At 70.5% G+C, this 56,801-nt stretch carries 51 protein-coding genes and 2 tRNA genes (1 of these 53 running past the window's edge); 37 read left to right on the forward strand and 16 right to left on the reverse strand.

Annotated elements, in window-relative coordinates; all coding sequences use genetic code 11:
• Positions 1-58 precede the first annotated feature (58 nt).
• Positions 59-574, reverse strand: coding sequence for a MarR family winged helix-turn-helix transcriptional regulator (locus ACIBEJ_RS30925; protein ID WP_397186388.1), 516 nt, complete (start codon positions 572-574; stop codon positions 59-61).
• Between the two features lie 55 nt (positions 575-629).
• On the opposite strand from ACIBEJ_RS30925, the gene ACIBEJ_RS30930 reads away from it, so the two are divergent.
• Genes ACIBEJ_RS30930 through ACIBEJ_RS30945 form a run of 4 tightly spaced genes read left to right on the forward strand, consistent with a single transcriptional unit; the run spans position 630 to position 4,429 of the window.
• Positions 630-1,403 carry a trans-aconitate 2-methyltransferase gene (locus ACIBEJ_RS30930; protein WP_397186389.1) on the forward strand — a complete coding sequence of 258 codons (774 nt, stop codon included), beginning with the start codon at positions 630-632 and terminating at the stop codon, positions 1,401-1,403.
• Positions 1,400-1,735: a glyoxalase gene (locus tag ACIBEJ_RS30935; RefSeq protein ID WP_397186390.1), complete on the forward strand. Its 336-nt coding sequence runs from the start codon at positions 1,400-1,402 to the stop codon at positions 1,733-1,735. Before ACIBEJ_RS30930 ends, ACIBEJ_RS30935 begins: the two co-directional genes overlap by 4 nt.
• A 46-nt stretch (positions 1,736-1,781) precedes the next feature.
• Positions 1,782-3,242, forward strand: coding sequence for a CHAD domain-containing protein (locus ACIBEJ_RS30940; protein ID WP_397186391.1), 1,461 nt, complete (start codon positions 1,782-1,784; stop codon positions 3,240-3,242).
• Positions 3,239-4,429: a cytochrome P450 gene (locus tag ACIBEJ_RS30945; protein WP_397186392.1), complete on the forward strand. Its 1,191-nt coding sequence runs from the start codon at positions 3,239-3,241 to the stop codon at positions 4,427-4,429. The genes ACIBEJ_RS30940 and ACIBEJ_RS30945 overlap by 4 nt, the downstream gene beginning before the upstream one ends.
• Here ACIBEJ_RS30945 and ACIBEJ_RS30950 read toward each other — a convergent pair.
• From ACIBEJ_RS30950 to ACIBEJ_RS30965, 4 genes are read right to left on the reverse strand one after another with little or no spacing between them, the layout of a single operon-like run.
• Positions 4,404-5,234, reverse strand: coding sequence for an NUDIX domain-containing protein (locus ACIBEJ_RS30950; RefSeq protein WP_397186393.1), 831 nt, complete (start codon positions 5,232-5,234; stop codon positions 4,404-4,406). The two genes, ACIBEJ_RS30945 and ACIBEJ_RS30950, sit on opposite strands and share 26 nt — an antisense overlap.
• Positions 5,227-7,287 (reverse strand): RNA degradosome polyphosphate kinase, encoded by a 2,061-nt coding sequence (locus ACIBEJ_RS30955; RefSeq protein WP_397186394.1) that lies wholly within the window; start codon positions 7,285-7,287, stop codon positions 5,227-5,229. The genes ACIBEJ_RS30950 and ACIBEJ_RS30955 overlap by 8 nt, the downstream gene beginning before the upstream one ends.
• Before the next feature lie 53 nt (positions 7,288-7,340).
• Positions 7,341-8,246 (reverse strand): TetR family transcriptional regulator, encoded by a 906-nt coding sequence (locus ACIBEJ_RS30960; protein ID WP_397186395.1) that lies wholly within the window; start codon positions 8,244-8,246, stop codon positions 7,341-7,343.
• Between the two features lie 40 nt (positions 8,247-8,286).
• Positions 8,287-9,225 carry an acyl-CoA desaturase gene (locus tag ACIBEJ_RS30965; RefSeq protein ID WP_397186396.1) on the reverse strand — a complete coding sequence of 313 codons (939 nt, stop codon included), beginning with the start codon at positions 9,223-9,225 and terminating at the stop codon, positions 8,287-8,289.
• Between the two features lie 317 nt (positions 9,226-9,542).
• Here ACIBEJ_RS30965 and ACIBEJ_RS30970 point away from each other — a divergent pair.
• The 3 genes from ACIBEJ_RS30970 to ACIBEJ_RS30980 all read left to right on the forward strand — a co-directional run bounded on the left by ACIBEJ_RS30970 (position 9,543) and on the right by ACIBEJ_RS30980 (position 12,166).
• A tRNA-Gln gene (locus ACIBEJ_RS30970) sits at positions 9,543-9,614 on the forward strand.
• A 126-nt stretch (positions 9,615-9,740) separates the two neighbouring features.
• Positions 9,741-11,192, forward strand: coding sequence for a bifunctional UDP-N-acetylglucosamine diphosphorylase/glucosamine-1-phosphate N-acetyltransferase GlmU (gene glmU / locus ACIBEJ_RS30975; RefSeq protein WP_397186397.1), 1,452 nt, complete (start codon positions 9,741-9,743; stop codon positions 11,190-11,192).
• Positions 11,189-12,166: a ribose-phosphate diphosphokinase gene (locus tag ACIBEJ_RS30980; RefSeq protein WP_397186398.1), complete on the forward strand. Its 978-nt coding sequence runs from the start codon at positions 11,189-11,191 to the stop codon at positions 12,164-12,166. Before glmU ends, ACIBEJ_RS30980 begins: the two co-directional genes overlap by 4 nt.
• Here the strand turns inward: ACIBEJ_RS30980 and ACIBEJ_RS30985 are convergent.
• The gene (locus ACIBEJ_RS30985) at positions 12,163-13,629 is read right to left on the reverse strand and encodes an alpha/beta hydrolase (protein ID WP_397186399.1); all 1,467 of its coding nucleotides are present in this window, start codon (positions 13,627-13,629) and stop codon (positions 12,163-12,165) included. The genes ACIBEJ_RS30980 and ACIBEJ_RS30985 overlap by 4 nt on opposite strands.
• Before the next feature lie 212 nt (positions 13,630-13,841).
• Between ACIBEJ_RS30985 and ACIBEJ_RS30990 the strand changes: the two genes are divergently transcribed.
• From ACIBEJ_RS30990 to cysN, 6 genes are all read left to right on the forward strand, one after another.
• The gene (locus tag ACIBEJ_RS30990; RefSeq protein WP_397186400.1) at positions 13,842-14,462 is read left to right on the forward strand and encodes a 50S ribosomal protein L25/general stress protein Ctc; all 621 of its coding nucleotides are present in this window, start codon (positions 13,842-13,844) and stop codon (positions 14,460-14,462) included.
• A gap of 100 nt (positions 14,463-14,562) precedes the next feature.
• Entirely contained in the window at positions 14,563-15,147 is a 585-nt protein-coding gene (gene pth, locus ACIBEJ_RS30995) for an aminoacyl-tRNA hydrolase (protein ID WP_397186401.1), read from the forward strand.
• Between the two features lie 114 nt (positions 15,148-15,261).
• On the forward strand, positions 15,262-16,701 hold the full coding sequence (locus ACIBEJ_RS31000) for a sugar transferase (protein ID WP_397186730.1): 1,440 nt from the start codon (positions 15,262-15,264) through the stop codon (positions 16,699-16,701).
• The gene (locus ACIBEJ_RS31005; protein WP_397186402.1) at positions 16,701-17,465 is read left to right on the forward strand and encodes a 3'(2'),5'-bisphosphate nucleotidase CysQ; all 765 of its coding nucleotides are present in this window, start codon (positions 16,701-16,703) and stop codon (positions 17,463-17,465) included. The genes ACIBEJ_RS31000 and ACIBEJ_RS31005 overlap by 1 nt, the downstream gene beginning before the upstream one ends.
• Before the next feature lie 18 nt (positions 17,466-17,483).
• Positions 17,484-18,398: a sulfate adenylyltransferase subunit CysD gene (gene cysD, locus ACIBEJ_RS31010; protein WP_397186403.1), complete on the forward strand. Its 915-nt coding sequence runs from the start codon at positions 17,484-17,486 to the stop codon at positions 18,396-18,398.
• 2 nt (positions 18,399-18,400) lie between these two features.
• Positions 18,401-19,654, forward strand: coding sequence for a sulfate adenylyltransferase subunit CysN (gene cysN / locus ACIBEJ_RS31015; RefSeq protein ID WP_397186404.1), 1,254 nt, complete (start codon positions 18,401-18,403; stop codon positions 19,652-19,654).
• A gap of 7 nt (positions 19,655-19,661) precedes the next feature.
• Here cysN and ACIBEJ_RS31020 read toward each other — a convergent pair whose 3' ends face one another.
• A complete protein-coding gene (locus tag ACIBEJ_RS31020) occupies positions 19,662-20,660 on the reverse strand; it encodes a YihY/virulence factor BrkB family protein (protein WP_397186405.1) in 999 nt (332 codons plus the stop codon).
• Between the two features lie 172 nt (positions 20,661-20,832).
• Between ACIBEJ_RS31020 and ACIBEJ_RS31025 the strand changes: the two genes are divergently transcribed.
• From ACIBEJ_RS31025 to ACIBEJ_RS31035, 3 genes are all read left to right on the forward strand, one after another.
• A complete protein-coding gene (locus tag ACIBEJ_RS31025; protein ID WP_397186406.1) occupies positions 20,833-22,257 on the forward strand; it encodes a hypothetical protein in 1,425 nt (474 codons plus the stop codon).
• Positions 22,254-23,174, forward strand: a complete 921-nt coding sequence (locus ACIBEJ_RS31030) for a glycosyltransferase family 2 protein (RefSeq protein ID WP_397186407.1) — start codon at positions 22,254-22,256, stop codon at positions 23,172-23,174. Before ACIBEJ_RS31025 ends, ACIBEJ_RS31030 begins: the two co-directional genes overlap by 4 nt.
• A gap of 1,106 nt (positions 23,175-24,280) precedes the next feature.
• On the forward strand, positions 24,281-24,994 hold the full coding sequence (locus ACIBEJ_RS31035; protein WP_397186408.1) for a WecB/TagA/CpsF family glycosyltransferase: 714 nt from the start codon (positions 24,281-24,283) through the stop codon (positions 24,992-24,994).
• Here ACIBEJ_RS31035 and ACIBEJ_RS31040 read toward each other — a convergent pair.
• From ACIBEJ_RS31040 to ACIBEJ_RS31065, 6 genes are all read right to left on the reverse strand, one after another.
• On the reverse strand, positions 24,975-25,871 hold the full coding sequence (locus tag ACIBEJ_RS31040) for a sulfotransferase (protein WP_397186409.1): 897 nt from the start codon (positions 25,869-25,871) through the stop codon (positions 24,975-24,977). The two genes, ACIBEJ_RS31035 and ACIBEJ_RS31040, sit on opposite strands and share 20 nt — an antisense overlap.
• Positions 25,872-25,962: 91 nt before the next feature.
• Positions 25,963-27,390: a lipopolysaccharide biosynthesis protein gene (locus ACIBEJ_RS31045; RefSeq protein WP_397186410.1), complete on the reverse strand. Its 1,428-nt coding sequence runs from the start codon at positions 27,388-27,390 to the stop codon at positions 25,963-25,965.
• On the reverse strand, positions 27,378-28,232 hold the full coding sequence (locus ACIBEJ_RS31050) for a sulfotransferase domain-containing protein (RefSeq protein WP_397186411.1): 855 nt from the start codon (positions 28,230-28,232) through the stop codon (positions 27,378-27,380). The genes ACIBEJ_RS31045 and ACIBEJ_RS31050 overlap by 13 nt, the downstream gene beginning before the upstream one ends.
• Positions 28,229-29,134 carry a hypothetical protein gene (locus ACIBEJ_RS31055; protein ID WP_397186412.1) on the reverse strand — a complete coding sequence of 302 codons (906 nt, stop codon included), beginning with the start codon at positions 29,132-29,134 and terminating at the stop codon, positions 28,229-28,231. The genes ACIBEJ_RS31050 and ACIBEJ_RS31055 overlap by 4 nt, the downstream gene beginning before the upstream one ends.
• A complete protein-coding gene (locus ACIBEJ_RS31060; RefSeq protein ID WP_397186413.1) occupies positions 29,131-30,399 on the reverse strand; it encodes a hypothetical protein in 1,269 nt (422 codons plus the stop codon). The genes ACIBEJ_RS31055 and ACIBEJ_RS31060 overlap by 4 nt, the downstream gene beginning before the upstream one ends.
• Entirely contained in the window at positions 30,396-31,787 is a 1,392-nt protein-coding gene (locus ACIBEJ_RS31065; protein ID WP_397186414.1) for a Wzz/FepE/Etk N-terminal domain-containing protein, read from the reverse strand. Before ACIBEJ_RS31065 ends, ACIBEJ_RS31060 begins: the two co-directional genes overlap by 4 nt.
• A 415-nt stretch (positions 31,788-32,202) precedes the next feature.
• Between ACIBEJ_RS31065 and ACIBEJ_RS31070 the strand changes: the two genes are divergently transcribed.
• Positions 32,203-33,255 (forward strand): glycoside hydrolase family 26 protein, encoded by a 1,053-nt coding sequence (locus ACIBEJ_RS31070; RefSeq protein WP_397186415.1) that lies wholly within the window; start codon positions 32,203-32,205, stop codon positions 33,253-33,255.
• A gap of 3 nt (positions 33,256-33,258) precedes the next feature.
• Here the strand turns inward: ACIBEJ_RS31070 and cysC are convergent, their stop codons facing one another.
• Positions 33,259-34,470: an adenylyl-sulfate kinase gene (gene cysC / locus ACIBEJ_RS31075; protein WP_397186416.1), complete on the reverse strand. Its 1,212-nt coding sequence runs from the start codon at positions 34,468-34,470 to the stop codon at positions 33,259-33,261.
• 93 nt (positions 34,471-34,563) lie between these two features.
• Here cysC and ACIBEJ_RS31080 point away from each other — a divergent pair, with 93 nt between their 5' ends.
• Both ACIBEJ_RS31080 and ACIBEJ_RS31085 read left to right on the forward strand, forming a co-directional pair.
• On the forward strand, positions 34,564-35,052 hold the full coding sequence (locus ACIBEJ_RS31080) for a SigE family RNA polymerase sigma factor (protein ID WP_397186417.1): 489 nt from the start codon (positions 34,564-34,566) through the stop codon (positions 35,050-35,052).
• The gene (locus tag ACIBEJ_RS31085) at positions 35,049-36,233 is read left to right on the forward strand and encodes a hypothetical protein (RefSeq protein ID WP_397186418.1); all 1,185 of its coding nucleotides are present in this window, start codon (positions 35,049-35,051) and stop codon (positions 36,231-36,233) included. The genes ACIBEJ_RS31080 and ACIBEJ_RS31085 overlap by 4 nt, the downstream gene beginning before the upstream one ends.
• Here the strand turns inward: ACIBEJ_RS31085 and ACIBEJ_RS31090 are convergent.
• On the reverse strand, positions 36,226-36,942 hold the full coding sequence (locus ACIBEJ_RS31090) for a class I SAM-dependent methyltransferase (protein WP_397186419.1): 717 nt from the start codon (positions 36,940-36,942) through the stop codon (positions 36,226-36,228). The genes ACIBEJ_RS31085 and ACIBEJ_RS31090 overlap by 8 nt on opposite strands.
• Before the next feature lie 469 nt (positions 36,943-37,411).
• Between ACIBEJ_RS31090 and ACIBEJ_RS31095 the strand changes: the two genes are divergently transcribed.
• The 17 genes from ACIBEJ_RS31095 to ACIBEJ_RS31175 all read left to right on the forward strand — a co-directional run bounded on the left by ACIBEJ_RS31095 (position 37,412) and on the right by ACIBEJ_RS31175 (position 55,174).
• Positions 37,412-38,038, forward strand: coding sequence for a GNAT family N-acetyltransferase (locus ACIBEJ_RS31095; RefSeq protein WP_397186420.1), 627 nt, complete (start codon positions 37,412-37,414; stop codon positions 38,036-38,038).
• A gap of 591 nt (positions 38,039-38,629) precedes the next feature.
• Positions 38,630-42,118, forward strand: a complete 3,489-nt coding sequence (gene mfd / locus ACIBEJ_RS31100; RefSeq protein WP_397186421.1) for a transcription-repair coupling factor — start codon at positions 38,630-38,632, stop codon at positions 42,116-42,118.
• Between the two features lie 27 nt (positions 42,119-42,145).
• Positions 42,146-42,766, forward strand: coding sequence for a SurA N-terminal domain-containing protein (locus tag ACIBEJ_RS31105; protein ID WP_397186422.1), 621 nt, complete (start codon positions 42,146-42,148; stop codon positions 42,764-42,766).
• Between the two features lie 2 nt (positions 42,767-42,768).
• On the forward strand, positions 42,769-43,701 hold the full coding sequence (locus ACIBEJ_RS31110; RefSeq protein ID WP_397186423.1) for a MazG family protein: 933 nt from the start codon (positions 42,769-42,771) through the stop codon (positions 43,699-43,701).
• Positions 43,702-43,786: 85 nt separating this feature from the next.
• Entirely contained in the window at positions 43,787-45,673 is a 1,887-nt protein-coding gene (locus tag ACIBEJ_RS31115; RefSeq protein ID WP_397186424.1) for a WD40 repeat domain-containing serine/threonine protein kinase, read from the forward strand.
• Positions 45,674-45,739: 66 nt separating this feature from the next.
• Positions 45,740-47,017, forward strand: coding sequence for a phosphopyruvate hydratase (eno, locus tag ACIBEJ_RS31120; RefSeq protein ID WP_397186425.1), 1,278 nt, complete (start codon positions 45,740-45,742; stop codon positions 47,015-47,017).
• A 72-nt stretch (positions 47,018-47,089) separates the two neighbouring features.
• Positions 47,090-47,503 carry a septum formation initiator family protein gene (locus ACIBEJ_RS31125; protein ID WP_397186426.1) on the forward strand — a complete coding sequence of 138 codons (414 nt, stop codon included), beginning with the start codon at positions 47,090-47,092 and terminating at the stop codon, positions 47,501-47,503.
• Entirely contained in the window at positions 47,493-47,981 is a 489-nt protein-coding gene (locus tag ACIBEJ_RS31130; RefSeq protein ID WP_397186427.1) for a DUF501 domain-containing protein, read from the forward strand. The genes ACIBEJ_RS31125 and ACIBEJ_RS31130 overlap by 11 nt, the downstream gene beginning before the upstream one ends.
• Positions 47,978-48,925, forward strand: a complete 948-nt coding sequence (locus ACIBEJ_RS31135; protein ID WP_397186428.1) for an exopolyphosphatase — start codon at positions 47,978-47,980, stop codon at positions 48,923-48,925. Before ACIBEJ_RS31130 ends, ACIBEJ_RS31135 begins: the two co-directional genes overlap by 4 nt.
• A 172-nt stretch (positions 48,926-49,097) precedes the next feature.
• Positions 49,098-50,249, forward strand: a complete 1,152-nt coding sequence (locus ACIBEJ_RS31140; protein ID WP_397186429.1) for a hypothetical protein — start codon at positions 49,098-49,100, stop codon at positions 50,247-50,249.
• Between the two features lie 95 nt (positions 50,250-50,344).
• Entirely contained in the window at positions 50,345-50,674 is a 330-nt protein-coding gene (locus ACIBEJ_RS31145; RefSeq protein ID WP_397186430.1) for a PadR family transcriptional regulator, read from the forward strand.
• Entirely contained in the window at positions 50,671-51,666 is a 996-nt protein-coding gene (locus tag ACIBEJ_RS31150; protein ID WP_397186431.1) for a hypothetical protein, read from the forward strand. The genes ACIBEJ_RS31145 and ACIBEJ_RS31150 overlap by 4 nt, the downstream gene beginning before the upstream one ends.
• 31 nt (positions 51,667-51,697) lie before the next feature.
• Entirely contained in the window at positions 51,698-52,492 is a 795-nt protein-coding gene (locus ACIBEJ_RS31155) for a uracil-DNA glycosylase (protein WP_397186432.1), read from the forward strand.
• A 94-nt stretch (positions 52,493-52,586) separates the two neighbouring features.
• Entirely contained in the window at positions 52,587-53,903 is a 1,317-nt protein-coding gene (locus ACIBEJ_RS31160; RefSeq protein WP_397186433.1) for an NAD(P)/FAD-dependent oxidoreductase, read from the forward strand.
• A gap of 26 nt (positions 53,904-53,929) precedes the next feature.
• A complete protein-coding gene (locus ACIBEJ_RS31165; protein WP_397186434.1) occupies positions 53,930-54,442 on the forward strand; it encodes a glycine cleavage system protein R in 513 nt (170 codons plus the stop codon).
• A gap of 85 nt (positions 54,443-54,527) precedes the next feature.
• A complete protein-coding gene (locus ACIBEJ_RS31170) occupies positions 54,528-55,052 on the forward strand; it encodes a peptide deformylase (protein ID WP_397186435.1) in 525 nt (174 codons plus the stop codon).
• Positions 55,053-55,101: 49 nt separating this feature from the next.
• Positions 55,102-55,174: transfer RNA gene (locus ACIBEJ_RS31175), tRNA-Leu, on the forward strand.
• Positions 55,175-55,230: 56 nt separating this feature from the next.
• On the opposite strand, the gene ACIBEJ_RS31180 is transcribed toward ACIBEJ_RS31175, so the two are convergent.
• A complete protein-coding gene (locus ACIBEJ_RS31180) occupies positions 55,231-55,884 on the reverse strand; it encodes a class I SAM-dependent methyltransferase (protein ID WP_397186436.1) in 654 nt (217 codons plus the stop codon).
• Positions 55,885-56,024: 140 nt separating this feature from the next.
• Here ACIBEJ_RS31180 and ACIBEJ_RS31185 point away from each other — a divergent pair, with 140 nt between their 5' ends.
• A protein-coding gene (locus tag ACIBEJ_RS31185; RefSeq protein ID WP_397186437.1) for a Bax inhibitor-1/YccA family protein crosses the window boundary here: on the forward strand, positions 56,025-56,801 show its 5' portion. Its footprint extends 6 nt past the window's final position; the window shows 777 of its 783 coding nt (coding positions 1-777); it begins with the start codon at positions 56,025-56,027; its stop codon lies off the right edge, out of view.

A 56,801-nucleotide genomic window follows, 5' to 3' on the forward strand; every position in this document is an offset into this window, starting at 1 on the left:
CAAGCGGCGGCAACCCTACAAGCGGCCGCAACCCCAAAGAACGGAAGACAGAAGACAGCTAAGTCGGGTCGGCGTCGAAGGGGGCGAGGAGGGTGCGGAGGAGGGAGGAGAGGGTGCGTTGGTTGGGCTCGTCGAGGCCGGCGAGGAGGTCGTGTTCGCGGCGCAGCAGGTCGGAGAACGCCGAGTCCACCCGCTGCAGCCCCGTGTCCGTCAGCGACACCAGCACCCCGCGCCGATCCTCGGGATCAGGCCGCCGCCGCACCAGGCCCGCCTGCGCAAGGCGGTCGATACGGTTGGTCATCGTGCCGGATGTCACCAAAGTTGCCCGCAACAGGGCGCCGGGGGACAGTTCATAGGGTTTGCCCGCCCGCCGCAACGCCGTCAGCACGTCGAACTCCCACGGTTCGAGGTCGTGCTCGGCAAAGGCGGCCCGGCGGGCCCGGTCGAGGTGCTTGGCTAGGCGGGAGACGCGCGAGAGCACCTGAAGGGGTTCGACGTCGAGGTCGGGCCGCTCGGTCCGCCAGGCGGCGACCAGCCGGTCCACCTCGTCAAGGGACTCGTGCGCATCCGTCATGGATGCAGTCTACTGTCTTGACATCGAGATACATGTCTCGATATCAAATATCTCTATGTCGAGAGATATCTGGGACCCGTCAACGTACGAACGCTACGCCGACGAGCGGTCGCGCCCGTTCTTCGAGTTGACCGCCAGAATCCAGGCCGACGCACCCCAGTATGTCGTGGATGCCGGGTGCGGTACCGGCGAGCTCACCATGTCGCTGTCCGAACGCTGGCCCGGCGCGACGGTCGAGGGGTTCGACTCCTCGCCCGCGATGGTCGCCAAGGCCCGCGAGACCGGCGGCAGGTTCACCGTGGCCGACGTCACCCTGTGGCGCCCCGACCGCCCGGTGGACGTCCTGGTCTCCAACGCCGTCCTGCAGTGGGTGCCCACCCACCGCGACCTGCTCGGACACTGGGTCGACGCGCTCGCCCAGGACGGCTGGCTGGCCTTCCAGGTGCCGGGCAACTTCGACGCGCCCAGCCACGTGCTGATCCGCGAGCTGTGCCGCAGCGACACCTGGCGCGACAAGCTCGGCGAGTTCGACCGCGGCTCGCCGGTGTCGACCCCGCTGGAGTACGCGGAACTGCTCAGCTCCATGGGCACCCGCGTCGACGCCTGGGAGACCACCTACGTCCAACTCCTCCAGGGCGAGGACGCCGTGCTCACCTGGGTCTCGGGCACCGCCCTGCGACCCGTGCTCGACCGCCTCAACCCCGGCGAGCAGACCGCCTTCAAACGCGACCTCAAGAAGCTCTTCGACACGGCATATCCCAGCAAGGAGTACGGCACCGCCTTCCCCTTCCGCCGCATCTTCGTGGTGGCCCACAAGGAGCGCACATGAGGCTCACCGGCATGCACCACGTCCAGCTCGCCGCGCCCGAGGGCAGCGAGCCGCGGCTCAGGGAGTTCTATGCCGGTTTCCTCGGCCTCACCGAGGTGCCGAAGCCGCCGGAACTGGCCAAACGCGGCGGCGCCTGGTTCCGCGGCGACGGCGTGGAGGTGCACCTCGGCATCGAGGAGGACTTCCGCCCGGCCAGGAAGGCCCATCCCGCGTTCCTGGTGGACGAACTGCCCGAGGGCGAGGCGGACCTGCTCTTTCCCGGATACCGCCGCGTCTACGTGACGGACCCCGTGGGGAACAGAATCGAGCTCCTGCAGGCCGTGTGCAGTTAACCTTGCGGTGGCATGATGTTCCGAAATCGGACACTTGCGAGGTGCTGTGGGCATCGAGATCGAAGACAAGTTCGACGTCGCCGACGACTACACCGTGCCGGATCTGAGCAAGATCGGTGACGTGGCCGGACCGAAGAGCCATCAGCTCGTGGCGCTCTACTACGACACGCCCGATCTGCGCCTGGCCGCTCGCGGGGTCACGTTGCGGCGCAGGCGAGGCGGCTCCGACCCCGGGTGGCACCTGAAACTCCCCAAGGCCAAGGGCGCGCGTCAGGAGATCACGCACCCGCTGACGCGCAGCACCAAGGTCGTGCCGGCGCCGCTGGAGAACCTGGTGCGGGCCTTCACCAGGGGCGCGGAGCTGGTGCCGGTCGCCGAGCTGGACACCCGCCGGAACGTCACCGTCATCTCCGGCGACGGCACCCCGCTGGTGGAGATCGCCGACGACCGGGTCAAGGGCACGGTCTTCGGCGCCGAGCAGCGGGTGGAGCGGTGGCGCGAGGTCGAGGCGGAACTGCTCGAAGGAGGCGACGAGGCCCTCCTCGCCAAGGTGGGCAAACGGCTCGTGAAGGCGGGCGCCACGCCGTCGGAGTCGTCCAGCAAGCTCGCCCGGCTGCTCGACCGTCCGCCCCGCCCGGCCGGGCCCGCCAAGGCGGGCACCGCGGGCGAGGTCGTCATGGACTACCTCGACAGCCAGGTCAGCGCGCTGCTGTCGCAGGATCCCAGGGTACGGCGGGCCGAGGAAGACGCCGTTCACCAGGCTCGCGTGGCCGCCAGGCGCATGCGCAGCGCGCTGAAGGCGTTCAAGAGCATCATCACCGGCACCGACCACGTCCAGGACGAGCTGCGCTGGCTGGGAACGGTCCTGGGCGAGGCCCGCGACCTTGAGGTGACCAGGGCCAGGTTCGCCCGCCACCTGGAGTCGCTGGCCCCCGGCCTGATCCACGGCCCCATCCAGGAGCGCCTGAGCGACGACCTGCACAAGCGCGAGCAGGACTCCTACAACCGGATCAGGGAGGCGCTGAGCAGCGACCGCTACTACACGCTGCTCGAAGACCTGGACCGGCTCCTGGCCGAGCCCGAACTGGCCAAGCCCGCGGGCAAACCGGCCGAGGCGACGCTCCAGGGCGTGGCGGCCAAGAACTGGAAGCGGGTCACCGACGCCTACGACGAGGCGCAGGCCATCGAGGACGAGGAACGCCGCGAGATCGCCATGCACGACGTGCGCAAGGCGGCCAAGCGCGCCCGCTACACGGCCGAGGCGCTCGGGATGAAGAAGCTGGCCAAGCACGCGGAAGCCGTACAGGAGGTGCTGGGGCAGTATCAGGACGGGGTGGTCGCGCAGGAGACGCTCGCCAAGGAGGCCGAGAGCGCGCGGCAGGCGGGCGAGGACACCTTCACCTACGGCCTGCTCATCGGCATCGAGAAGACCACGGCCGAGCGTGCGCACGCCGAGTTCCCGGCGGTCTGGGAGAAGACGGTGGAGGCTGTTAGAAAGATCCTATGAGTGAGCTCCCCGTCATCCCGTTCGAGCGCACCAATCCACTGGACGTCCCGGCCGCCTACCGCGAGCTGCGGCTGAAGCACGGCATAGCCAAGGTCAGAAGCCGGACCGGCGACGAGGTCTGGCTGGTCAGCGGCTACGAGGACGCCCGCAGACTGTTCGCCGAGCCGCGGCTCGGACGCTCGCACCCCGAGCCGGAGAAGGCGCCGCGCGTCTCCGGCTCGGCGCTGCTGGGCGGCCCGCAGGGCGAGTACGCGAGCGAGAAGGCCGACCACGAGCGGATGCGGCGACTGTTCCAGCCTTCGTTCTCCGCCCGCCGGATGAAGGCGCTGGCCGAGCACGTCGGAACACTGGTCGACGAGCGCCTGGACCATCTGGCCGGCCTGACCCCGCCCGTCGACCTGCACGCCGAGCTGTCCTTCCCGCTGCCGGTGCTGGTGATCTGCCAGTTGCTCGGCGTGCCGTTCGAGGACAGGGGCTACTTCGGCGAGGTCTCCGTCCGCATGGGCGACGTCGAGGACGTGGCCAGGGGCGAGGCGGCACGTGCCGAGATGGGCGCGTACATGGCCGGGCTGATCGACAGGAAGCGCCGCGAGCCGGGCGAGGACGTGCTGACCGACCTGGCCGGCGTCATCGACGACGACGGCACGATCGCCCGGCTGGCCGGCGGCCTGCTGTTCGCCGGCCACGAGACGACCGTCGGCCGCATCGACTACGGCGTGCTGCTCCTGCTGGAGCGTCCCGACCAGCTCGCCGAGCTGGAGGCCGACCCGTCGCTGGCGCCCGCCGCGGTCGAGGAGATCCTGCGCATGGCCGTGCCCAGCCTGCACGGCATCCCGCGCTACGCCCGCGAGGACATCGAGTACGGCGGGCTGACCATCCGCAAGGGTGAGGCGGTGCTGCTGTCCACCGACGCCGCCAACCGGGACGAACGGGTCTTCCCCGACCCCGACGTCTTCGACCTGCACCGCAGACCCGGCGACCCGCACCTCGGCTTCGGGTACGGCCCGAGGTTCTGCCTCGGCGCCACCCTGGCCAGGGTCGAGCTGGAGGCGGTCTTCAGCCGGCTCTTCCAGCGCTTCGCGGGCCTGCGCCTCGCCGTGCCGCTGCACGATCTCGAGGTGAACACCGGCCGGCTGACCCAGGGCTTCGCGAAGCTGCCCGTCACGTGGAATAGCGTTCGACGCTGACCGTCGTGGTGCCCACGCGGTGCAGGACGGCGAAGGCGCCCTTGCGCAGGTGGACGTCGACGCCGCTGAGCGACGAGATCAGGTGCGGCAGCACCTTCCCGTGGCTGCACACGGCGGCGGGCACGGTGATGCCGTTCACCAGCGCGGGCGTCTTGTCGGCGTCCTGCTGGCGCTCGCTGAGCAGCGGATCGGTGGTGATGTCGGTGGAGTACGCCTCCATCGTCTGCACGCAGCGCAGGCTCGGCGAGCTGAGCAGCGTCTCGGGGCGGTAGGCGGGCAGCACCTGGGCGATCGTGGCCGCCTGCACCCAGCCTTCCGCGTCCAGCGGGCGCAGGTCGTCGTCGCCCTTCCACCGCTGCCGGGATCCGGCGGCGCCGTGCCGTACCAGGATGAGGGGGACGGTGCGCAGGGGGACGGCGGTCAGCGCGTGCAGCAGGCCGCCGTCCCAGGAGTAAGTGAGCCGGGCGCGAGCTTCGGCGACCGGCACCCACTCCAGGGCGTCGACCTCGTCGTTCGGTACGAACGGCGCCTCGTCGGCCACCTGGGCGGCCCAGTAGTCGACCCGCTTGAGCCGGCCCTTGAACAGGTAGTGGATCGGCGGCAGGGCCCGGCCCAGGCGCGCGGTGATGCCGGTCTCCTCGCGCACCTCGCGCACCGCGGCGGCGATCATGTGCTCGCCGGTCTTCAGCTTGCCCTTGGGGAAGGTCCAGTCGTTGTAACGGTCTCGGTGGATCAGCGCCACCTCGGGGTCGTGGGGGTCGCCTCGCCAGACCACCGCTCCGGCGGCCCGGAAGATCTCAGTCATCAACGGTTCTCCAGCGGCGGGTGCCGATGAGGTGGGTCTGCAGGTCCTCGCCCTGGTGCCGCACCCAGGTGCCGTCGGACGTCAGCCACCAGGCGTTGGTGGTGTCGGCCATGGCCAGGTCCATCAGCTCGATGAGGTACGCCTTGTGCTGCTGGCCGGTCACCTTGACCAGGGCCTCGACCCTGCGGTCCAGGTTGCGGCGCATGAGGTCGGCGCTGCCCACCCACACCTCGGGGCGGCGGCCGAGCCCGAACTCGTAGACCCGTGAGTGCTCCAGGAAACGGCCGAGGATGGAGCGTACGCGGATGTTCTCCGACAGGTCGGGGATTCCCGGGCGAAGGATGCAGATGCCGCGTACCCAGAGGTCCACCGGCACGCCCGCGCGCGAGGCCCGGTACAGGGCGTCGATGAGGGGCTCGTCGACCAGCGAGTTCGTCTTGATCCGGATCCTGGCGGGGCGCCCGGCCTGCTGGTGGGCGATCTCCCGCTCGATCCTGGCCAGCAGGCCGCCGCGCAGCGAGTGCGGGGCGACCAGCAGGCGCCGGTAGGCGGAGTGGTTGGAGTAGCCGGTCAGGTGGATGAACAGGTCGGTGACGTCCTCGCCGACCAGCGGGTCGGAGGTCAGCAGGCCGAAGTCCTCGTACTGCCTGGCGGTCTTGGGGTTGTAGTTGCCGGTGCCGATGTGGCAGTAGCGGCGCAGCTCTCCGGACGGCTCCTGCCGTACGACGAGGGCGAGTTTGCAGTGGGTCTTCAGGCCCACGACGCCGTAGACGACGTGGCAGCCGGCGCGCTCCAGCTTGCGGGCCCAGGAGATGTTGGCGTGCTCGTCGAAGCGGGCCTTGATCTCCACGACCACGACGACCTGCTTGCCGGCTTCGGCCGCCTCGATGAGCGCGTCCACGATCGGGGAGTCGCCGCTGGTGCGGTAGAGGGTCTGCTTGATCGCCAGTACGCGCGGGTCGGTCGCCGCCTCCTCGATGAAGCGCTGCACGCTGGTGGCGAAGGAGTCGTAGGGGTGGTGCAGGAGCACGTCGCGCTCGCGCAGCACGGCGAAGACGTCGTCATCGGCGTGTACGGCTTCCGCCGGCACGAACGGCCGGTAGCTGAGCTCGCCCCGGTCCAGGTCGGCGATGGCGTGCAGACCGGTCAGGTCGAGCGGCCCGGCGACCCGGTAGATCTCGTGCGGCGCGACGCCCAGCTCCTCGACGAGCAGGTCGAGCACCTCGGCGGTGATCGTGTCCTCGACCTCCAGCCGGACCGGCGGGCCGAAGCGCCGCTTGAGCAGTTCCTTCTCCAGCGCCTTCATGAGGTTCTCGGTGACGTCCTCGTCCACGTCGAGATCCTCGTTGCGGGTGACGCGGAAGACGTGGTGCTGGACGATCTCCATGCCCTTGAACAACTGGCCGAGATGGGCCGCGATCACATCCTCAAGGGGGACGAACCGATCCTTCGAGGCGGTGACGAACCTCGGCAACTGCGACGGGACCTTCACCCGGGCGAAGACCGTGTGGCCGTTCGTCGGGTTGCGCACCACGACGGCGAGGTTGAGGCTCAGGCCGGAGATGTAGGGAAAAGGGTGGGCGGGGTCCACCGCCAGCGGCGTGAGCACCGGGCGGATGCGTTCCCTGAACAGCTTGCGCAGCTCGGTGCGCTCCTCGCGGCCGAGGTCGTCCCAGCGGACGATCTCGATGCCCTCGCCGGCGAGCTGCGGGCTGATCCGCTCGTGGAAGACCGCCGCGTGCCGCTTGGCCAGGTCGCCGGCGACGCTGGCGATCCTGGCGAGCTCCTCGCGGGGCTTCAGCCCGCTCTTGGTCCGCAGCAGCAGGCCGGTGGCCATGCGTCGTTTGAGACCCGCCACCCGCACCCGGAAGAACTCGTCCAGGTTGCTCGCGAAGATCGCGAGGAAGCGCACCCGCTCCAGAAGGGGGAGCGAGTCGTCTTCGGCCAGTTCCAGCACCCGTTGGTTGAACTGGAGCCAGCTCTCCTCACGGTTGAGGAACCGCTCCTGGGGGAGGGGCAGGTCGTTTCCAGGTTGCAGCAGTTCCGCGGACATATGAGAAATATGCCCCCTTTGATTGAACAGAACGTTAACGACGTCTCAACGGCTTACTCAGACTGGTCCGGATGGCCCAGTTTCGCGGCACGTTCGGCCAGCCGCGCCTCGCGCTGGCGCAGCTTGTCCTCCTTCTCCTGAGCCTTCTCCGCTTCCTTGAGGAGCCGTTCACGCTCCTTGAGCTCGCGCAGCCTGGCCTTCTCCGCCTCCTTCAGCTCGCGCTGGCGGATCTTCTCGGCCTCCTTGGCCTCGCGCTCGCGCAGCTTCTCCAGCTCCCGCAGCTCCTTCTCGCTGGGCCGCGGCGGCGCGTGGGCCGCCAGTTCGGCGCCCTCGCGGGTGGCGGCGGTGATGCGCGGCTGCGGGTTGAGGCCGGTCAGGCCGTTCCAGGCCAGGTTGACCAGGTGCGCGGCCACCTCCTCGCGCCCCGGCCTGCGCACGTCGAGCCACCACTGGCCGGTGAGCGCCACCATGCCGACCAGCATCTGGGCGTACATGGGGGCGAGCTTGGGGTCGTAGCCGCGACCGGCGAACTCGTCGGCGAGCACGTCCTCCACCTGGCTGGCGATCTCGCTGATCAGGCTGGCGAACGTGCCCGTGCCCGAGGCGGCGTGGGAGTCGCGCACCAGGATGCGGAACCCCTCGCTGCTCTCCTCGATGTACTGCAGCAGGGCCAGTGCCGCGCGCTCCAGCTTGATCAGCGAGTGGGACGCCGCCAGGGCAGAGGTGATCATGCCGAGCAGCTTCTGCATCTCGCGGTCGACGACGACGGCGTAGACGCCTTCCTTGCCCCCGAAGTGCTCGTACACGACCGGCTTGGAGACCTGGGCCGTGGCCGCGATCTCCTCGATGGAGGTCCCGTCGAAGCCCTTCTCGGCGAAGAGCGTGCGGCTGATGCGGATCAGCTGCTCTCGGCGTTCCCGGCCTGACATGCGTCTGCGAGATCGGGGTTCGGTGGTCACATTCTCCATAATTGCAGTGCCCACCGACACAGCGGTCGCCTCAGGCAATGCGCTTCGCCGCCAGGCGCTCGGGGGTGGGCCAGCGTACGTCGTAGACCCAGCCGAGCTTCTCGAAGATCCGGATCAGGCCGGCGCTGAGGTCGATCTGCCCCTTGAGGGCGCCGTGACGGGCGCAGGTCGGGTCCGAATGGTGCAGGTTGTGCCACGACTCGCCGAAGGACGGGATCGCTAGCCACCACACGTTGCGGGACTTGTCGCGTACCTGGAACTCCTCCTCGCCGAACACGTGGCAGATGGAGTTGATGGACCAGGTGACGTGGTGCAGCAGGCCGATGCGGACCAGCGAGCCCCAGAACAGCGCGGTCAGCGCGCCCTGCCAGGACCAGGTGAGCAGGCCGCCGAGGATGCCGGGCAGGAAGATCGAGGTGATGGCCAGCGCCCCGAACCACTTGTGCAGCTTGACGACGTCCTCGTCCTTGACGAGGTCGGGGGCGTACTTCTCCCGGTTGGTCCGCTCGGCGTCGAACATCCAGCCCATGTGGGCGTAGAGCAGGCCCTTGGTCAGGGACTTGAAGCCGGGGCCGAAGCGCCAGGGGGAGTGCGGGTCGCCCTCCTTGTCGGAGAACTTGTGGTGCTTGCGGTGGGTGGCGACCCAGTCGAGCACCGACATCTCCAGCGACAGGCTGCCCGCGATGCCGAGCGCGATCTTGAGGGGGCGCTTGGCCTTGAAGGAGCCGTGGGTGAAGTAGCGGTGCAGGCCGACGGTGACGCCCAGGCCGGAGACGATGTAGAAGACGAAGGCGATCGCGATGTCGGTCCAGCCCAGCCCCCATCCCCACGCGAACGGCACCGCGGCCGCGATGGCGACCAGCGGCAGGCCGACCACCAGGCCGAAGGTGACGAGCTCGGCCTTGGTCCTGGGCTCCGGATCGGCGTCCGGCTTGGGACCGGGGGCGGAACGCTCGGCAAGAACGGTCATGGGCTGCCTCTCACGACGTGTATGGGGAGAATGTCCTGGCTACGCAAACGTAACCTACGCTCTCGTAAGTAAGGAAGCCCTAAGCCCGTTGATTTGCCTCCGTCTTTGCTGTCTCCCTTTACGGCAAGCCTGGTCACCCCCACCCGCCGCCGCGGGTTTCCGCCGATCGCGGGAGTCGCTTCTCACGTCGGACGTGGTCCCCGCCGCAACGGCCCACCTTGGCCGGCTTCCCCTGCCCGGATATCCGGGCGCGTAGTCCTCCCAGGGCTCGGTATCGTTAGGTGTGGAGATCGGACTCCCCGTGGTGTCCGGTTCAGTCCCGGATCGTCTAATCGGCAGGACAAGTGGTTTTGGTCCACTTTGTAGGGGTTCGAGTCCTCTTCCGGGAGCCGTGAACGTCGTCCCCCTGGGGAGACAGCTGGGACCGGGCAGGTATCCTCAGCGTGTCGGGAGGGTAGCGGTGCGGTAGCCGTACCAACAGCCCTGATCCGTCCAGCCACAGGGAGCCTCAGTCCGTGAGTGTGCCGCGCCCGGCAGCCGTCATTGTCCTCGCCGCAGGCGAGGGCACCCGGATGAAGAGCCAGACCCCGAAAGTCCTCCATGAGGTGTGCGGCCGCGCGTTGGTCGACCACATGCTCGCCGCCGCCCGCGACCTGGAGCCGGAGCGGTTGATCGTCGTCATCGGCCACGCGCGCGAGCGGGTGGCCGCCCATCTCGCCGAGAGCAGCCCCGACGCCCGCGCCGTCGTGCAGCACGAGCAGCGCGGCACCGGCCACGCGGTCCGCACGGTGCTGGAGGAGACGGGCACGATCAACGGCACGGTGCTGGTCACCTACGGCGATGTGCCGCTGCTGCGCACCGAGACCCTCGCCGCCCTGCTCGCCCAGCACGCCGAGGACGGCAACGCCGTCACCGTGCTGACCGCGCGGGTGCCCGATCCGACCGGCTACGGGCGGATCGTGCGCGACGAGTCAGGCGCCGTGCTGCAGATCGTCGAGCACAAGGACGCCACCGAAGCCCAGCGCGCCATCGACGAGATGAACTCCGGCATCTACGCCTTCGACGGCCTCCTGCTGGCCGACGCGGTCAAGCGGGTGTCGACGGACAACGCGCAGGGCGAGGAGTACCTCACCGACGTGCTGTCGATCCTGCGCGAGGACGGCCACCGCGTCGGCGCGCACGTGGCCGGCGACCACGTCGAGGTCGAGGGCGTCAACGACCGCGTGCAACTGGCGTCCGCGCGCAAGGTGCTCAACCAGCGCGTGCTCGAAGCCCACATGCGCGCCGGCGTCACCGTCGTCGACCCCGCCTCCACCTGGATCGACGTCCAGGTACGGCTGGCGCCCGACGTCGTCGTCCACCCCGGCACCCAGCTCCACGGCACGACCGTCGTGGACGAGGCCGCCGAGATCGGCCCGGCCACCACGCTCACCGACACCACGGTCGGCGCCGGCGCCGTCGTGCGCAACGCGGTCTGCGACAGCGCCGAGATCGGCCCGGAGGCCAGCGTCGGCCCGTACGCCTACCTGCGCCCCGGCACCGTCCTCGGCCGCAAGTCCAAGGCCGGGACGTTCGTGGAGATGAAGAACACGCAGGTCGGCGAGCGTTCCAAGGTGCCACACCTGTCGTACGCGGGCGACGCGACGATCGGCGACGACGTCAACATCGGCGCCGCGGTGATCTTCGTCAACTACGACGGCGTGGACAAACATCGCACCACCGTGCGCGACGGCGCGTTCGTGGGGTGTGACAGCATGCTCGTCGCCCCGGTGACGGTCGGAGACGGCGCCTACACGGCCGCCGGATCGGTCATCGACGGCGACGTGCCGCCCGGAGCGATCGGGGTGGCGAGAGCGCGGCAGCGCAACATCGAGAAATGGGTCTTGCGCAGGCGCGCGGGCACGAAATCGGCCGCCGCCGCCGAAAGGGCGCTGGCCGAGCAAGAGCAGCAGGAGAGTGGCACGTGACCAGCATCAAGCAGCCGGGTGAGAAAGAGCTGATGCTCTTCTCCGGCCGGGCCCACCCCGAGCTGGCGGAGGAAGTGGCCAGGAACGTCGGCGTGTCCCTGACCCCGACCAAGCTCCACGACTTCGCCAACGGCGAGATCTACGCCCGTTACCTGGAGTCGGTACGCGGCTGCGACGCCTTCGTCATCCAGAGCCACACCGCCCCGATCAACAAGTGGATCATGGAACAGCTCATCATGGTCGACGCGCTGAAGCGGGCCTCCGCCAAGCGCATCACCGTGGTCATGCCGTTCTTCGGCTACGCCCGCCAGGACAAGAAGGGCCGCGGCCGCGAGCCGATCACCGCCCGCCTGATGGCCGACATGTTCAAGACCGCGGGCGCCGACCGGCTGATGTCGATCGACCTGCACACCTCGCAGATCCAGGGCTTCTTCGACGGCCCGGTGGATCACCTGTTCGCCATGCCGGTCCTGGAGCGCTACCTCAAGGACAAGCTCGACCTGGAGAACACCACGATCGTCTCGCCCGACACCGGCCGCGTGCGGCTGTCGGAGCGCTGGGCCGACACGCTCGGCACCCCGATGGCCTTCATCCACAAGCGCCGCGACCTCGACGTGGCCAACCAGGTGAAGGTCAACGAGGTGGTCGGCAAGGTGCGCGGCCGTACCTGTGTGCTGATCGACGACATGATCGACACGGCCGGCACCATCTGCAAGGCCGCCGACGCCCTCTACGAGCAGGGGGCCACCGACGTGATCGTGGCGGCCACCCACGCCGTCTTCTCCGACCCGGCCGTCGACCGGCTGAAGAACTCGCGCATCTCCGAGGTCATCGTGACCAACACGCTGCCCCTGCGCGAGGAGCAGCTCTTCGACAAGCTGACCGTGCTGTCCATCGCCCCGCTGATCGCGCGGGCGATCACCGAGGTGTTCAGCGACGGCAGCGTGACCAGCCTGTTCGAGGGCGACTCCTAGGCACGGCAGGTGAGGTCGGCTGCGGGCAGGACGCCGTCGCGGAAGTAGGCGTTGACCGCGTCCTCCACGCAGGCGTTCCGCAGCCGGCCCAGGATTCCGTGCATGCGCACGTCCTGGAGCGTGACCAGCCGCGAGCCCGTCATGGCCCGCCGCAGCGCCACCCCTTCCCGGTGGACGGTCCTGGTGTCCCGCGTGGCCTGCACGATCAGCGCGGCAACGTCGTTGCGCACCACGGTCGGCGGCTCCAGCGGCGCCGGCCAGAAGGCGCAGGCCGTGATGTTGTTCGCATAGGCCCCGAACACCGGCTGCGTGGCCCGGCTGCGCTGGACGTTGCGCCAGTACCAGTCCGGGTTCCTCGGCACGGCGGCGTCGCCGCAGATCACCGCCGCCTGGCCGGAGAGGTCGCTCGGCTCGCCGTACAGGTGGAGGCGCAGTTCCTGGTCGAGGTCTGGGCTCGGCTGGACGGGCCGGCCCTCGGCCGCGTCGGCGATCTGCCTGACCCGCGCGGCCAGGTGGGCGTCGTAGCGGGAGTCCGTCAGCAGCGTGAACAGCGTCATCGGCAGGAACCGCTCGTCCAGCAGGTGCGTCCCGATGCGAATGGGCGACTCGGCCGCCTGCCTGACCAGGCTCTCGACCCGGGCCCGCACCTGCGCGCCGGTGCTTCCGAGCCGGTACTCGTCGTCGCGGGCCGCCGTCCACGCGGCCCACTCGTCGAGCGCGGCCTCGTTGGCGGGACCCTGGTTCCTGATCGACGTGGCCATGTAGGCGGCCGGATCGATCGCGCTGTCCAGCACGAACCGGTCGGCCCGGCGCGGGAACATCTGCGCGTAGACCGCGCCGAGATAGGTGCCGTAGGAGAAGCCCAGGTAGGAGGTCTTGGCCTCGCCGAGCGCCGCGCGGACGACGTCCATGTCGCGCGCGGTGTTACGCGTGGTGATGTGGGCGATCCTGTCGCCTTCCTCCTGCTCGCAGCGCCGCGCCAGATCCCGCTGCGTGCGTACGGCGTCGCGGAAGTCCGCCTTGGTCAGCCCGGCCGACCAGAGCATGTGCCCGATCGGCCAGCCGCAGTCGATCGGCGCGCTGCGCCCGACGCCCCGAGGGTCCATGCCGATCAGGTCGTAGCGCGAGGCGACCTCGGGGGTCAGCCCGCCGCGCACGTACAGCATGAAGTGCAGCCCCGCGCCGCCCGGCCCGCCGGGGTTGGAGAGCATGATCCCGCGCCGCCGCGCGGTGTCGGTGGCCTTGAGCCGGGAGATCGCGATCTTGAGGGTACGGCCCCGCGGCGCGGAGTAGTCCAGGGGCACCTCGACCTGGGCGCACTGGGCGCCCGCCTGGTCCAGGGTGGCGTCGGCGCAGGCGGTCCACGTGACCTCCTGCCGGTGGAAGCGGTCCAGGGCGTCGTCGGCGTGGGAGACGCCGGTCAGCGCCCCGGCTCCCAGCACGAGCGCGGCAATCCATTTCATTCGGGGTCCTCAGATAGGTCGGAAACGTAAGCAACCGTAGTTGACTAATTTCGGCTTAGTCAACCTCGGTTGCTAGTGCCGTGCGCGATGCTGTCGGCGAGTGGCCGGGATGCCGGTAGGCTGTGAGGGTTGCGCGCTCGTAACGCCTCCCGCTAGGGCGGGTCAGGGGGAGCGCGGAGAACTCCGCCATCCATGCATCCCTAGGAGATGTCGTGTCTGAAGTACGTATCGCCGCTGAGGCTCGCACCGAGTTCGGCAAGGGCGCCGCCCGTAAGATCCGTCGCAACGACAAGGTGCCCGCCGTCCTCTACGGCCACGGCATCGACCCCAAGCACCTCACGCTGCCCGGCCACGAGGTCCTGCTCGCCCTGCGCACGCCCAACGTCCTGATCCACCTCAAGGGCGACGGCGTCGACGAGCTGGCCCTGCCCAAGGGCGTTCAGCGCGACCCGATCAAGGGCTTCGTCGAGCACGTCGACCTGCTCCTGGTCAAGCGCGGCGAGAAGGTCACCGTCGAGATCCCCGTCACCACCGTCGGCGACGTCGACTCCGACGGCATCCTCGACCAGCAGCTCATGAGCATCGGCGTCGAGGCCGAGGCCACCCACATCCCCACCGGCATCGAGGTCGACGTCGAGGGCTTCGCGGTCGGCCACGTGGTCACCGCCGCCGACCTGGCCGTCCCGCAGGGCTCCACGCTGGCCGCCGACCCGGAGACCGTCGTGCTCCAGGTCATCGCCAAGCCGACCGAGGCCCCCGAGGAGGAGGAAGCCGCCGAGGGCGAGACCGCCGAGGCCGCTCCCGAGGCCGCCGAGGGCGAGAGCACCGAGTAACACCCGCTTTCACCGCACGGGGCAGCCGGGAACGTCCGGCTGCCCCGTCGCCGTGTTCTCGTAGAGTTACGGCAGGCCGCCACGTGAGCAAGGAGTCGCATTGGACCGCTGGCTGATCGTCGGGCTGGGCAATCCCGGCGACGAATACGCGGGAAACCGGCACAACGCCGGCTTCATGGTGCTCGACGAGCTGGCTGCCCGCGCGGGCGGGAAGTTCAAGGCCCACAAGAGCCGCTCCGCCGTCCTGGAGACGCGGCCGGCGATCCTGGCCAAGCCCCTCACCTACATGAACCTCTCCGGCGGCCCCGCCAAACTGCTGGCCGACTTCTACAAGGTCGCCCCCGAGCGGATGATCGTCGTCCACGACGAGCTCGACGTCCCCTACGGCGCGCTGCGCGCCAAGCTGGGCGGCGGCGACAACGGCCACAACGGGCTCAAGTCGATCACCAAGGTCTTCGGCACCCGCGACTACCTGCGGGTCCGCTTCGGCATCGGCCGTCCGCCCGGCCGCATGGACCCGGCCGCGTACGTCCTCAAGGACTTCGCCACCGCCGAGCGCAAGGACCTCGCCTTCCTGGTCGACCGGGCCGCGGACGTGGTGGAGTCGCTCATGGAACGCGGCCTCGAAGTCACCCAGAACGAGTTCCACCGGGCAGACCTCAACATTTCCGGCCCTCCACGCTGATCACCACGTAAAGCCGTTCGCGACCCGGCTGTCGTTGCCCGCCGCTACTATCTGGTGACCATTCGTTGACGGTCGGTCACGGGGAGGCGCGGCGTGAGCAAGGGCGAGGTGCTGATGGCCGTCGTCCGTTCGCAACCTGACCTCGTCTGGCAGGCCGCGCCCGGGGTGCCCGGCTGGGTCCGCGCCTACCGGCTGCGGGCGCTGGTGGCCGACCTGGGCGGCGCAGGCGCGGGCGCGGCGCTGGCCTTCTTCGCCCGGTTCGGCGAGCTGACCCCCTACGCCGCGCCGTACCTGCTGCTGAGCGCCGCGCTCCCGCTGCTCTGGGTCTGCGCCAACGCGCTCAACCGCGCCTACGAGCCGCGCATGTTCGGGGTCGGCCCCGAGGAGTTCCAGCGTGTCGTGCGCTGCGGCCTCGCGCTGACCGCCGCCACCGCCATCGTCGCCTACCTCACCAAGACCGACGTCGCGCGCGGCTACGTCGTGCTCGCCCTGCCCCTCACCACCCTGCTCACCCTCGTCTTCCGGTACGGCCTGCGCCGCGCCCTGCACCGGCGCCGCTCCCGAGGCGAGTGCATGCGGCGCGTGGTCGCCGTCGGGCACCGCGCCTCGATCGCCGAGCTCGTCGAGCGCTTCCGCCGCGAGCGCTACCACGGCATGGAGGTGGTGGCCGCCTGCCTGCCCGAGGACGCGCCCGGCGACGACGTGGCCGGGGTGCCGGTCGCGGGCGGGTTCAGCGACGCGCCGCTGGTGGTGGAGCAGTCGGGGGCCGACTCGGTCGCCGTCCTGGCCTGCCCGGAGATGGACGGCCTGGCCCTGCGGCGGCTGGCCTGGCGGCTGGAGCGCACCCACACCGAGCTGGTCGTCGCGCCCGCGCTCATGGAGGTCGCCGGGCCGCGCACCAGCATCCGCCCGGCGGCCGGGCTGGCGCTGCTGCACGTGGAGCATCCCGAGCTGGCCGGGGCCAGGCAACTGGTGAAGAACGTCTTCGACCGGCTCGTGGCCGCCTCGCTGCTGGTGGCGCTCTCGCCGTTGCTGGTGGGGCTGGCGGTAGCCGTACGGGCGAGCAGTCCAGGACCCGCGCTGTTCCGGCAGACGCGGGTCGGCCGCGACGGCGCGCTGTTCACGATCGTGAAGTTCCGCACCATGCGCCAGGGCGCCGAGCACCAGAAGCTCACCCTCGTCAGCGACGCCGACGGCGTGCTGTTCAAGGTGCGCAACGACCCGCGCGTGACCTCGCTGGGCGCGCTGATGCGGCGGCACTCGCTCGACGAGCTGCCCCAGCTCATCAACGTGGTCCGCGGGCACATGTCGCTCGTCGGCCCGCGCCCGCCGCTGCCCGAGGAGGTCGAGCGCTACGGCGACGACGTCAGGCGGCGGCTGCTGGTTCGTCCGGGACTGACCGGGCTGTGGCAGGTGAGCGGCAGATCCGATCTGTCGTGGGAGGAATCCGTCCGCCTCGACCTGCGTTACGTTGAGAACTGGTCCCTCATGCTGGACCTCCAGATCCTGTGGAAGACTTGGTCGGCCGTCGCCCGCGGGCAAGGAGCTTATTGATGACGATTCGCGACGACCACGCCCTCGCCTCCGACCTTGCCGAAGAGGCGGGAAGGCGGCTGCTGGAGATCCGCGAGCGCGAAGGGTTCGGCGAGGCGCCGGCGCTGCGCAAAGCCGGTGACCGGGGCGCCCACCTCTACCTGATGGAGGCGCTGGCGCGGCTGCGGCCGAGCGACAGCGTGCTGTCGGAGGAGGCCACGCGCGAGGAGCGGGAGGATCCGCGCAGGCAGCGAGCCGAGCGCGTGTGGATCGTCGACCCGCTCGACGGCACCCGCGAGTTCGCCGAGGAGGGCAGGGCCGACTGGGCCGTGCACGTGGCGCTGTGGGAGCGCGGGGCGCTGACCGCGGGCGCGGTGGCGCTGCCCGCGCAAGGGCGCACGCTCACCACCGGCGAGCCGCCGAAGCTGCCCGCCTATGACAAGGGCAGGTTCAGGATCGCCGTGAGCCGCACCAGGCCGCCGGAGTTCGTGCAAAGACTTGCCTATCTCGTCGGGGCCGACCTCGTGCCCATCGGCTCGGCCGGGGCGAAGATCTCCGCGGTGCTGACCGGAGACGTCGAAGCCTACGTTCACGCAGGCGGACAGTACGAGTGGGACTCCGCCGCACCGGTCGCCGTCGCCCAGGCCGCGGGGGCCCACGCCAGCCGGATCGACGGCTCGGAGCTGACCTACAACCAGCTCGACCCCTCGCTACCGGATATCCTTGTTTCCCTACCGGAGCTGGCGCCAACGTTGCTCGCCGGAATTCGGGACCTGCACCGCTGACACGCCGGAGGAAGCCCCATGCTCCAGCGCGACTACACCACGTCGCAGCTAGACGTTCTCGAGGCCGAGGCCATCCACATCATGCGTGAGGTGGCCGCGGAGTTCGAGCGTCCCTGTCTGCTCTTCTCCGGCGGCAAAGACTCGATCGTCATGCTCCGCATCGCCGAGAAGGCCTTCTGGCCGGCGCCGCTGCCGTTCCCGCTGATGCACGTCGACACCGGGCACAACTTCGAGGAGGTGATCGAGTTCCGCGACCGCAGGGCCGCCGAGCTCGGCGCCCGCCTCGTGGTGGCCAGCGTGCAGGAGTCCATCGACGCCGGCCGGGTCACCGAGGAGACCGGACGGCGGGCCTCGCGCAACCGCCTGCAGACCACGACGCTGCTCGACGCGATCGAGGAGCACGAGTTCGACGCGGTCTTCGGCGGCGCCCGCCGCGACGAGGAGAAGGCCAGGGCCAAGGAGCGCGTCTTCTCCTTCCGCGACGACTTCGGCCAGTGGGACCCGAAGAACCAGCGCCCCGAGCTGTGGAACCTCTACAACTCCCGCATCCGCAAGGGCGAGCACATCCGGGTCTTCCCGCTGTCCAACTGGACCGAGCTCGACATCTGGGACTACATCCGCCGCGAGGGCATCGAGATCCCCTCGATCTACTACGCCCACACCCGCAAGGTGTTCGAGCGCGACGGCATGCTCCTGCCCGACGCGCCGGTCGTCCAGCGCGGCGACGACGAGCCGCTGTTCGAGGCCGTGGTGCGCTACCGCACCGTCGGCGACATGACCTGCACCGGCGCCGTCCAGTCGGCCGCCGCCACGGTCGAGGAGATCATCGAGGAGATCGCGGCCACCCGCATCACCGAGCGCGGCGCCACCAGGGCCGACGACCGCGCTTCAGAAGCCGCAATGGAAGACCGCAAGCGCGAGGGCTACTTCTAAAGATGGACATTCTTCGTTTCGCCACCGCCGGCTCCGTCGACGACGGAAAGTCCACCCTCATCGGGCGCCTGCTCTACGACTCCAAGGCGATCTTCGAGGACCAGTTGGAGGCGGTCGAGCGCACCTCGCGCGACCGCGGCACCGAGTACACCGACCTGTCGCTGCTCACCGACGGACTGCGGGCCGAGCGCGAGCAGGGCATCACGATCGACGTCGCCTACCGCTACTTCGCGACCCCGCGGCGCAAGTTCATCATCGCCGACACCCCCGGGCACATCCAGTACACGCGCAACATGGTCACCGGCGCCTCCACCGCCGACCTGGCCATCATCCTCATCGACGCCCGCAAGGGCGTGCTGGAGCAGTCGCGCCGCCACGCGTTCCTGACCACGCTGCTGCGGGTGCCGCACCTGGTGCTCGCGGTCAACAAGATGGACCTGGTCGACTACTCCGAGGAGCGCTTCGAGGAGATCCGCGAGGAGTTCACCTCCTTCGCCTCCAAGCTCAACGTGTCCGACCTGACCTTCATCCCGATCTCCGCCCTCCACGGCGACAACGTCGTGTCCCGCTCGGAGAGCACCCCCTGGTACCACGGCAGCTCGCTGCTCCACCACCTGGAGAACGTGCACATCGCCTCCGACAGAAACCTGGTCGACGTGCGCTTCCCGGTCCAGTACGTGATCCGGCCGCACAAGACCGAGTTCCACGACTACCGAGGCTACGCGGGCCAGGTGGCCGGCGGCGTGCTGAAGCCGGGCGACGAGGTGCTCCACCTGCCCTCCGGCCTGACCAGCAGGATCGCCTCCATCGACACCTTCGACGGGCCCGTCGAGGAGGCGTTCCCGCCCATGTCGGTGACGCTGCGCCTGGAGGACGAGATCGACATCTCGCGCGGCGACATGATCTGCCGGCCCAACAACCAGCCCAGCGCCGCGCAGGAGCTGGAGGCGATGGTCTGCTGGATGACCGACGCCACCAAGCTCGCGCCGCGTTCCAAGCTGGTCATCAAGCACACCACCCGCACCGCGCGGGCGATGGTGCGCGACCTGCACTACCGGCTCGACGTCAACACGCTCCACCGCGACGAGAGCGCCACCGGCCTCGGCCTGAACGAGATCGGGCGGGTCTCGCTGCGGGTGACGCAGCCGCTGTTCGTGGACGACTACGCGCGCAACCGTTCGACCGGCGGGTTCATCCTGGTCGACGAGTCCACCAACACCACGGTGGGCGCCGGCATGGTCATGGAGTCGCGCTGACCCGGGGTCATCGCCGGCGGCGCCTCCTGAGCAGGCGGTAGGCGGTGCGGAGGGCGGCGATGGCCGCCGTCCCCACCGCGCCGACCAGGGGCTCGCGTTCCTCCAGGGCGCTCGGCCCCACGTCCGGCAGCGCCGGGTCCGGCTCCCCGGCCCGCGCCGCCTCCAACTGCGCCGCGAACGCCAGCCCCAGGAACAGCGCGATCGAGCTCAGGAACGCCCACAGCAGCAGCGCCATCACCGTGGTCAGCGGGCCGTAGGTGCTGCCGAAGGTGCCGCTCTTGTCGGTGTAGAGGGCCAGGGCGAGGGTGAACGAGGTCCACAGCACCAGCGTCACCAGCGCCCCGAACGCCAGCCACGTGTGCCCGGGCTGCCGCCGCCTGGGCGAGGCCCGGAACAGCACGGAGGTCGACACCAGCGCCAGCAGGAACCCCACCGGCCATCGCAGCACGTCGAACGCCAGATGCTGCTCATCCGTCCATCCCCACACCTGGGCCAGCGCGCCGCCGATGGCCGCGCCGCCCACCATGGCCACGAAGCCGGTCACCATGAGGGCTCCGGCGGTCAGGGCCAGGATGACGGCTCTGCCGTACTTGCGATGGAAGGGTCGGTCGCGCTCCATGCCGTAGATGCGGTTGGCGCCCCGCTCGACCTGCGCCATCGTGGACGTCAGCGACACCACCGAGGTGACCAGGCCCAGCCACAGGGCCAGCGCGTCGCGGCGCGAGCCGCCGCCGAGCACGTCGATGACCGAGGCGCCGCCCTCGCCCGGCGCGAGGCGGCTGAGGGCGAGCTGGAGCACCTCGCCGAGTTGTTCCTGGTCGGTGACGGAGCTGAGGCCGACCAGGGCGATGGCGCCCGGGATGATCGACAGGCACATCTGGAACGCCAGGGCCCTGGAGTGGCTCATGCCGTCGCCGTACCGGAACCGGACGAACGAGTCATGAGCCAGGCGGCGCAGGCCGTAGGCGCGCAGGGTGGTCCACGCATGATCGGCGGAAAGCTCCATCGTGCGGGTTTGGGGTACTAATGTCGCGGATCCCACGCCGCACAGCTAACCACCACCGCGGACCCTGCGGCGACTTCGAACGCCAGGTAGATCATTTGCCCTTTCGGTGACTGCGCGATTACTCCGCGCTACTGTCTCCACGTTCCGTCATCACGAGGTTAGGTCCCTGTCCGTGTCTGACCGTTCGCCCGCCCCCCGGGTGATCTTCCTGGGTGGCCTTGGCCGCAGTGGCACCACGCTGCTGGAGCGGTTGCTCGGCGAGTCGCCGGGCGTGGCCGCGCTGGGCGAGGTGGTCCACCTGTGGGCCAGGGGAGTGCTGGCGGGCGAGCCGTGCGGCTGCGGCGAGGGGTTCGCGGCGTGCGCGTTCTGGCGGGCGGTGGGCGAGCGGGCGTTCGGCGGCTGGTCGCCCGCGCTGGCCGAGATGGTTCTGGGCCTGCGCGGACGCGTCGACCGGACCCGCCGCGTGCCCCGCATGGGCCATCGCGACCTCGACGCTTACGTGTCCGCCTACCGCCGTGTCTACCAGGCCGCCGCCGAGGTCGCCGGTGCCCGGCTGGTGATCGACTCCAGCAAGCACGCGTCGCTGGCCTGGTGCCTGGCCGTCGGTGGCATCGACGTGCACGTCGTGCACGTGGTTCGGGATCCGAGGGCGGTGGCGCACTCGTGGCGGCGCGGCGTCGAGCGGCCGGAGGACGGGCGGCCGATGACGCGCTGGGGCCCGGTCCGCACCTCGCTCCACTGGACCGCCCAGAACCTCGCCCTTGAGCTGCTCGCGCGGCGTGGGGTGCCGGTTACCCGGGTTCGCTACGAGGACCTGATGGGCGACCCGCGTGCCACCCTCGGTGGGCTGGCCGTACGCCTCGGGCTGGAGGCTGGCCTGCCGTACCTGGAGGGGTCGCTCGCTCGGCTGAGCCCGGCCCACACGGCTTCGGGCAACCCGATGCGCTTCACCGTCGGGCCGATCAGCCTGGCCCGCGACGACACCTGGCAGACCGGCCTGCCACCCCGCCACCGCCACCTGGTCACAGCCCTGACCGCCCCCCTCATGCACCGGTACGGCTACCGCCCACTCGTCCCGGAAACCTCCGATCATGCTCCGGCTCCAGCTCCGGCTCCGTCTTCGGCTCCCGTTCCGGCTCCGGCAGGAGGCGCCCGGGTTTCGGGCGGCACGATTCCGGATCGCGCGCTTTCGGGCGGCGCGACTTCGGATCGAGCGACTTCGGATCGCGCGGCCTCGGGTAGTGCGGCTGCGAGTGGTGCGGCCCCGGGTGGTGCGGCCTCGGGTGGCGCGCTTTTGTGGGGCGCGGTTACGGATCGCGGGGTCTCGGGTGGCGCGATCTCGGCCCACGCGATTTCGGCTGCCGGAGGCGCAGCGCCCGTTCTTGACGCGGTGCCGAGCTCTGGAGGCTCGGTGCCATGTGGTGCGGATCCCGGCGACGGAGGGTCGGCGCGGCCCGAGAGCCGTGACCCGGCGCCGTCCGAGCGTGGTGACCCGGTACGGCCCTCGAACGGTGGTGCGGCGTCGGCCGAGGGGGCCGGTGTGGTGAGTGATCCGAACGGCTGCGTCCCCACGCGGGGCGGGGAGGAGGCGGCGTGAGTGCGTCCATCGGTGTGGTGATCCCCACCCGGGGCAACCGGCCCGAGCAGTTGCGCGCGGCGACCAAGGCGGCGCTCGCGCAGGCGTACCCCGGGACCATCGACCTCGTCATCGTGGTCGACGGCGCGTCACCGGAGAAGGTTGCCGAGCAGGTGGCCGACGTGATCGCGCCCCACGACGCCACGGCCGGGCACCACCGGGTCCGCGTGCTGCCCAACCGCCTCAGCCCCGGCCTGCCCGGCGCCCGCAACACCGGCATCGCCGCCTGCGAAACCGACCTGATCGCCTTCTGCGACGACGACGACATGTGGCTGCCGGGCAAACTCGCCGCCCAGGTACGCCGGATGGAGCCGGGCACCGAGTTCGCCTCCTGCGCCATCGAGATCGCGTACGGCTCCCGCCGCGTACCCAGACTCGCCGGAACCGACCGTGTCACCAAGGCCGACCTGATCAGGTCGCGGATGGTGATGGTGCACAGCTCGACGTTCCTGTTCAGGCGTGGGGCGCTGTGGGTCGACGAGAGCGCGCCCGGCGGCCAGAACGAGGACTGGGACCTGGCCCTGCGCGCCGCCACGAGGCAGCCGATCGCCCACGTCGACCAGCCGCTCGTCCGGGTCGCCTGGGGCGCCTCCCACTACGTCGCCCGCTGGGCCGACCGCATCGCCGGGCTGGAGTGGATGCTCGCCCGGCACCCAGAACTGGCCGTGGATCCGCGCGGCGCGGCGCGGATCTACGGTCAGCTCGCCTTCCACAACGCCGCACTGGGACGGCGCAGGGAGGCGGGACGGTGGGCGCTGCGCACGTTCGCCGCCCGAATCGGCGAGCCCCGCGCACCGATCGCGCTCGCCGTGGCCGCCGGGCTGATCCCGGCCTCGGCGGTCCTGACCCTGCTGCACCACCGGGGGCACGGCATTTGACCACCCGAGACCTAACCCACGCCCCCACCCCAGACCAAACCCCCCCGGAGCCACCCCCAACCCCCGAACCCTCCGACCCCCGGCCCCCGGCTACCCCAACCGAGCCACCCACCGCGTCCTCGTCCCCTGGATGCTCGGACCTGTCCTTGGGCACCCCAGAAGATCCACTCACCGTGTCCGCGCCCCTCGGTCACCCGGGCCTGTCCTCCGTTGCCCCGACCGAACCACGCCTCGTCCTCCTGGGCTGCCCAGAGTCGTCCCCGGCCGCCCCGCCGGAGCCCCCTGCCGCACCCTCGCCTCTTGACCGCTCGAACCCGTCTTTGGCCACCCCAGTGGAGCCGCTCCCCGTGTCCTCGCTCTCTGGCTGCCCGGAGCTGCCCCTGGCCTCCACACACCATGGCCTCACGGACGCCGACCCCTCGGGGCCCGACCACTACCTGGTTCTTCCTCGTCAGCGCACCGAACCCCAACCACCCGCGCGTCCGGTTGCCCCGCAAGAGCGCGCGGCCGACCCAGCGGCCTGGCGTGACCCGACACCTGGGCACGACACAGCGCCTGCGCACGACGCAGCGTCTGGGCACGGCACAGCGTCTGGGCACGGCACAGCGTCTGGGCACGGCGCAGCGGGCGGTGACGAGACGTTGCCCGAGCGCGGTGAGGAGATGGTGACGGATCACGGGGGCGACGCGGCGCCTGCGGGTGGCGCGGCTCCTGAGGGAGACGCGGAGCCCAAGCGCGGTGGCGACGAGGCACCCGGGGGTGGCGCAGCCTGTGAGGAAGGCGCGACGCCAGAGCGTGGCGGCGGTGTGGTGCCGTCCGGTGGCCTAGTCCGTGAGGGGGATGCGGCGTCCGAGTCTGGGGGCACGTTCGGGCTGGGCGTAGCCTCCGCAGCCAGGCGCGGGGGAGGTCCGCATGAGGGGCCGCGGGTTGGGCTTCGGGGGGTGGAGGCGCCGGCTGGGGCGTTGGAGGTGCTGCGGAGGGCCAAGGGGGGTGACACCGCCCGGCCCTATGAGCGGGAACGGCATGTTTGCGCTCCCTCGACCGCCGAGCGCGCTGGGCGCGTGGTCGTGGGTGGGGTGGCGGTTGATCCGCTGACTGAGCGGCAAGTGGTTGAGCGGGTGGCGGCCGAGCTGGCGGCGGGCCGGGGTGGGCACATCATCACTCCGAATGTGGATATCTGCCGGACCGTTGCCAAGGACGAGGCGTTGCGCACGCTCGTGCGTGAGGCCGAGGTTGTCGTGGCCGATGGGATGCCGCTGGTGTGGGCCTCGCGGCTGACCGGTGAGGCGTTGCCGGAGCGGGTGACCGGGGCTGATCTGATCTGGTCGCTCAGCAAGATGGCGGCGCGGAAGGGGTTCTCGATCTACCTGTTGGGCGGGCCGCCGGGGGTGGCGCAACAGGCGGGGGCCGAGCTCAGCAGTTGCCATCCGCAACTGCACGTCTGCGGGTACGACGCGCCGCCGTTCGACTTCGACGTCACCGCCCAGGGCCGGGCCGGGGTACGCGCACGCGTGGTGGCCGCCGGGCCCAAGCTGGTGTTCGTGGGCCTGGGCTTCCCCAAGCAGGACCTGCTGATCGAAGAACTACGTCCGGAACTGCCGGGTGCCTGGTTCGTGGGCTGCGGGTCGGCGATCGCGTTCGCGGCGGGTACGGTCCACCGCGCCCCCGACTGGATGCAGAGCCTCGGCCTGGAATGGCTCTACCGGCTGACCAGCGAACCGGGTCGGCTGGCGAAGCGGTATCTGGTGGACGACCTGCCGTTCGCCGCCCGGCTGCTGTGCGGGTGCCTGATCCACTACCTCAGGCGTCGGATGCGGTGAGGTGGCGGATGCGGGTTACCTCGTCGGGGGTGAGGCCGCGGGTGGACTGCTGGAGGGCCTGGCGGGAGTTCATGGGGCGGTAGGCGGTTCTGGACAGGCCGGTCCAGGCGAAGCTTCGCTCCACGGAGGTGTCGGCCAGGCAGGCGCGGGCGATGCGCTGCTCGGCGGATGGGGTCCAGGTCAGGCCGGTGTAGGAGTACAGGGCGCGGAAGCCCTTCACTGGATCGGTGGCCAGGTCGTCGTAGGAGACCTGGAGGATGTCCGGGGTGCGGTTGAGGACGTTTCTGGTGAATCGCCACAGTGCGGCGGCCTTGGCGAGGCGGTCCTGGGAGCCGATCAGGGGGCGTAGTTCCTCCACCTGCGGGTGGTCGCGGGCCAGGAGGGGTTGTTCCAGCAACTCGTGGAAGTAGACGGTCCAGCCCAGTCGGTGCCAGCTTGCCGCGAACGCGACCGGGTCGCGGACGAGTGCGATGACCCGGCAGCCGAGTCTCCTGGCGAACCAGCCTGCCGACAGCACGGCGAACGGGTCATCGAGCAGTGCTCGCCTTCCGGTCAGGCGGCCGTGGGTGAAGGCGGTGCCGTAGCGGATCATTCTGGCGAGGTCGTACGGCGAGCGGTTCGCGCGCAGTTCGGCCAGGAAGCGGTAGCGCAGGCGGACGGTGTCGCGGAAGGCGGGTAGCCAGTCGGTGGCGTTGTCATCGCAGATGTACTGGAATCGGTGGGTCACCTGGGCGCGCAGCACGCCGGGGCAGCGGCCGGGCGGGTGTTGCGGGTTGAGCGGCTCGTTGACGTAGACGACCTCACCGCCGGCGGCGAGCATCTTGCCGACCCAGCTCGTGCCACTCCGGGGCAGTCCGGTGACGAGGATCGGGGTCATGCGCTGGTCCGGGCCAGGGCCATGCAGCGGCTTCGGTTCCGCAGTCATGCGGTGGTCCGGGCCAGGGCCATGCAGCGGCTTCGGTTTCGCGTCATGCGGTGGACCAGGTGTGGGGGCGTAGGGCGGTCAGGCTGTGGCGGCCGAAGGGGTGCAGGCCGTAGCGGCGGTGGAGTTGCCAGAGGGGCAGCAGGTTCTTGACGATCACGCCGCCGGACCAGCCGACTACCGCGCCCACCGCTCCGTGTGCCGGGATCAGGGCCAGGTCGAGGGCGATGGTGCAGGCTATGGCGGCGACGAGGTTCATGAGGCTTGAGGTGGTGTGTCCGGCGGCGGTCAGGACCACGTCGACCATGCCGCAGGCCGTGGCCAGCATCATCGTGGCCGACAAGATCAGGGCCACCGGTACGGCGGCGCCGTACTCCTGACCGAAGATGCGCAGCAGCCACGGCGCGATGGCCGCGTAGCCCAGCCAGACGGGCCAGGTCAGGAGCACCAGCCACATGGTCGTGGCCTGGTAGAGCTCGCGGGCCCGCACCAGGTCGCCGCGGGCGAGCGCCTGGATGAGCCGGGGCTGTGCGGCCTGGGCGAGGCCCTGGTTGGCGAGCTGGCCGATGACCTTGAACCGGGTGGCCGCGGTGTAGACGGCGGCGGGGGCAGGTCCGGCGAGCATGGCGACGATCACGATGTCGAGCCGCTGGAAGATCGCCTGGATGGCGCCGGCCGCCGAGCGGGGGGCGGTGTAGCGCCAGAGGTCGTGCCCGGTGCCGGGCAGGTACGGTGTGCGGGGAAGCCGCCCGCGCAGACTCAGGATCGCCAGCACCAGCACCACCGGGTACGGCACCGCCCAAACCGCCAGCAACCACCCCTCCGGCGACGCCATCCCCAAGCCCCCGGGTGACGCAACTGCCAGGCCCCCTGGCGACGCCGCCCCCAAGCCCTCTGTCGAGGCCATCCCCAAGCCTTCGGGTGACGCCATGCCCGCGCCCTCAGGGAAACCCGGTGGCAGCCAGCCGCGTGTCCACGCCAGACATACTCCCGCCACGAGCACAAGCTGCGCGACCGGCAGCACGATGCCGTCATAGACGACGGTCGGTCGCATCACGCCGAACCCGCGGGTCGCCGCCAACAGGATGTCCGCGGCCACCATGACCGGCAGCACCAGCGCGGCCATCCCCAGCTGTGGATAAAGGACCGCGCCCGCCACCGACGCCAGCACCACCCCCGGCACCAAAGCCGCCCTGACATATCCGGAAATACCGCGATACTCGAAGGTCTTCGCCCGCGCGATGAAGAAGATCAGCCCGTTGCCCGCGTCCAGCTTCGCCACCCCGGCCACCATCAGCGCCAGCGCCACCGCGGTGAAGAACGACCCGGCCACCGACACCTCGAAGGCCCTGGTCACCAGTACGACGAGGACGAACTGCGCCACCGCCCCCGCGGCCGCCCCGGTCAGCCCCGCCGCGCCGCCCCTGGCCACCCGGCGCAGCGACGCCCGCCGTACCCCGGTCACCGGCGCCATGACGGATCACCGCCCAGCCATCGCACGAGCTGCTGGTCATAGACCTCGAAGTGGTCGCGCAGGGTCTGCCGCAGCGACTCGGAGACCGGTTTGGGCAGCGGGCGGCCGTTGTGCCGCTCGAACACCGGGTCACCCAGTCGCGGGACGTCCAGGAACTGCAGCACCCGGGTGTAGACGCGCTCGGGCGTGCGGAAGAACTGGTGGCTGTCCAGCACCAGGATGCGCTCCTGCCCGAACAGCGGCTCCAGCCGGTCGAGCTGCTCGGCGTAGCGGCCCCGGGCCAGGTAGGCGTGGTGGCGGTGGGAGTGGTGGACGGTCTCCGGCCGGGTGCGCAGCAGTTCGTCGGCGCCGGCCAGGCGCTTGTCCTCCAGTTCGACCGCGTACTCGAAGTGCGACTCGGTCTCGAAGCCGCGGGCCAGCTCGTGCGCGTGGGCCGAGCAGGCCCGCTCCACGGGGTCGCGCACGAGCACGATCAGCTTCACCCCGGGCAGATCGCGGGCGATGCGCTCGCCGGCCAGCGGATGGAACAGGTAGTACGGCGACGACTCGAACGCCAGCGGCCGCCGCCCGTGCCTGCGCGCCAGCAGCGCCGCGCCCACCTTCAGCGGGAAGTGGGCCTGGTACCACGGCAGGCCGCGCGCGTACTCGACGTCGAAGTAGTGCACGCCCTTGTGCAGCACCGGCTTGAGCAGGAGCGGATGCTGGGCCAGCGCCCGGTAGAGCGAGGTGGTGCCGCAGCGCTGCGCGCCGGCGATCAGGAACGACGGCAGGATCCGCCCGGCCGAGGTGAACCTGCCCGTGGTCCGCGAGACGGCCAGCACCGATTGCTTCATCGCGTTCATGTGAGCAGCTCCTGGGAGTCGACGAGCGGGTTGAGCCAGGTGCTCGGCGGGCCGAGCGGCTCGTGGCCGTCGGCGGCGTGCCGGTCGGCCAGCGCGATCAGGTAGCGCAGCGCGGTCTGCCTGGCCACGGCGGCGCTCAGCCCCAGCGGCGCCAGCACGCCGACGGCCTGGGCCAGGCAGGCGCGGGCGGCGGTGGGCGCGTTCATCCTGCGCAGCGCGCGCTGGAAGAAGTGGTGCAGGGCGTCGAAGCCGTACGGCACGCCGACCGTGTACCGCTCCCAGTCCCAGACCAGTAGCCGCCCGTCGGCCGAGGGGCAGACGTTCCACGGCGCGAGGTCGCCGTGCCAGGCGTGCTCGGACCCGCCGGTGGCGGCGATCTCCTTGACGGCCCTGGTCAGCAGGTCCTCCCGCACCCGGCTCCGGCCGGTGACCGGCAGCGGCGACAGCGCCAGCACCGACAGGTCGCGCCAGCGGGCGTGGTGGAGCACGGTCGGGGGCACGACCGTCTTCAACGGCTGGTCGGCCAGCCGCTGGAGCACTCGAGCCTCATTGGCAATCAGTTTCTGGGCCCGCGGGGTGTCGCCGATCTTGACGAAGGCGATCAGCCCGGACTCGGTGTGCGCCTCCAGGATCGGCTTGCGGTTGGCGCGTCTGGCCGGCCGTACGTGCAGGACGGTCTCGACCTTGGCGCCGAAGACCTCGCCCAGGTACGCCGAGATCGACCCCTCGACCGCGACCATCACCCGGGACCCGAGCGCCGCGTGCCACCAGCGGCGCGGGGCCAGCCGGCGGGGCAGCAGCGCGTGCGGCAGCACACTGTACGGCCGGGCCGACCCGTGCCCGGGAAACAGCACCCTGACGGTCTGGCCCAGGTAACGCAGCCGGAGCTTCGCGTCGTTCATGTCGTGTTCCTCCACAGGAGGGCGAAGGAGATGAGATAGAGGCTGAGCGGTGTGACCAGGCCGTCGTAGACGAACATGTAGAACAGCACGAGCAGCATCACCAGCACGCCTGCCAGCCCGACGGGGCTGCGGTCGCGCCAGTGGCGGCGCACCGCGCCGGCGAAGAAGGCCACGTAGAGGACGGCGCCGGTAACGCCCTGGGTGATGAGCAGCAGCCAGAGCTGCCCGTCGCTGCCCAGCGGCGGATGGCCGCAGTCGGCGCACCAGTCGGTCTTGCCGGTGGTGATCGTGCGATGGTTGCCGGTGGCGTTGCGCGTGTTGCCGAAGCCGATCACGGGGGAGTGGGCGGCGGCCTCGATCGTGGCCGAGACGGTGAACGCCCTGATGTCGTTGGAGTGCGGGTTGTCCAGGCGCTGGACGACCAGCGCGGCCAGCGGGCTGAGCGCGAACACCAGCGCCGCCCCGGCCGCGATCGCGCAGACGGTGATCCGCGTCCGGCCGCCGACCCTGAACACGAGGTAGAGGGCGGCCAGGCCGAGGCCGATCCACAGGCCGCGGTTGAGCGAGTAGACGACGGGGACGGCGGCCAGCGCGATCAGCACCACGGCGGCGGCCTTGCGGTGGCGCCCGCCGTAGACCCACCAGCCCACCACGAACCAGACCAGCAGCACCGACAGGTTGCTGCCCCAGGCGTTGGCCCATTCGAAGGGAGCCTCGGGGCGGGGCAGGCCGTAGCCGAGGACCTTCTGCGTCTGGGCGGCGGTGGGGTGGATGAGGTTCTGGACGAAGGAGTTGTCGGCGATCCAGCCGGGCAGCACCAGCTCGACCGGCGAGGTGTAGGCGAACTTCGGGAACAGGACGCCGAGCAGCCCGCCGCCCACCGTCCAGACGAACAGCACGCCCAGCATCCGCACCAGCCGTAGCTGCGACAGCTCCTGTTTCGTGAGGTTGCCCAGGTAGAGGACGACCACGAACAGGGAGGCGTAGAGCGCGAAGCGCATGCCGTAGCCGATCAGCCGCCCGGGACCCAGGCCGCCGTAGGTGCCCGGCGGGGACTCGGCCAGCGCCAGCCCGCTGACCAGGTATCCGGCCAGCAGCAGCACCCAGAGCCCGGCGCCGCGCGGCAGCCTGATCGGCCGGCGCCGCCACAGGATGACGGCCATCGGCACCGCCATGACCACGACGGACAGCCCGCCGAAGCCCAGGGCCCACCACACCGGGTAGCCGACGAGAAGCGCGGCGATCGGCCACGCCGGATCCTTCACGACGTCTTGCCCGGTTTGTCGGTGACGGCGGGCATGGGGGTGGTCTCGGGCTCAAGCGGGGGGAAGGCCGCCTTCTCGGGCGCGGGAAAGGCCGGCCTCTCGGACGCAGGGAAGGCCGCCTTCTCGGGCTCCGGTGCGGGCACGACGAGCTTGTCGAGGGTCTGCGACAGCTTCGGCAGCGCCCTGGACTTCTCCGGGGGCTCCGGCAGGTCGCCCGTGCTGGTCACCGCGCCGATGATCGGCACGTTGTGCCTGCCCAGATGGCGTACGGCTGCCGCCACGTCCCCGGCCCGCGACCTGCGCAACGTGATCAGGAGCATCGCCGCGTCGGCCTTGGCCAGATCGCCCACGTCCGCGCCGTCGAGCACCGACAGCGGGGCGCGGGAGGCCAGCGGGGCGGCCAGCGCGTACGCGCCGGGCCCGGGCGGCACCACCCTGACCAGCAGCCGCTTGCCCGGACAGGCGGCCACCACCGAGGAGGCCAGGTCGTGGAGCGTGAGCCGGTCCAGGACCTTGCCCTGGTCGGACAGGTCGGCCAGGACCGCGACACCGGTCAGTCGTTCGACGTCGGCGGCGCGGCGCAGCCGGGTGTCGAGCCGGTCGCGGCCGTAGGCGGCGGCGGAACCGGCAAGCAGCCCGAGCATGAGCCCCGCGCCGAGATACAGCGGCAGGCTCGGGGCGCTCGGCGCGGCCGGCGTGGCCGCCTCGCTGATCACCGTGCCCGGCGTGAGCGCGACCGTCTTCAGCCCGTCGTACTTCATCGTCAGGCTGAGTGCCTGCCGGTTGAGCACGCTCTGCCGGTGGGTGGCGACGGCGTGGCTCGCGGTGCCCCTGCGCAGCTTGGTCACCTGCTCGGCGGTGTCGCCGAGGGCGGAGTTGACCTGCTTGAGCTTGCCCAGCAGCGCCTTCTGCTGGGCGGCGAGCGCGGTCTGCGCCGATTCCGTGCGATGACTCAGGTACGCCCGCGCGTACGCCCGCGACTGGGCCGCGGCCGTCTCCGGGTCGGCCGCGGTGACCGCGATGGCCAGCACGGAGGAGTTGGGCGGCACGCTCACCTCGGCGGGCTCCGCCGCCGGGATCTTGAGCGACTCCGCCGCCTCGGTCGCCACGACGGCGGACTGGGCTATCCGCGCCTCGGTGTCTAGGTTGAGCGCCTCGCGCTGGCGGCTGGTGACCTGGTTGTTCTGCTCCTGGACGCCGACCGGTGCGACCAGCACCTCGGTGGTCGCGGTGTAGGAGGGCGGGACGAGCCGCCAGAGGCCGAGCGCGGCGGCGACCGCGGCCAGCAGGCAGCAGAGGAAGAGCAGCTTGCGCCTGCGGAGCAGCGACAGGTGCTCCGCCAGGTCCGTGCCGGAGCTGCGGGCCTGGAGGGCGGGCGGCAGGCTCATGGAAGTGTTTACCCCGTGCTTCCGATCGGCGACTCTGCGTCACTATAGGGCGCGCGGATATTGCCCCGTTTGAATACGGAAGATTTTCTCCGGTACGGCTCCGCCGCCCGCCCGGAAATGTCCCACGATAATGGGGAAATGTCACTCAAAATCGGGCGAAAGGAATTGGCGGCGGAGGAATTCCGCGAGGACTGATCGGCGCTCTCGGCAAGCTCGGTAGCCCGAGTGTAGCGTCGTTTTCCCGCGTCCTGACCACGGCGAACCGGTGAACGAAGCGGCACTGGCTGAAAGTGTCGCCCAGTCGTGGCAAAGTTGCAACGTTGTTTTACCCCGGGGTGGGGGTCCCGGGAGGAAGGACAGGGGCGGCATGTTTCCACGGGGAATTCTGGCTAAATGCCGAAAAACAGGAATGAGGGTGCTGTTGGCAGGCGCCCTCCTGTCGATGGCGGCCTGCAGCGGCGCCGAGGGCGTACCCGATCCGGGCGCCGGCGACGCCGACCGGGTCAACGGCAGGCTGGGCATCGAACGCTCGCCGGCCTGCGCGGTCACGGCCAAGCTCATCCCGTCGTGCGGCGCGTGGTGGGGCATGGCGCCCGAGGTCTTCACCGGCCTGCCGGTCGGCCGTGCCGTACACAAGGCGGAGGGGCGGATGGGCGCGACCGCCGACATCGTGCACGTCTACCACCGGGGGACGGAGTTGTTCCCCACGGACAAGGAGATAGGGATCGCCCGCGATCCCCTCAAACCGCGAATGCTGCTCATCAACTGGAAGCCGTCGTTCGACCACACGTGGGCGGAGATCGCCGACGGCGCGCTCGACCGGCGCATCGACCGGCTCGCGGCCCACGTGCGCGACACGTTCCCAGAGCGCTTCTTCCTCACGATCCACCACGAACCGGAGAACGACGTCGTGCCCTCGACCGGCTCCGGCATGCAGGCCGCCGACTACGCGGCGATGTTCCGCCACGTGGTGCTCCGGCTGCGGGAGAAGGGCGTGAAGAACGCCGTCACCGTCATGACCTACATGGGCGCGCCCAACTGGGCGGCCAAGCCGTGGTTCCAGCACCTGTACCCGGGTGACGACGTCGTCGACTGGGTCGCCATGGACCCCTACGCCGACGACAGGGTCCGCGACCTCGCCGGACTGGTCAACAAGACCCGCAAGGACTATCCCAACTGGCCGGGTTTCTACCGGTGGATGCAGTGGCGCTTCCCCGGCAAGCCCATCATGGTCGCCGAGTGGGGCGTCTTCGAGCGGTGGAACGACCGCGCGTTCAAACGTGCCTTCTACGCGTCGGTCCAGGCCCAGATCAAGCACTATCCGCAGATCAGGGCCCTGGTCTACTTCGACTCACCCAAGGCCCCGCGCGGCGACACCCGCTTCGACACCACCGCCGAGGGCCGCCGCGCCTTCACCGAACTGGCCCGCGACCCCTACTTCCGCGCCACCCGCGTCCCCAGGCCGTGAACGTCAGCGGATCCAGCGCCCGGCGCGCAGCGTGTCCAGCACCCGCGACACCGCCGCCTCGATCGACAGGTGCGTGGTGTCGATGGTGAGGTCGGCGTCCTCGGGCTCCTCGTAGGGATCGGAGACGCCGGTGAACGAAGGGATGGCGCCCGCACGGGCCTTGGCGTACAGGCCCTTGCGGTCGCGCCGTTCGCACTCCTCCAGCGGCGTGGCCACGTGGACCAGCAGGAAGTCGGCGCCGACGCCCTCCACCATGGCCCGCACCTCATCCCGGGTCCGTGCGTACGGGGCGATCGGGGCGCAGATGGCCAGACCGCCGTGGCGGGCCGTCTCCGCGGCGACGAAGCCGATGCGCCGGATGTTGAGGTCGCGGTCCTCCTTGGAGAACGTCAGCCCCTTCGACAGCAGGTGCCGCACGACGTCGCCGTCGAGGTAGGTGATCGTCCTGCCGCCCTCTTCGAGCAGCGCGTCACGCAGGCCGCGGGCGATCGTGGACTTGCCCGAACCGGACAGACCGGTGAAGAACACCACCAGCCCGCGCCGGTGCGGCGGCCCGGGGATCTTCACCGGCTCCGGGCCGGCCAGGTGCTCGGTGGCGCCGTAGGCGGTGGCGACGTGCTCGCGCAGTTCGAGGTCGAGCTCGGGCTCCTCGCGCGGCGCGAGCGGCACCGGGACGACGAGGGTGTCCTCGGGGAGCTGGCCGGCGGCTCTGAGCGCGGCTCGCACGACGGCCGGGCCGGCCTCGCCGTACGCGAGAGGAAGGAGGAGGATGCGCGCGCGCAGCTCCTTGGCGGTGGCGACGACCTCGCCGAGGTCGTCGAGGGGGCCGCGCATCGTGACCGCCAGCGTCTCGCGCCCACCCAGCTCGGCGCGGACCTGCTCAGGGGTACGGCGCAGCCGCGCGAACGGACCGTGCTCCGGCGGGTTGAGGCTCCTGAGCGGCCCGGTGGCGCCCTGCTCGGTCACGGTGACCACGGCCAGCGGCAGACCCTCCGGATCGAGGAGGATGACCTCGTCGCCGGGCCCGGCCGCGTCGGGCAGGTGGAGCACCACCGGCGCGGGCCAGGGCGTGCCGTCGGCCAGGGTGCCACGCTCCTCGACGGAGTGCAGGTCGTCGTGCCCGAGGAAGCCCTTGAGCGGCTCGAACGCCCCCGACAGGAGAAGTTCGAGGTCGGCGAGTTCGCGCTCGTCCGGGGTGAACTCCACGTATTCCATCCCAAGTGAATCGGTAGGAAGGAACTCTAGCGTGCGGCAGGCATAGCGAGGCGGTGCATGCGGCGTCTTAGGGGTGACCCATTGGAGGTGAACGTGGACGAACCAGCCTTCCGCGAGTTCGTCGCGGCGCGGTCCCCCGCCCTGATGCGGCTGGCGTTCCTGCTGACCGGCGGCGACCAGCACGCGGCGGAGGACCTGCTGCAGATCGCGCTGGCGAAACTCGCGGGGAAATGGCGGCGGGTGATCAACCCCGAGGCCTATGTACGCCAGGTCATGTACCGCCAGCAGGTGAGCTGGTGGCGCGCGGCCGGCCGCCGCCCGGAGGTGGTGCGGCCCGCGGTGCCCGACCGTCCGGACGCGGACGCCACCCACCAGAGCGAACTGCGCATGGTGTTACGCGGCGCGCTGGCCAGGCTGACCCCGCGGCAGCGGACGGTCGTGGTCCTGCGCTACTTCGAGGACCTGCCCGACCACGAGGTGGCCAAGGTGCTGGGCTGCTCGGTCGGGACCGTGCGGAGCACCGCGCACCGATCGCTCGCCAAGTTGCGGGAGGTCTTCCCGGAATTGGAGGTAGTGGGATGACGAAGCAGTTGCGCGAGGCGATGCGGGAGTGGGCCGACGAAGCCCAGGTGCCCCACGACCTGGCCGACCGGGCACTACGGCGGCGTGCCCGGCGCCCCTGGGGTTACGGCACGCTGGCGGTGGGAGTGGCGGCGCTGATCGCGGTGGTGGCGGTCGTGGTGCCCCGGGTGCCCGAGGTGCCGGTACGGCCCGCGGTGGAGATCACCCTGCCGCCCCGGCCGGTCCCCGCGCCCACCGACGTCAGCGGCGACCTGGAGAAAGTGCCGCCCAAGAAGATGATCGCGGCGGGGAGATACGCGATCGGGGCCTACTGGACCGAGCGGACGGACAAGCTGGAAGGGCGGACGGAACGGCTGCGCCGTACGTGGTGGCTCCTCGACCCGGTGGCCAAGGCGTATGAGAAGACCGAGTACGCCTGGGTGGACGTGGCCCCCGGCCTCCAGGTGGCGGCGGTGCTGGAAGGCGAGGCGATGGGCCGGCGCGTCGGCGTGCTCGACCTGACCACGAAGCAATTCCTGGCCTGGTTCGACCTGGATCGCACGGTGACGTCGGTGCGCTGGTCGCCCGACGGGACCAAGCTCCTGGCCACCGCCTACACCGAGTACCCGGGCCTGAGCGAGCGGACGGGCAAGGACTCCTGGACGCTCCCGGACTCGACCCGCACCGGCTACTACGTCATCGACGTACCCGCGAACCGCACGGAGTTCCACCCGATGCCGCCCCTCGCGGACTCGGACAAGCTGGGCCCGCCCAATCCTTGGCAGGACCTCGAGTGGAGCCTGGACGGCAGCCTCATCTTCGAATGGATCAGCACCAGTCCCCACCGCCTCTACTACAGCCTGGACGGGCAGAAGCGCCCCGCGCCCGACGAGCAGTTCTCCGACGGGGGGGTCAACGCGCTCTCTCCCGACGGCAGGCTGCTTCTGGGCGACGCCGGACTGCCCACCAAGATCACGGAGAAGGCGACGGGCGCCGTGGTCGCCAGCCAGCAGGTGCTCCAACTCCACGCCTGGGCCGACAACGAACGTGTCATCGCGATGAAGTGCGCGCGCGACTGCGACAACGAGTTCGAGTCCGCGTTGGTGCTGACCAGCGTGGACGGCAAGACGGAGACCCCGCTGAGCGGCTACCAGGACACGCGCGAGGACGGAGTGTGGCGCTGGGTGCTGACGCCTAGATGAGCCGGGCGAAGTGGTTCTGGGGTTTGCGGATGACCATCATGACCTCGTCGTGAGCGGACGGGAGGCGGCCGCGCGAGAGCTTGTCCACGAGCGCGACGGCCGTGCTCCCGAACCGTCCCATGGCCGGGCCCGAGGTCGCCGTCTGGTCGTCGGTGATCATCAGGCCGCGGGTGAGGCAGAAGGCGTGCATGCCGTCGCGCGAGGTGACCGGCTCGTACACCGACGGCAGCGGCCCCGGCACGCCCTCCCCGACCATCCGCTTCCAGAGCGCCGACCGCAGCCACGACGGGACGACCCGATCGCACCACCCGTAGGCCGACCGCCGATCGCGCATCCTGAGCAGCACCAGCCCGCCGGGCCGCAGCGCCTGCAGCATCCGGTCGAGCACCAGCTCGGCATGGTGGATCCGCTCCAGCAGGAACGTGAGCTGGATCACATCGAACGACCGCGGCGGCAGGGGCACCGACCGCATGTCGCCCAGCGCCCAGGCGTCCAGATCGTCGCGCGCCTCGACGATGGCCCGCACGAGCGGCAGGTCCTCGTCGACGCCGGTGACCCTGGTCTCCATCCGCTCCAGGACCAGCGGCTCGTCACGCGCGCAACCGGCGATGAGGATGTCGAGCCGCCGCCCCAACTGCTCGGTCCATTGCTCGCGGATCCGCTGACCAAACAGGTCGCCCCGCAGAGCGACCGCACGCACCTCTGACATGTCACCAACAGTAATCACTCGCTCGCTCTTAGTTGCGCATTTCTCCTCCCCGCCCCGCCCCGATCTCCTCGCTGCCTCACCGACGCCTGCTCCCACCCCGACTCCCCGCCGCTCCGGTGTCGCTTCCCACCCCGACTCCCCGCCGCTCCGGTGTCGCTTCCCACCCAGCCGAAGGTGCGCCCCCCACCTCGCCCGTCCGTCGGGTGACGGTCCTGTGGGGGTGTGTTCTGCGCGCCTGTCCGTTGGGGTGACGGTCCTGTGGGGGTGTGCTCCTCACTTCGCACCCATCCGTTACGGCTCCGCCACCCCCACGCCCCCCGCCGACCTGGGCGCGCGTCCGTGCGAGGTCGCCCGGCAGTCGGACGAACGCGCCACCGTAACGGCGCCCGTTTCACCACCCGCGCCCAAATCATGAATCGGGATCGACTCGTAACGCGGCAAGCAGGGATATTTCTGGTGAAATGTCGGGGTGGAGACGCTGAAGGACGTCCTTGACGGCGTGGCGGCCGGACGACTGCCTGCTCCCGACGGGTCCGTGGAGATCCTTCCCCAACCCACCACCCGCGACCTGGGCGTCATCGCCTTCACCGCCCACACCGTGGTCTTCGCCGACCTCCACCCCATCTGGCTGCTCGCCCGCCTCCCCGAGGGCGATCTGTCCGCCCCGCTGAACCCGCCCTTCCTGCGTGCCCTGGAGCGCAAGACCGGCCGCCGCGTGGACGGCCTGGACATGCTCCTCCTCGCCCAGCCCCTCCCCGGCCCACCGTCGGCCGCCCTGACCGAGGTCACCGGCCGGGCCCACCCGAGGATCGCCCGCGCCCACCGGCACCGCGACGGCGTACGCGCGTGGGGTTGCGAAGGCGGCCTCCTGGTCCTGGGCAGGGGAGTGGCGGGCCGCTGGGAGGCCGCCGTGGAGATCGCCCCAGAACACCGGGGCAGGGGCCTGGGCCGCACCCTTGCCACCGCCGCCCGCCACCTGGCCCCCGAACCCGTCTGGGCCCAGGTGGCGCCGGGCAACGCCGCCAGCATCCGCGCCTTCCTCGCCGCCGGCTTCCTCCCCATGGGCTCAGAAGCCCTCCTCCCCCCACCCGACTAACCCATCCCAACCCCCAACCGCTCCCCCCGACCGGCCAACCCCCGACCAGCCGCCCGCTCGGCCAGCCGTCCCAGCCAACGCCCCGGGCGAGCCCAACCCTCCTGCCAATCCGTGGTTCTGGGCATCCGGGCGCCGACGCTTGTCTGGTCTGCGAGGGCCGCGCGGGTGGTGAAACGGGCGCCGTTACGGTGGCGCGTTTGTCCGACTGCTGGGCGACCTCGCACGGACGCGCGCCCAGGTCGGCGGGGGGCGTGGGGGCGGCGGAGCCGTAACGGATGGGCGGGGGAGCGGAGGTGCGGCGGGATGGCGGATGAGGAGCCCGCGCAAGGGCTGAGGGAGGAGGCGCGCGGCCGGGCCGGGAGCGCGCAAGGGCTGTGGAAAGGGGAGAAACGGCGTGAATGGGGGCGGAAGGGAGCGAGAAAGCGGGAAAAGGAGCGGCGGCGGAGAAAGCCAGCAGCGGAAAGGGAGAGGGGGAGGCGGAAATGGGGAGAGGGGGTGGACAGTAGGGTGGGGGTGACCCCCGCGACCGATGCAGGCCGGGGGTAGTCGTGTTGCCCCGGGCTGGGGCGATCATGTTGCGTGGGGCTGTGGATGAGTCTTTCCGGACTGCTTGACCTTGTTGCCGCCGATCCCAAGTTGACCGCCGCTCTGGAGGAGGGTGGCGATGTCGCGCTGGTCGCGCCCGCGGCCATGCGCCCCTTCGGCGTGGCCGCGCTGTCCGGCCACGATCGGCGCACCGTGCTGGCCGTCACCGCGACCGGCCGCGAGGCCGAGGATCTCGCGTCGGCGCTCACGAGCCTGATCGAGCCCAGCACCGTGGCCGTGTTCCCCGCCTGGGAGACCCTGCCCCACGAACGGCTCTCGCCGCGCAGCGACACCGTCGGCCAGCGGCTCGCGGTCCTGCGCAGGCTGGCGCACCCGGTCGGTGGCGACGCCTCGGCCGGGCCGCTGAGCGTGGTCGTGGCCCCGGTGCGCGCCCTGTTGCAGCCGATCGTCAAGGGGCTCGGCGACCTGGAGCCGATCCGGCTGCGAGCGGGGGACGACGCCGATCTCGACGACGTCGTCGACCGGCTGGTCACGAACGGCTACCACCGCGTCGACATGGTCGAGCGCCGTGGCGAGGTGGCGGTGCGGGGCGGGCTGCTGGACGTGTTCCCGCCGACGGAGGAGCACCCGCTGCGGCTGGAGTTCTGGGGCGACACGGTCGAGGAGATCCGCTGGTTCAAGGTGGCCGACCAGCGCTCGCTGGAGGCTGCCGAGGACGGGCTGTTCGCGCCGCCGTGCCGGGAGCTGCTGCTGACGCCGGAGGTGCGGGAGCGGGCCAGGGCGCTGGGGGAGGAGCATCCTTCGCTGGCCGAGGTGCTCGACCAGCTGGCGGAGGGTTCGCCGGTGGAGGGGATGGAGGCGTTCGCGCCGGTGCTGGCGGGGGAGATGGACCTGCTGGTCGATCATCTTCCCGCGCGGTCGGCGGTGTTCGTGTGTGATCCGGAGCGGATCCGCGGGCGGGCCGAGGAGCTGGTGCGGACCTCGCAGGAGTTCCTGGAGGCGTCGTGGATCAACGCGGCGGCCGGTGGCGAGGCGCCGATCGACCTGGGGGCGGCGGCGTTCCGGACGCTGGACGAGGTGCGCGGGCACGCCGACGCGCTGGGGCAGCCGTGGTGGACGCTGGCGCCGTTCGGCTCCGGGGTGGAGCTGGACGCGCAGGACTCCGAGGCGTATCGGGGCGACACCGCGCGGGCGCTGGCCGACATCAAGGGCTGGCTGTCGGAGGACAAGGCGGTCGTGCTGCTCAGCGAGGGCATGGGCTCGGCCGAGCGGATGGTCGAGCTGCTCAAGGGCGTGGACGTTCCCGCCCGTCTGCAGAAATATCTGGAGAAGGCGCCGGAGCCCAAGGTCGTCCACGTCACCACCGGCCTCATCGAGCACGGCTTCGTCACCAAGGACCTCGCCGTCCTCACCCACCTCGACCTGGTCGGGCAGAAGGCCTCCACCAAGGACATGCGCCGCCTGCCCAGCCGCAGGCGCAACATGGTCGACCCGCTCCAGCTCAAGGTGGGCGACCACGTCGTCCACGAGCAGCACGGCGTCGGCCGCTACATCGAGATGGTCCAGCGCACGATCCAGGGCGCGACCAGGGAGTACCTGGTCATCGAGTACGCCAAGGGCGACCGCCTCTACGTGCCCACCGACCAGCTCGACGAGGTCACCAGGTACGTGGGCGGCGAGGCCCCGACGCTCAACCGCATGGGCGGCGCCGACTGGAACAAGGCCAAGGCGAAGGCCAAGAAGGCGGTCAAGGAGATCGCGGGCGAGCTGATCAGGCTCTACAGCGCCCGCATGGCCAGTCCTGGCCACGCCTTCGCCGCCGACTCGCCGTGGCAGCGCGAGATGGAGGACGCCTTCCCGTATGCGGAGACCGGCGACCAGCTTGAAGCCATCGACGAGGTCAAGCGTGACATGGAGCGCGGCGTCCCCATGGACCGCCTCATCTGCGGCGACGTCGGCTACGGCAAGACCGAGATCGCGGTGCGCGCGGCCTTCAAGGCGGTGCAGGACGGCAAGCAGGTCGCGGTGCTGGTGCCCACGACGCTGCTGGTGCAGCAGCACATGTCGACGTTCACCGAGCGGTTCTCCAGCTTCCCCGTCTCGCTGAAGCCGGTCTCCCGCTTCCAGACCGACGGCGAGGTCAAGGGCACGCTGGAGGGGCTGCGCTCAGGCGCGGTCGACCTGGTCATCGGCACCCACCGCCTGCTCAGCCCCGAGGTGCGCTTCAAGGACCTCGGCCTGATCATCATCGACGAGGAGCAGCGCTTCGGCGTCGAGCACAAAGAGGCGATGAAGCACCTGCGCACGCAGGTGGACGTGCTGGCGATGTCGGCCACGCCGATCCCGCGCACGCTGGAGATGGGACTGACCGGCATCCGCGAGATGTCCACGATCCTGACCCCGCCGGAGGAGCGGCACCCGATCCTCACCTTCGTCGGTCCCTACGACGAGAAGCAGATCGCCGCCGCCGTCCGGCGCGAGCTGATGCGCGACGGCCAGATCTTCTTCGTGCACAACAGGGTGGCCTCGATCAACCGCGTCGCCGCCCGGCTGAAGGAACTGGTGCCCGAGGCGCGCGTCGCGGTGGCCCACGGCCAGATGAACGAGCACCAGCTCGAAAAGATCATGGTCGGGTTCTGGGAGCGCGAGTATGACGTGCTGGTCTCCACGACCATCGTGGAATCCGGCCTCGACGTGCCCAACGCCAACACGCTCATCGTCGACCGGGCGGACAACTACGGCCTGTCCCAGCTCCACCAGCTCCGCGGCCGCGTGGGCCGGGGCCGCGAGCGGGGTTACGCCTACTTCCTGTATCCGCCGGAGAAGCCGCTCACCGAGACCGCGCACGAGCGCCTGGCCACGATCGCCCAGCACACCGAGATGGGCGCGGGCATGTATGTCGCGATGAAGGACCTGGAGATCCGCGGCGCGGGCAACGTCCTGGGCGCCGAGCAGTCGGGGTTCATCGCCGGGGTGGGCTTCGATCTCTACGTCCGGCTGATGGCGGAAGCCGTACAGGAGCAGAAGGCGAAGCTGTCGGGGCAGGAGGCCGTGCCCGAGCAGCAGGACGTGAAGGTCGAGCTGCCGATCAACGCGCACATCCCGCACGACTACGTCACCTCGGAGCGGCTGCGGCTGGAGGCGTACAAGCGGATCGCCGCGATCGCCTCCGACCTCGGCATCGACGAGGTGCGCGCCGAGCTCACCGACCGGTACGGCAAGCCGCCCGTGCAGGTCGAGAACCTCCTGGCGGTGGCCAGGTTCAGGCTCAGGGCCAGGCAGGCGGGGCTGACGGACGTGACGCTGCAGGGGCAGAACATCAAGTTCGGCCCGGTGGTGCTGAAGGAGTCGCAGCAGGTCCGCCTGGACCGGCTGTACAAGAGCGCGATCTACAAGCAGGCGGCGGAGACGCTCCTGGTGCCGATGCCGAAGACCAAGCCGGTGGGCGGGCAGCCGCTGCGGGACCTGGACCTGCTCAAATGGTGCGGGGATCTGGTCGAGGCGATGTTCCTGGAGCCCGCACGGGTAAGCTAGCGCCGGTTTTCGTCGGAAAGGATGCACGTGAAGTCGATTCGAGTGGCCGTGGCCGCCGCCGCGGTGGGCGTCGCGCTGACCGCCTGCTCCAGCCCGGTCGAGGCGGGCGCCGCCGCGGTCGTCGGTGGCGAGCGCATCGCGGCGAAGGACCTCAACTCCGAGGTCCAGCAGTATGAGAAGGCGCTGACGGCGGCACGGCTGGACGCGAGCGCGCTCCAGGTGCCGCTCAACCAGTTCGTGCTGTTCCGGATGACGAACGAGGCGGTCTACCGCCAGCTCGCGTCGAGGTACAAGGTCCAGGTGAGCGAGTCGGAGATCGACGCGGCGCTGAAGGACCCCGGCCAGCAGCAGACCCCGGCGATGAACCTGCTGTCGAAGGGCGTGCCCCCGGGCGACGCCCGCGACTACCTGCGCGGCGAGCTGGCCATCCAGAAGATCCTCCAGCAGCTCGGCGGCGCCCAGAACCAGCAGGCGATCGAGAAGCTCCGCGCGGAGTTCACCACCGTCAAGGTCACCTACAGTCCGCGCTACGGCCAACTCAACACGCAGCCGACGCAGGAGAACCCGTCGATGTTCGTCGACACGGGCCGCTTCGGCAAGCTCACCGCCACCCAGCAGCCGCAGCAGCAGCAACAGCCGCAGGGCTGAGCATGCCGCTCATCGTCGTCACCACCTCGCCCAGGGTCGCCCCCGGCCTGCTCAGCCACCAGGCGTGGCAGGCGCTGCGCTCGGGCGAGGTGCTGACCGCCTCGGCCGAGCACCCGCACCTGCCCTACCTCGCCGAGGCGGGCGTGGAGGTCACGGCCGGCCCGCAGGTCCCGGCCGACCTGGTACGGCGGGCCGCCGCCACCACGATCGTCTGGCTGGCGGGAGACGACGAGGACTTCCTGCGCGCGGCCGGGCACGCGGCGCTGTCGTTGGACGAGCCGCCGGTGATCGAGATCGTGCCCGGCTCCTACGACCTGCCGGGCGCCCGCGTGCTCGACCTGGTCGGCGTGATGGACCGGCTGCGCGTGGAATGCCCCTGGGACCGTAAGCAGACGCACGAGACGCTGGTGCCGTACCTGCTGGAGGAGGCGTACGAGGTCCTGGAGACGATCGAGCACGGCGACTATCCGGCGCTGCGGGAGGAACTGGGGGACCTGCTGCTGCAGGTGGTCTTCCACGCGCGGGTGGCCGAGTCGTTCGACATCGACGACGTCGCGGAGGGCATCGTCGACAAGCTCGTCAGGCGCCACCCGCACGTGTTCGGCAGCGTCACGGCGGAGACCGCCGACGAGGTGAACGACAACTGGGAGGCCATCAAGGCCGCCGAGCGGGCCGAGAAGGGCACCGAGTCGATCCTGGACGGCGTGCCGATGGGCCAGCCGTCGCTGTCGCTGGCCGCCCAGCTCGTCCGGCGGGCGGAACGGGCGGGCGCCCCCGAGGCGCTGGCGCAGGCGGTGGGCCAGGGCGTGGCCAGGGAGCTGTTCGACCTGGTCCGCAGGGCCCAGGACGCGGGCCTCGATCCGGAGGCGGAGCTGCGCGCGGCGGCGCGTGACTACCGCGAGCGCGTGCGCAACTGGGAGGCACGCGACGCCTGAGCGCCGGAGTGATCCACGACCTTCCAAGTGGCGGGATAAAGCGGGAGATGTCAGGATCGTCCGGGGTGTACGGGGGGAGTGACGAATGGCTGAGGTGCGCCGCCTGAGATCGGGCGAACCTCGTGAAGTGGCGGGATACCGCCTGACAGGCGTGCTCGGCGACGGCGGGCAGGGCTCGGTGTACCTGGGGGAGGACGCCGAGCGAGGCCAGGTGGCGGTCAAGGTGCTGCACGCCCGGCTGGTCAACGACCGGCGGGCGGTACGCCGCTTCCTGGCCGAGGCGCAGACCGCGGAGAAGGTCGCCGGCCACGGCACCGCCCGGGTCATCGAGGCCGGGGTCCTGGACGACCGGCCGTACCTGATCAGCGAGTTCGTGGACGGGCCCTCGCTCCAGCAGTACGTGGCCCAGAACGGCCCGCTGCGCGGCGCGGCGCTGATGACGCTGGCCACGGCCACCGCGCGGTCGCTGGCCGCCATCCACGAGGCGGAGATCGTCCACCGCGACTTCAAGCCGAACAACGTGCTCATGGGCCCCGACGGCCCGCGCGTGATCGACTTCGGCGTCGCGCGCACACCGGAGTCGGCGACCACGGCCACCAGCTCGGTCGTCGGCACGCCCGGCTACATGGCGCCCGAGCAGATCTCCGGCGAGGGCGTGACGCCGGCCTCCGACATGTTCGCCTGGGCCTCGACCATGGCCTACGCCGCCACCGGCACGTCGTTGTTCGGCGGCGACTCGATCCCCGCGGTCATGCACCGCATCCTGAACGCCTCCCCGGACCTGTCCGGCGTCGAGGAGCCGCTGCGAGCGGTGCTGACCTCGTGCCTGGCGAAGGTCCCCGCGCACCGGCCGGACGCGGCGGCCGTCCTCAGGGCCCTGACCAGGAGCGAGGCGACCAGGCCCGCGGTCCGGCGGGTCAGGCGGCGCAGGCGCCGGCTGGCGGTGGCGGGCGTGGCCATCGTGGTGATGTTCGGCGGCGCGATCGGGCTGACGATGCGCGGCGCCGGGGTGAGCGCCGGGGGCGAGCAGGGAGAGCCCGCCGCGGAGGGCCCGCGCATGACGGCGTTCGGCGACTTCGAGAACAAGATCTCCAAGATCGCGTTCGGCGCCCAGAGCAACCTGGGCGTGGTGGCCGCGGCCAACGAGACCGGCAGGCGCATCGAGCTCTGGAACCCCGGCAGCGGAGAGATCATGAACTCCGTCCCGATGGGCGCCGCGGACGTCGGCTCGCTGGCCTTCACCAAGATCGGCACCAGGCAGGCCATCGTGTGGTCGGCGGGCGACGGCGCGATCCGCGTGTGGCAGCCCGCGCTGGGCAACTCCGTCCGGACGATCAGGGCGTGCAGGACCAAGGGCCCGGTGGCCCTGTCCGTCGTTCCCGGGCGGCAGGGCGCCTCCGCGTACGTGAGCTGCGCCGAAGGCCGCATGCAGGCATGGGACCTGGCCAGCGGCAAGCAGGCGGGCCTGTGGCGGCTGGGCCAGGCGGTCCGCGACGTGGCCTGGGCGGGCAGCGGCACCAACGTGTTCACGATCATGAGCAAGGGAGTCCTGGAGCGCGTCGACCCGTGGGCCTCGGCCGGGGTCAAGTCGGCTGCGGCGGTGGTCGAGGCGGGGGCGCCCGCCTCCGGCGTCGAGGCGAGCGACGGGCTGGTCGCGGTCCGTGTCGAGGGGACCGGGGTGACGATGTACGACCAGGCGCGGCAGCGGCGGCTGTGTACGGTGAAGATCCCCTCCAAGGCGCCGCTCTCGCGCACGCCCACCGACGACTTCGCGCTGACCAAGGGGGCGCTGGTCACCGGCATCGACGGGCTGACGGTGTGGAACCCGCGCACGTGCAAGCGGGTCAGGAATCTGCCCGGCACGAGCGGGCGGGCCACCGCCCTGGCGATCGGTCAGTTCAACGGGAGGAAGTCCGTCGTGGTGGCCAAAGCCGAGGAGGAGATGGCGGTTTGGGAGCTTGCGGGGCGGTAGCCGTACCGGCTGGTAGACCTCGATAGGCTCTGGGGCGAACTGCCCTTCGACTCTAGGAGCTTTGACGTGGCTACCATCGAGGTCGTCTACGCCCGCGAGATCCTCGACTCTCGTGGTAACCCCACCGTTGAGGTCGAGGTGGTCCTCGACGACGGCAGCACCGGCCGCGCGGCCGTGCCCAGTGGTGCGTCCACCGGCCAGTTCGAGGCCGTCGAGCTGCGTGACGGCGGCGAGCGCTACCTCGGCAAGGGCGTCGAGAAGGCCGTGCTCGCGGTCACCGACGAGATCTTCGACGAGGTGCACGGGGTCGAGGCCGAGGACCAGCGGATCATCGACCAGATCATGATCGACCTGGACGGCACGCCCAACAAGTCCAAGCTGGGCGCCAACGCCATCCTGGGCGTCTCGCTGGCCGTGGCCAAGGCCGCCGCCGACAGCGCCGAGCTGCCGCTCTTCCGCTACGTGGGCGGGCCCAACGCGCACGTGCTGCCCGTCCCGATGATGAACATCCTCAACGGCGGCGCCCACGCCGACACCAACGTGGACATCCAGGAGTTCATGATCGCGCCGATCGGCGCGTCGAGCTTCAAAGAGGCCGTGCGCATGGGCACCGAGGTCTACCACGCGCTCAAGGGCGTGCTGAAGGAGAAGGGCTACGCCACCGGCCTGGGCGACGAGGGCGGCTTCGCCCCCAACCTGCCCTCCAACCGCGACGCGCTCGACCTGATCCTGGTCGCCGTCGAGAAGGCCGGCTACACGCCCGGCGAGGACATCGCGCTCGCGCTCGACGTGGCCGCCTCCGAGTTCCACAAGGACGGCGTCTACACCATCGACGGCAAGGGCCTGTCCGCCGCCGAGCTGATCGCCTTCTACGAGGACCTGGTCGCCAACTACCCGCTGGTCTCCATCGAGGACCCCCTCGACGAGGAGGACTGGGAGGGCTGGAAGGCCATCACCGCCGCCCTCGGCGACAAGGTGCAGCTCGTCGGCGACGACCTGTTCGTCACCAACCCCGAGCGCCTGGAGCGCGGCATCCGCGAGGGCTCCGCCAACGCGCTGCTGGTCAAGGTGAACCAGATCGGCACCCTGTCGGAGACCCTCGACGCCGTCGACCTGGCCCACCGCAACGGCTACAAGTGCATGATGAGCCACCGCTCCGGCGAGACCGAGGACACCACGATCGCCGACCTGGCCGTCGCGGTGAACTGCGGCCAGATCAAGACCGGCGCCCCCGCCCGCTCCGACCGGGTCGCCAAGTACAACCAGTTGCTGCGCATCGAGGAGCTCCTCGACGACGCCGCCCGTTACGCGGGTCGCGCGGCGTTCCCGCGCTTCCAGCGCTAGTTTCGGGTACGGCCGGCGTCCACGGTGGGCGCCGGCCCTACCGGCACGGCCCGACAGCCCGGGAGGGACGCATTGGCGAAGAGACCGCAACTGACCGGACGGGCCGCCATCCTCGCGGTGGTGGTGTGCGCGATCGCGATGAGCCTGGCCTACCCGGTGCGCGAGTACATCGCGAACCGGCGCCACATCGCCGAGCTGGAGGCGCAGAAGGCCAGGGTCGAGGCGGAGCGGCAGGCGCTGGCCGAGGAGTCCAGGCGCATCAGCGACCCCAACTGGGCCAAGCGCACCGCCAAGGAGCGGCTGCACTTCTGCGGCCCCGGCGAGAAGTGCTACGTGGTGACCCGGCCGGACGCGCGCCCGCAGAAGGTGGCGGCGCAGCAGCAGGCCGACGTGCCGCCGTGGTACCAGACGTTGTGGGAGTCCATCGAGGCTGCCGACACCGGCAAGGGGCAGAAGGCCCCGACGAAGGATCAGAGTGGAAAGTAGCGACATCGACGCGGTCACCCGGCAGCTCGGCCGCCCGCCGAGAGGGGTGCGCTCGGTGGCGCACCGCTGTCCGTGCGGCAACCCCGACGTGGTGGAGACGGCGCCGCGGCTGCCCGACGGCACGCCGTTCCCCACGCTCTACTACCTCACCTGCCCCAAGGCGACCTCCGCCATCGGCACGCTCGAAGGCTCGGGCCTGATGCGCGAGATGCAGGCGCGGCTGGCCGAGGACCCCGAACTGGCCGCCGCCTACCAGGCCGCCCACGAGGACTACGTCGCCAGGCGCGACAAGGCGGCCCAGGACGACGGCCTGGAGCCGCTGCCGCGCGACATGCAGAGCACCGGCGGCATGCCGCTGCGGGTCAAGTGCCTGCACGCGCTGGTCGCGCACGAGCTGGCGGTGCCGGGCGCCAACCCGTTCGGCAGGCAGGCGCTCGACGCGCTCGGCGAGTGGTGGAAGGACGGCCCGTGCGTATGAGCACGCGTGTGGCCGCGGTCGACTGCGGCACCAACTCGGTCCGCCTGCTGGTCGCCGACGTGGCCGGAGACTCCCTGCGCGACCTCGAACGGCTGATGGAGATCGTCCGTCTGGGCGAGGACGTCGACAGGACCGGACGGCTGGCGCCGCAGGCGCTGCGGCGCACGTTCGACGCCATGCGCCGCTACCGCGAGCTGATCGACCACCACGCCGCCGAGGTGACGCGGGTGGTGGCCACGAGCGCCACGCGGGACGCGGCCAACCGGCAGGAGTTCGCCGACGGGGTGCGCGAGATCTTCGGCGTCGATCCCGAGGTGGTCAGCGGGGACGAGGAGGCCGTGCTCTCCTTCACCGGCGCGACCAGGGGCCTGGCCAGGCTCTCTCCGGAGACCGGGCTGCCCGAGGGGCCGCGGCCGCCGTACCTGGTGCTGGACATCGGGGGCGGATCGACGGAGTTCGTCGTGGGCGGCGACGAGGTCGAGGGGGCGATCTCGGTCGACATCGGCAGCGTGCGGCTGACCGAGCGGCACGTCAGGAACGATCCGCCGACGCCGTCCGAACTCGAATCCGTGGTCGCCGATATCGAGGCGGCGCTGGATCGGGTGGCGGATTCTGTACCGATTCAGAAGGCCCGGACTTTGGTCGGACTGGCCGGTTCGGTGACGACGCTCGCCGGTATGGCCCTCGACCTGCCGACATATGATTCGGATAAAATTCACCACTCCCGGATTTCCGCCGAGCAGGTTCATGAAGTGACCCGCAGACTTCTTTCGATGACGCATGGTGATCGTCTTGCCGTGCCGGTGATGCACCCCGGCAGGGCCGACGTCATCGGGGCCGGCGCGCTGATACTCGATCGTGTCCTGCGCCGCTTCGCGTTTTCCCAGGTCATCGTCAGCGAGCACGACATCCTTGATGGAATTGCGTGGTCGCTCGCCCGATAAGGTCGCGAAATCGGTACGTTACCGGGCTTGATTCGTATTGTGACCGCAATCTGATCTGTGCTTAAGTGAGGAAGCTTTACGGGGGCTTTGCCATATTGTCGTGCACGGATGGTGGCGACGTGGCGACCGTTCCCGAGCGCATCTAGTTCCTCACGGAATGGAGCACTCTCAGATGAAGTCCACTGTGTTGGCGCGGAGGGTGGCGGCGCTCGGCGCCACCACCGCCGTGCTGGCCGCGATGGTGTCGGGTCTCATGGCCACCCCGGCATCCGCGGCCTCGACCGCCTCAGCCGGAAAGGCCACCACGGCCGCCGGCAAGGTGACCTCCAAGCCCAAGGTGTCGGTCACGACGCCGAAGGCCAGCCCTCGTTCCTACGAGGGCGCCTGTCCTGTCCAGATCGACGTGACGTCCCGCATCAAGGTCTCGTCGTCCAAGGCCACCAAGGTCTCGTACCGGTGGCTGCACGGCGACGGCTCCAAGAGCGGCGTGAAGACGGTCAAGGTCGGCAAGGGCACCAAGTACATCAACGTCAAGACGAGCATCGACTTCGACGAGGATGTCAAGGGCTGGGAGGCCGTCCAGGTCCTCAGCCCCCGCAAGGTGACCTCCCGCAAGGGCTACTTCGACGTCAACTGCCACAAGGGCCCGGTCCGCACGGACAAGGACCCGCAGGTGTGGGCGCGCGCTTGGGCGAGCCCTGACCGCTACGTCGGTCCCTGCACCCCCGGCGACAAGATCGACTTTGTCGGCCTGATCAAGGTCTCGGACCCGACGTGGGTCCGTTACCGCTGGGTCCTCAACGGTCACGTCGTCGACTACGGCAAGGTCAAGGTCTGGGACGCCCGCAAGGTGTACTTCGGCTTCACGCCGAGGTACAGCCACCGTGGCGCCGCCGTTCTGGAGATCCTCGGCCCGGACCGCACGTCCTCCAACCGCGCCTACTACAAGGTGTGGTGCAAGGACGAGGCTCCGGCGGTGAAGGTCTCCGCCTCGAACGTCTCCGCGGTCACCAACCAGACCGACTGCAAGGTCAGCGCGTCCGGCACCGTCAGCTCCAACGGCCGTGCCCGCGTCGAGTACTCGTGGTCGGTCAACGGCAGCACCGTTCACCGTGGCACCGCCTACTTCGGCTACCACGGCGGTTCCGAGCGGGTCTCGCTGCCTGAGCACGCCCTGACGGGCGCCGCTCGCGACGGTGGCGTCGTCACGCTGTCGGTCTCCGGGCCGAACAACGGCGACTCCTCCTCCGACCGGTACGTGGGCTGCTCGGCCGCTCCGGCGCCGACGCCCACCAACACCCCGATTCCCCAGATCGAGCGTTAAGCACGCCTGGGTGATCTGAAGCCGGGCGGCGCCAATCGTGCGCCGCCCGGCCTTCTTGTTGCCACTATTACGCATTGCGCAGTAGTGTGCATCGCGTGGATAGCAGCCAGCTCCTCAAGGGCGTGCTGGACCTGGCCGTGCTCGCCGTGCTCAGAGAGCGTGACGGCTACGGCTACGACGTCGTGCGCAGGCTCAGGGACGCCGGGCTCGACGAGGTCGGCGACGCCTCCGTGTACGGAACGCTGCGCCGCCTGTTCAAGGCCGGCGCGCTCAACTCCTACGTGGTCGCCTCCGACGAGGGCCCGCACCGCAAGTACTACGGGCTCAACGAGGTCGGCCGCGCGATGTATGCGACGCAGACCAAGACCTGGACCACCTTCTCCGCCACCATGGCGAACCTGCTCACGGAGGGGAGCGCACGATGACCCCGGCCCAGTACGCGCAGGCCGTACGCGAGGCTCTGGCCGATCACCCCGATCGGGACGAGCTCCTCGAAGACCTTGACGACCACCTCGGGGAGATCGCGGAGGAGTCGGAGCTGCCGCTCGAAGAGCGGCTCGGGCCGCCCGCCGCCTACGCCGAGGAGCTCGTGGCCGCCTACGGGGGCCGCCCACAGAGCTCCGGCGGGCGCGAGAGGTTCGGCGCCCGCGCACTGGCCTGGCTGCGCCGCCAGGCGGCCTACCAGGAGGCCGCCGCCTTCATGCCGCAGCTCCGTCCCGGGTGGTGGGTCCTGCGCGGCTACGTGGTCGCCATGGGCGCGGTCTCGGTCATCGGCCCCGCTCGGCTCGTGCCGGGCAACCCGGTGGACCTCCTGCTGGTGATCGGGGCGGTCCTCGGCTCCATCTGGTACGGCAGGCACGCCTCGGGCCGGTTCCTGCGCGGGGTCACCATCGCGGCCAACGCCCTGGTCGCCGTCCTGATCATGGGTGGCGCCGCCACCGCGGCCTCGTGGAGCTACCGCGACCAGCTCCCCATCGACTACTCGGTGGACGTGGAGCCCGCCGCGTTCGGCGCCAGCGTCTACAACATCAAGCCCTACGCCAAGGACGGCACCCCGCTGTCGGACGTCATGCTCTACGACCAGGACGGCCAGCCGATCACCACCGACCCCGACCGGTTCGGCTTCCGCGTGGACCGCAGTTGCGGCGAGCCGGTCCTGAACCGCTTCCCGCTGCCTCTGGTCGCGGAGGAGCCGGACGTCCAGTTCGACGCGCAGGGCAACGAGGTCGTGACCCCGCCGACGGTGAAGCCGTGCGCGGCGACGGCCGCGGCCACGGAACCGCCCACGGCGACCGCCGCCCCCGAGCCTTCCGCGAAGCCGTCCAGGGAGCGGCCGAGCCCGTCGGGGTCGCCCGAGGGCAAGCCCAGCCCCTCGGAGTCGCCCACGGGCACGCCCACCCCGGCCCGCGGTCGCTGAGGCACTCGCCCGATCGGGCACCATCGGTGTCATGAGCTTCGTACCTCCCGGCACCGGCTGGCCCGGCGACCCGGCCACGGCCGAGACTCCGGTCGCCCACGATCGCGCGGACGTGCGCCGCCTCGCCGCCACCAGCGGCACCCTCACGGAGCTCGCCGCCAGGCAGTCTGTCTGCCGCGCGTGCCCCCGTCTGGTGGCCTGGCGGGAGCAAGTCGCCGAGGTGCGGCGGCGCGCGTTCGCGTCCGAGACCTACTGGGGCCGCCCGATCGCCGGGTGGGGCGCCGCCGAGCCCCGCGTGCTGCTGGTGGGGCTGGCTCCCGCGGCCCACGGGGGCAACAGGACGGGGCGCATCTTCACCGGGGACCGCAGCGGCGACTGGCTGTTCGCCTCGCTGTATCGGGTGGGGCTGGCCGTACAGGAGACCAGCACGCACGCCGGCGACGGTCAGGAGCTGATCGGCGCGCGGATGATGGCGGCGGTGCGCTGCGCCCCGCCGGAGAACAAGCCGGCCACCGAGGAGCGGGACGCCTGCTTCCCCTGGCTGGCCCGCGAGATGGCGCTGTGCGCGCCGAGCGTGCGGGTCGTGGTGGCGCTGGGGGGATTCGCCTGGCAGGCGATGTGGCCGGCGTTGCGCGAGGCGGGGTACGAGCTGCCGCGCCCCCGGTCGGCGTTCGGGCACGGCGTCGAGGTGAAGGTCTCCTACGGCGAGACGCCGGTGACGCTGCTCGGCACATATCACCCCAGCCAGCAGAACACCTTCACCGGCCGGGTCACCGCGGAAATGCTGGACGACGTCTTCGCGAGGGCCCGCGAGCTGTCGATGTGACGCGCGCCATGCCCCCAGGATTGGAGTTTTACCGAGGCGTCGGCGTAAGCTTGTGAATGCTTTCACAAGCATTCCACGAGGATGGGGCTTCAAGATGAACAAGCACATCTTGATTGTCGGCGGCGGTTACGTCGGCCTGTACACCGCGCTTCGGCTGCAGCGCAAGTTCCGCAGGGAGCTGCGCGACGGCAGTGTGCGCGTCACGATCATCGACCCCAACTCCTACATGACCTACCAGCCGTTCCTCCCCGAGGCCGCCGCGGGCAACCTCTCGCCCCGGCACATGGTCGCCCCGCTGCGCCGGGTGCTGCCCAAGGCGCGCATCCTCAACGGACTGGTCACCAAGGTCGACCACAACGAGCGCACCGTCACCTTCCAGCCTCCGGAGGGCGCGCCCCGCGAGATCGCCTACGACGTCATCGTCATGGCCGCGGGCTCGATCTCACGCACGCTCCCGATCCCCGGCCTGACCGACATCGGCATCGGCTTCAAGACCGTCGGCGAGGCGATCGCGCTGCGCAACCGCGTCCTGCACCTGCTCGACGTGGCCGAGTCGAGCGAGGACCCCGAGGTACGCCGCCGCGCGCTCACCTTCGTGGTGGTCGGCGCCGGCTTCGCCGGGGTGGAGGCCCTGGCCGAGCTGGAGGACATGGCCAAGCACTCGACCCGCTACTACCGCAACATCAAGGCCGCCGACATCCGCTGGGTGCTCGTCGAGGCCACCGCCAGGGTGCTGCCCGAGGTCGGTCCCGAGATGGGCAAGTGGACGCTGGAGCAGCTCCGCGAGCGCGGCATCGAGGTCAAGCTGGAGACCCGCCTGGAGTCGTGCGTGGACGGCCACGTGGTGCTCTCGGACGGCACCGAGTTCGACGCCGAGACGCTCGTGTGGACGGCCGGCGTCAAGCCCAGCCCCATCGTGGCCGGGGGCGGCCTGCCTATCGACGAGCGCGGGCGGATCAGGACCACCACGAAGCTCACGGTCGAGGGCGTCCGCGACGCGTTCGCCGCCGGTGACGCCGCGGGCGTGCCGGACGTGACCACGCCGGGCGAGTACTGCGCGCCCAACGCCCAGCACGCGGTCCGCCAGGCCAAGGTTCTGGCCGACAACGTCGTCCGCAGCCTGCGCGGCCAGGAACTGGTCGAATACCGGCACAAGTATGTCGGATCGGTCGCCGGACTCGGCCTTCACCAGGGTGTCGCCAATGTCTACGGGGTCAAGCTTCGCGGATTCCCTGCATGGTTCATGCACCGCACTTACCATCTGTCCCGGGTGCCCACGCTGAACCGCAAGGTACGCGTCGTCGTCGACTGGACTCTCGCGCTCTTCTTCAAGCGCGAGACGATCTCGCTGGGCGAGATGGAGCACCCGCGGGACGGGTTCAGGGCCGCGGTGGCGACCATGCGCCGCTAAGGCGTGATCAAGAAGGAGATCCTGGGTTGGGGCTCTCAGCGGTGACCGTGCTAGGCGTCGACAGGCCCGGCGTGATCGCGGCGGTGACAGGGGCGCTCGCCGAGTGCGGAGCGAACATCCAGGACTCCACGATGACCCTCCTGGGGGGTCACGTGGCGATGATGCTGCTCGTGTCGGGGGAACTCGACACGAACGAGCTCAGCCGCCACCTGTCGCAGCCGGAGCTGGTGGTGACGGTCTCGGCGGTCGAGGCCAGGCGCGACTTCGGCTGCCCCGGCACCGGCCTCGGCTACGTGCTGACGGTCCACGGCCCCGACCGGCCGGGCATCATCTCGGCCGTCAGCGCCGTGCTCGCCTCGGTCGGCGGCAACATCACCGGCATGAGCACGCGGCTCACGGGGCGCCTCTACGTGCTCATCGCCGACGTCGACCTGCCCGCCGAGGTGGACGTGGCCGGGCTCATGCGCCGCCTGGCCGCGGTGGGCTCCGGGCTCGACTCGGAGATCACCTTCCGCCCGATGGAACCGGATCTGCTGTGAAGACGGGGGATTTCCACACCACCCAACTACCGCAGGAGGCCAGAGTGCCGACCCGTGCCGCGTTTCCGCCCCGCCGGAGTGTGTGGTGACCGCCGGTGAGGGCGCGGTCAGAGAGATCCTCCGGGCGCCGCACCCCACCCTGTCGCGTACGGCGGAGCCCGTCGAACCCGCCGACCCCGCGGTGCTGAGCGCGGCGGGCGACCTTCTGGCCACGCTCCGCAAGAATCCCTCGGGCGCCGGCCTCGCCGCCCCGCAGATCGGCCTCTCCTGGCGCATCATCGCCTTCGACGCCCGCCGCCACCCGCGCAGCCGTTCGGCCGCGGGCGAGACCGTCCTGGTCAATCCGAGGCTCGCCGAGGCGTCCCGCTGGGAGGACGGACGCGAGGGCTGCGCCTCCGTCGGCGGCCTGACCGGGGACGTTCCCCGCGCGACCCGCATCGTGGTCGAGGGGATATTGCCGGGTTCGGGGGACTTCGTCACGATCGAGGCAGATGCCTTCGAAGCCCGGTGTATTCAGCACCAACTGGACCATCTGGACGGTCTGCTGTTCCTGGACAGAGTGCCCGGAGTGCTATCACTTCACCGCAGACCTCACAGTTGTGACGCCTGATACAAAGTTGTGCTCCTCGGAGGCATGGTCCCTTTCGTATGATTGCGGCGCCCCCGTAGCCCAATGGCAGAGGCAAACCCCTTAAAAGGGTTGTAGTGCGGGTTCGAATCCCGCCGGGGGCACCGCCCATTTCCAGCCTCTGACCTGCAAAGACACGCCGGGTGAATTCTCTGTGTAATTAAGAACTCCCATATACGTAAGCGCCGCGCTTCGTCAGGGTCACCGGCGTGCGCACCCGGGAGGCCCGCTCCTCGGCGTCCGCCGGGTCGACGAACCGGCCGACGAGGTAGTCGCGGACCGCCTCCCGATCCCGGAGCGTGATCAGCGGGGCGTCCCACGTCTCGACCTCCACCCGCCCGAAGACCTCCGCCACGAGGGCGGGCGCCTCCTCGGCGTCGAACGTGGTCGCCGACGGCCGCCAGACCGCCGCCAGTTCGGGCGAGTCGGCGCGGCTGCGGGTCACGGCCACGAACAGCCCGCCCGGCCGCAGCACCCGCCGCGCCTCACGGACGGCGAGGAGCGGCTCGGGAAGGTGGTAGAGCATGTTCACCGCCGTGACCGCGTCGAAGCTCCCCTCACGGAACGGCAGCGCCGTCGCCTCACCCAGGACCCGGGGCGCCGGGTGCGCGCGCAGCATGGTCATCGACCCGTCCAGGCCGACGACCTGGGGAGACTCTGCCCTCAGCCGCCCGTCGCCGCAGCCGACGTCCAGCACCCTGGCGAACGGGCGCAGGCGCTCGGCCAGCCGTACGTAGAGGCCGCGGGCGCCGGGCGCGCTGGACCCGAGCGCGTACCTACGCGGGTTGACGTCATAGTCACGCGGAACCGTCACGAGTCCCAGTGAACCCGGGAACTACACCCGTCCTCCACTCGTTAAGGAAATCTCGAAAGCACATAGATCCGAGCGGGAGTTGACCTCTGCGACGCTCGGTCCCTTAGGCTGACCGCACTGGTCGCAGCGTGGAGGCAGCGATGCAAAGCAAGAACCCCGTTTTCAGCAAGACCCGAAATACACAGGGACAGTGGGCAGGCACGTCGCCGACGCCTGAACACCTGCAGGACATGTACAACCAGCCGGCGTACGCGCCGCCGGCCAGTCGGGCGATGACCCTCGATGACGTCGTCATCCGTGGCTTCATCACGCTCGGTGTGCTGGTCGCGTCCGCGGGCGCGGCCTGGATCCTCGAGGTGCCCATCGCCGTGGCGGTGGTCTCGGCGATCATCGCGCTGGTGCTGGGCCTGGTCGCCTCGTTCAAGCAGAGCACCAACCCGGCGCTCATCCTCGGATACGCGGTCTTCGAGGGTGTGTTCCTGGGCGCGCTCAGCAGCATCTTCGAGGCGCGTTTCCCCGGCATCGTGCTCAACGCCGTGGTCGGCACCATGATGGCCTTCCTGGGCGTCCTGGCCGTCTACACGCTGCGCATCGTCCGGGTGACCCCCAAGCTGGTCAAGTTCGTCATCGCCGCGGCGATCGGCGCGCTCGGCCTGATGCTGGTCAACTTCATCGTCGGGTTCTTCGAGCCGGGCGGCCTCGGCCTGCGCACCGACAGCCCGATCGGCATCATCTTCAGCGGCGCGATGATCCTGCTCGGCTGCTTCTTCCTCCTGCTCGACTTCGACTCCATCGAGCAGGGCGTCAAGCAGGGCGCTCCGGAGAAGTTCGCCTGGCAGTGCGTCTTCGGCCTCACGCTGAGCCTCGTCTGGATCTACCTCGAGGTGCTGCGCTTCGTGAGCTACTTCAGCGGCGAC

Source organism: Nonomuraea sp. NPDC050790 (assembly GCF_044456745.1).
Lineage (GTDB): Bacteria > Actinomycetota > Actinomycetes > Streptosporangiales > Streptosporangiaceae > Nonomuraea.

What these genes read in the sequence shown, in the direction of transcription:
- ACIBEJ_RS30925 (WP_397186388.1), bottom strand. Translation starts at nt 574, where the DNA reads ATGACGGATGCGCACGAGTCCCTTGACGAGGTGGACCGGCTGGTCGCC.
- ACIBEJ_RS30930 (WP_397186389.1), top strand. Translation starts at nt 630, where the DNA reads ATGTCGAGAGATATCTGGGACCCGTCAACGTACGAACGCTACGCCGAC.
- ACIBEJ_RS30935 (WP_397186390.1), top strand. Translation starts at nt 1,400, where the DNA reads ATGAGGCTCACCGGCATGCACCACGTCCAGCTCGCCGCGCCCGAGGGC.
- ACIBEJ_RS30945 (WP_397186392.1), top strand. Translation starts at nt 3,239, where the DNA reads ATGAGTGAGCTCCCCGTCATCCCGTTCGAGCGCACCAATCCACTGGAC.
- ACIBEJ_RS30950 (WP_397186393.1), bottom strand. Translation starts at nt 5,234, where the DNA reads ATGACTGAGATCTTCCGGGCCGCCGGAGCGGTGGTCTGGCGAGGCGAC.
- ACIBEJ_RS30955 (WP_397186394.1), bottom strand. Translation starts at nt 7,287, where the DNA reads ATGTCCGCGGAACTGCTGCAACCTGGAAACGACCTGCCCCTCCCCCAG.
- ACIBEJ_RS30965 (WP_397186396.1), bottom strand. Translation starts at nt 9,225, where the DNA reads ATGACCGTTCTTGCCGAGCGTTCCGCCCCCGGTCCCAAGCCGGACGCC.
- ACIBEJ_RS30985 (WP_397186399.1), bottom strand. Translation starts at nt 13,629, where the DNA reads ATGAAATGGATTGCCGCGCTCGTGCTGGGAGCCGGGGCGCTGACCGGC.
- ACIBEJ_RS31000 (WP_397186730.1), top strand. Translation starts at nt 15,262, where the DNA reads ATGGCCGTCGTCCGTTCGCAACCTGACCTCGTCTGGCAGGCCGCGCCC.
- ACIBEJ_RS31005 (WP_397186402.1), top strand. Translation starts at nt 16,701, where the DNA reads ATGACGATTCGCGACGACCACGCCCTCGCCTCCGACCTTGCCGAAGAG.
- cysD (WP_397186403.1), top strand. Translation starts at nt 17,484, where the DNA reads ATGCTCCAGCGCGACTACACCACGTCGCAGCTAGACGTTCTCGAGGCC.
- cysN (WP_397186404.1), top strand. Translation starts at nt 18,401, where the DNA reads ATGGACATTCTTCGTTTCGCCACCGCCGGCTCCGTCGACGACGGAAAG.
- ACIBEJ_RS31020 (WP_397186405.1), bottom strand. Translation starts at nt 20,660, where the DNA reads ATGGAGCTTTCCGCCGATCATGCGTGGACCACCCTGCGCGCCTACGGC.
- ACIBEJ_RS31040 (WP_397186409.1), bottom strand. Translation starts at nt 25,871, where the DNA reads ATGACCCCGATCCTCGTCACCGGACTGCCCCGGAGTGGCACGAGCTGG.
- ACIBEJ_RS31045 (WP_397186410.1), bottom strand. Translation starts at nt 27,390, where the DNA reads ATGGCGCCGGTGACCGGGGTACGGCGGGCGTCGCTGCGCCGGGTGGCC.
- ACIBEJ_RS31050 (WP_397186411.1), bottom strand. Translation starts at nt 28,232, where the DNA reads ATGAACGCGATGAAGCAATCGGTGCTGGCCGTCTCGCGGACCACGGGC.
- ACIBEJ_RS31055 (WP_397186412.1), bottom strand. Translation starts at nt 29,134, where the DNA reads ATGAACGACGCGAAGCTCCGGCTGCGTTACCTGGGCCAGACCGTCAGG.
- ACIBEJ_RS31065 (WP_397186414.1), bottom strand. Translation starts at nt 31,787, where the DNA reads ATGAGCCTGCCGCCCGCCCTCCAGGCCCGCAGCTCCGGCACGGACCTG.
- cysC (WP_397186416.1), bottom strand. Translation starts at nt 34,470, where the DNA reads ATGGAATACGTGGAGTTCACCCCGGACGAGCGCGAACTCGCCGACCTC.
- ACIBEJ_RS31085 (WP_397186418.1), top strand. Translation starts at nt 35,049, where the DNA reads ATGACGAAGCAGTTGCGCGAGGCGATGCGGGAGTGGGCCGACGAAGCC.
- ACIBEJ_RS31090 (WP_397186419.1), bottom strand. Translation starts at nt 36,942, where the DNA reads ATGTCAGAGGTGCGTGCGGTCGCTCTGCGGGGCGACCTGTTTGGTCAG.
- mfd (WP_397186421.1), top strand. Translation starts at nt 38,630, where the DNA reads ATGAGTCTTTCCGGACTGCTTGACCTTGTTGCCGCCGATCCCAAGTTG.
- ACIBEJ_RS31110 (WP_397186423.1), top strand. Translation starts at nt 42,769, where the DNA reads ATGCCGCTCATCGTCGTCACCACCTCGCCCAGGGTCGCCCCCGGCCTG.
- ACIBEJ_RS31115 (WP_397186424.1), top strand. Translation starts at nt 43,787, where the DNA reads ATGGCTGAGGTGCGCCGCCTGAGATCGGGCGAACCTCGTGAAGTGGCG.
- ACIBEJ_RS31135 (WP_397186428.1), top strand. Translation starts at nt 47,978, where the DNA reads ATGAGCACGCGTGTGGCCGCGGTCGACTGCGGCACCAACTCGGTCCGC.
- ACIBEJ_RS31140 (WP_397186429.1), top strand. Translation starts at nt 49,098, where the DNA reads ATGAAGTCCACTGTGTTGGCGCGGAGGGTGGCGGCGCTCGGCGCCACC.
- ACIBEJ_RS31150 (WP_397186431.1), top strand. Translation starts at nt 50,671, where the DNA reads ATGACCCCGGCCCAGTACGCGCAGGCCGTACGCGAGGCTCTGGCCGAT.
- ACIBEJ_RS31155 (WP_397186432.1), top strand. Translation starts at nt 51,698, where the DNA reads ATGAGCTTCGTACCTCCCGGCACCGGCTGGCCCGGCGACCCGGCCACG.
- ACIBEJ_RS31160 (WP_397186433.1), top strand. Translation starts at nt 52,587, where the DNA reads ATGAACAAGCACATCTTGATTGTCGGCGGCGGTTACGTCGGCCTGTAC.